At 66.9% G+C, this 56,548-nt stretch carries 50 protein-coding genes and 1 pseudogene (1 of these 51 cut by a window edge); 18 read left to right on the plus strand and 33 right to left on the minus strand.

The window, feature by feature from the left end; genetic code table 11:
• The 8 genes from AC3WON_RS04960 to blaOXA form a co-directional block, all read right to left on the minus strand.
• A partial coding sequence (locus AC3WON_RS04960; protein WP_492344837.1) for a phosphoglucose isomerase-related protein occupies window positions 1-799 on the minus strand: 799 nt, incomplete at its 3' end.
• 24 nt (window positions 800-823) lie between these two features.
• The gene (gene zwf, locus AC3WON_RS04965; RefSeq protein ID WP_492351266.1) at window positions 824-2,320 is read right to left on the minus strand and encodes a glucose-6-phosphate dehydrogenase; all 1,497 of its coding nucleotides are present in this window, start codon (window positions 2,318-2,320) and stop codon (window positions 824-826) included.
• A gap of 44 nt (window positions 2,321-2,364) precedes the next feature.
• Window positions 2,365-3,351, minus strand: coding sequence for an ABC transporter substrate-binding protein (locus AC3WON_RS04970; protein ID WP_010814485.1), 987 nt, complete (start codon window positions 3,349-3,351; stop codon window positions 2,365-2,367).
• A gap of 25 nt (window positions 3,352-3,376) precedes the next feature.
• The gene (locus AC3WON_RS04975; protein WP_492351267.1) at window positions 3,377-4,399 is read right to left on the minus strand and encodes an ABC transporter permease subunit; all 1,023 of its coding nucleotides are present in this window, start codon (window positions 4,397-4,399) and stop codon (window positions 3,377-3,379) included.
• Window positions 4,400-4,478: 79 nt separating this feature from the next.
• Complete coding sequence (locus AC3WON_RS04980; protein ID WP_492351327.1) at window positions 4,479-6,041, minus strand: sugar ABC transporter ATP-binding protein; 1,563 nt, start codon at window positions 6,039-6,041, stop codon at window positions 4,479-4,481.
• A gap of 19 nt (window positions 6,042-6,060) precedes the next feature.
• Window positions 6,061-7,329, minus strand: a complete 1,269-nt coding sequence (locus AC3WON_RS04985; protein ID WP_492316977.1) for an ROK family protein — start codon at window positions 7,327-7,329, stop codon at window positions 6,061-6,063.
• A gap of 199 nt (window positions 7,330-7,528) precedes the next feature.
• The gene (locus tag AC3WON_RS04990) at window positions 7,529-8,440 is read right to left on the minus strand and encodes a hypothetical protein (RefSeq protein WP_492351268.1); all 912 of its coding nucleotides are present in this window, start codon (window positions 8,438-8,440) and stop codon (window positions 7,529-7,531) included.
• 246 nt (window positions 8,441-8,686) lie between these two features.
• Window positions 8,687-9,526, minus strand: coding sequence for an OXA-1206 family carbapenem-hydrolyzing class D beta-lactamase (gene blaOXA / locus AC3WON_RS04995; RefSeq protein WP_492351269.1), 840 nt, complete (start codon window positions 9,524-9,526; stop codon window positions 8,687-8,689).
• Window positions 9,527-9,678: 152 nt separating this feature from the next.
• Here blaOXA and AC3WON_RS05000 point away from each other — a divergent pair, with 152 nt between their 5' ends.
• Entirely contained in the window at window positions 9,679-11,319 is a 1,641-nt protein-coding gene (locus tag AC3WON_RS05000) for a hypothetical protein (protein WP_492351270.1), read from the plus strand.
• A 10-nt stretch (window positions 11,320-11,329) separates the two neighbouring features.
• On the opposite strand, the gene AC3WON_RS05005 is transcribed toward AC3WON_RS05000, so the two are convergent.
• A complete protein-coding gene (locus AC3WON_RS05005; RefSeq protein WP_492316981.1) occupies window positions 11,330-12,127 on the minus strand; it encodes an AraC family transcriptional regulator in 798 nt (265 codons plus the stop codon).
• A 338-nt stretch (window positions 12,128-12,465) separates the two neighbouring features.
• Between AC3WON_RS05005 and ggt the strand changes: the two genes are divergently transcribed.
• Window positions 12,466-14,082: a gamma-glutamyltransferase gene (ggt, locus tag AC3WON_RS05010; protein ID WP_492317177.1), complete on the plus strand. Its 1,617-nt coding sequence runs from the start codon at window positions 12,466-12,468 to the stop codon at window positions 14,080-14,082.
• Window positions 14,083-14,152: 70 nt separating this feature from the next.
• On the opposite strand, the gene AC3WON_RS05015 is transcribed toward ggt, so the two are convergent.
• Complete coding sequence (locus tag AC3WON_RS05015) at window positions 14,153-14,452, minus strand: TFIIB-type zinc ribbon-containing protein (protein WP_492316982.1); 300 nt, start codon at window positions 14,450-14,452, stop codon at window positions 14,153-14,155.
• A 159-nt stretch (window positions 14,453-14,611) separates the two neighbouring features.
• Between AC3WON_RS05015 and AC3WON_RS05020 the strand changes: the two genes are divergently transcribed.
• Window positions 14,612-15,205 carry a M23 family metallopeptidase gene (locus tag AC3WON_RS05020; protein ID WP_492351271.1) on the plus strand — a complete coding sequence of 198 codons (594 nt, stop codon included), beginning with the start codon at window positions 14,612-14,614 and terminating at the stop codon, window positions 15,203-15,205.
• A 36-nt stretch (window positions 15,206-15,241) separates the two neighbouring features.
• Here the strand turns inward: AC3WON_RS05020 and AC3WON_RS05025 are convergent, their stop codons facing one another.
• A complete protein-coding gene (locus tag AC3WON_RS05025) occupies window positions 15,242-16,573 on the minus strand; it encodes a nucleobase:cation symporter-2 family protein (RefSeq protein WP_492351272.1) in 1,332 nt (443 codons plus the stop codon).
• A 233-nt stretch (window positions 16,574-16,806) separates the two neighbouring features.
• Here AC3WON_RS05025 and AC3WON_RS05030 point away from each other — a divergent pair.
• Together AC3WON_RS05030 and AC3WON_RS05035 are read left to right on the plus strand one after the other, a co-directional pair.
• Window positions 16,807-17,067: pseudogene (locus AC3WON_RS05030) on the plus strand (RNA-guided endonuclease InsQ/TnpB family protein); the annotation flags it as partial.
• Window positions 17,025-17,177: a zinc ribbon domain-containing protein gene (locus tag AC3WON_RS05035; protein WP_492351273.1), complete on the plus strand. Its 153-nt coding sequence runs from the start codon at window positions 17,025-17,027 to the stop codon at window positions 17,175-17,177. The pseudogene AC3WON_RS05030 and the gene AC3WON_RS05035, both read left to right, overlap by 43 nt.
• 62 nt (window positions 17,178-17,239) lie before the next feature.
• Here AC3WON_RS05035 and AC3WON_RS05040 read toward each other — a convergent pair whose 3' ends face one another.
• From AC3WON_RS05040 to AC3WON_RS05055, 4 genes are all read right to left on the minus strand, one after another.
• The gene (locus AC3WON_RS05040; RefSeq protein WP_492351274.1) at window positions 17,240-17,758 is read right to left on the minus strand and encodes a thioredoxin family protein; all 519 of its coding nucleotides are present in this window, start codon (window positions 17,756-17,758) and stop codon (window positions 17,240-17,242) included.
• A gap of 3 nt (window positions 17,759-17,761) precedes the next feature.
• Entirely contained in the window at window positions 17,762-18,463 is a 702-nt protein-coding gene (locus AC3WON_RS05045; protein WP_492351275.1) for a cytochrome c biogenesis CcdA family protein, read from the minus strand.
• Between the two features lie 273 nt (window positions 18,464-18,736).
• Window positions 18,737-20,260: a Fic family protein gene (locus AC3WON_RS05050; protein ID WP_492316987.1), complete on the minus strand. Its 1,524-nt coding sequence runs from the start codon at window positions 20,258-20,260 to the stop codon at window positions 18,737-18,739.
• A gap of 404 nt (window positions 20,261-20,664) precedes the next feature.
• A complete protein-coding gene (locus tag AC3WON_RS05055; protein WP_492351276.1) occupies window positions 20,665-20,808 on the minus strand; it encodes a hypothetical protein in 144 nt (47 codons plus the stop codon).
• Between the two features lie 521 nt (window positions 20,809-21,329).
• Here AC3WON_RS05055 and oxlT point away from each other — a divergent pair.
• Window positions 21,330-22,649 (plus strand): oxalate/formate MFS antiporter, encoded by a 1,320-nt coding sequence (gene oxlT / locus AC3WON_RS05060; protein ID WP_492351277.1) that lies wholly within the window; start codon window positions 21,330-21,332, stop codon window positions 22,647-22,649.
• Window positions 22,650-22,778: 129 nt separating this feature from the next.
• On the opposite strand, the gene AC3WON_RS05065 is transcribed toward oxlT, so the two are convergent.
• Window positions 22,779-23,996, minus strand: a complete 1,218-nt coding sequence (locus tag AC3WON_RS05065) for a polysaccharide pyruvyl transferase family protein (protein ID WP_492351328.1) — start codon at window positions 23,994-23,996, stop codon at window positions 22,779-22,781.
• A gap of 224 nt (window positions 23,997-24,220) precedes the next feature.
• Between AC3WON_RS05065 and AC3WON_RS05070 the strand changes: the two genes are divergently transcribed.
• Both AC3WON_RS05070 and AC3WON_RS05075 read left to right on the plus strand, forming a co-directional pair.
• A complete protein-coding gene (locus tag AC3WON_RS05070; RefSeq protein ID WP_492351278.1) occupies window positions 24,221-25,033 on the plus strand; it encodes a helix-turn-helix domain-containing protein in 813 nt (270 codons plus the stop codon).
• 80 nt (window positions 25,034-25,113) lie between these two features.
• Window positions 25,114-25,887 carry a dienelactone hydrolase family protein gene (locus tag AC3WON_RS05075; protein ID WP_492351279.1) on the plus strand — a complete coding sequence of 258 codons (774 nt, stop codon included), beginning with the start codon at window positions 25,114-25,116 and terminating at the stop codon, window positions 25,885-25,887.
• A 21-nt stretch (window positions 25,888-25,908) separates the two neighbouring features.
• On the opposite strand, the gene AC3WON_RS05080 is transcribed toward AC3WON_RS05075, so the two are convergent.
• Together AC3WON_RS05080 and AC3WON_RS05085 are read right to left on the minus strand one after the other, a co-directional pair.
• Window positions 25,909-26,919, minus strand: coding sequence for a tripartite tricarboxylate transporter substrate binding protein (locus AC3WON_RS05080; protein ID WP_492316992.1), 1,011 nt, complete (start codon window positions 26,917-26,919; stop codon window positions 25,909-25,911).
• Window positions 26,920-26,945: 26 nt separating this feature from the next.
• The gene (locus tag AC3WON_RS05085) at window positions 26,946-28,127 is read right to left on the minus strand and encodes a M20 aminoacylase family protein (RefSeq protein WP_492316993.1); all 1,182 of its coding nucleotides are present in this window, start codon (window positions 28,125-28,127) and stop codon (window positions 26,946-26,948) included.
• Window positions 28,128-28,279: 152 nt separating this feature from the next.
• On the opposite strand from AC3WON_RS05085, the gene AC3WON_RS05090 reads away from it, so the two are divergent.
• From AC3WON_RS05090 to AC3WON_RS05115, 6 genes are all read left to right on the plus strand, one after another.
• Complete coding sequence (locus AC3WON_RS05090) at window positions 28,280-29,188, plus strand: LysR family transcriptional regulator (RefSeq protein WP_436223262.1); 909 nt, start codon at window positions 28,280-28,282, stop codon at window positions 29,186-29,188.
• Between the two features lie 153 nt (window positions 29,189-29,341).
• Window positions 29,342-31,672 (plus strand): FdhF/YdeP family oxidoreductase, encoded by a 2,331-nt coding sequence (locus tag AC3WON_RS05095; protein ID WP_492351280.1) that lies wholly within the window; start codon window positions 29,342-29,344, stop codon window positions 31,670-31,672.
• A 133-nt stretch (window positions 31,673-31,805) separates the two neighbouring features.
• On the plus strand, window positions 31,806-32,651 hold the full coding sequence (gene fdhD, locus AC3WON_RS05100) for a formate dehydrogenase accessory sulfurtransferase FdhD (RefSeq protein WP_492351281.1): 846 nt from the start codon (window positions 31,806-31,808) through the stop codon (window positions 32,649-32,651).
• Window positions 32,645-33,856, plus strand: coding sequence for a molybdopterin molybdotransferase MoeA (locus AC3WON_RS05105; protein WP_492351282.1), 1,212 nt, complete (start codon window positions 32,645-32,647; stop codon window positions 33,854-33,856). Before fdhD ends, AC3WON_RS05105 begins: the two co-directional genes overlap by 7 nt.
• Window positions 33,857-33,925: 69 nt before the next feature.
• The gene (locus tag AC3WON_RS05110; protein WP_492316997.1) at window positions 33,926-35,386 is read left to right on the plus strand and encodes an aminotransferase-like domain-containing protein; all 1,461 of its coding nucleotides are present in this window, start codon (window positions 33,926-33,928) and stop codon (window positions 35,384-35,386) included.
• A complete protein-coding gene (locus AC3WON_RS05115; RefSeq protein WP_492316998.1) occupies window positions 35,373-35,639 on the plus strand; it encodes a transcriptional regulator in 267 nt (88 codons plus the stop codon). Before AC3WON_RS05110 ends, AC3WON_RS05115 begins: the two co-directional genes overlap by 14 nt.
• A 24-nt stretch (window positions 35,640-35,663) precedes the next feature.
• Here the strand turns inward: AC3WON_RS05115 and moaA are convergent, their stop codons facing one another.
• From moaA to AC3WON_RS05160, 9 genes are all read right to left on the minus strand, one after another.
• Window positions 35,664-36,764, minus strand: coding sequence for a GTP 3',8-cyclase MoaA (moaA, locus tag AC3WON_RS05120; protein WP_492351283.1), 1,101 nt, complete (start codon window positions 36,762-36,764; stop codon window positions 35,664-35,666).
• A gap of 147 nt (window positions 36,765-36,911) precedes the next feature.
• Window positions 36,912-37,736, minus strand: coding sequence for an HlyD family secretion protein (locus tag AC3WON_RS05125; protein ID WP_058696775.1), 825 nt, complete (start codon window positions 37,734-37,736; stop codon window positions 36,912-36,914).
• Window positions 37,733-37,945: a DUF1656 domain-containing protein gene (locus tag AC3WON_RS05130; protein WP_018313632.1), complete on the minus strand. Its 213-nt coding sequence runs from the start codon at window positions 37,943-37,945 to the stop codon at window positions 37,733-37,735. Before AC3WON_RS05130 ends, AC3WON_RS05125 begins: the two co-directional genes overlap by 4 nt.
• Window positions 37,932-40,040 (minus strand): FUSC family protein, encoded by a 2,109-nt coding sequence (locus AC3WON_RS05135; protein WP_492351284.1) that lies wholly within the window; start codon window positions 40,038-40,040, stop codon window positions 37,932-37,934. Before AC3WON_RS05135 ends, AC3WON_RS05130 begins: the two co-directional genes overlap by 14 nt.
• Window positions 40,030-40,167 (minus strand): DUF2474 family protein, encoded by a 138-nt coding sequence (locus AC3WON_RS05140; RefSeq protein ID WP_492317000.1) that lies wholly within the window; start codon window positions 40,165-40,167, stop codon window positions 40,030-40,032. Before AC3WON_RS05140 ends, AC3WON_RS05135 begins: the two co-directional genes overlap by 11 nt.
• Window positions 40,167-41,174, minus strand: coding sequence for a cytochrome d ubiquinol oxidase subunit II (gene cydB, locus AC3WON_RS05145; protein ID WP_492317001.1), 1,008 nt, complete (start codon window positions 41,172-41,174; stop codon window positions 40,167-40,169). The genes AC3WON_RS05140 and cydB overlap by 1 nt, the downstream gene beginning before the upstream one ends.
• A gap of 13 nt (window positions 41,175-41,187) precedes the next feature.
• A complete protein-coding gene (locus AC3WON_RS05150) occupies window positions 41,188-42,627 on the minus strand; it encodes a cytochrome ubiquinol oxidase subunit I (protein WP_492351285.1) in 1,440 nt (479 codons plus the stop codon).
• A 290-nt stretch (window positions 42,628-42,917) separates the two neighbouring features.
• Window positions 42,918-43,040, minus strand: a complete 123-nt coding sequence (locus AC3WON_RS05155; RefSeq protein ID WP_010809255.1) for an MFS transporter small subunit — start codon at window positions 43,038-43,040, stop codon at window positions 42,918-42,920.
• Window positions 43,041-43,083: 43 nt separating this feature from the next.
• On the minus strand, window positions 43,084-44,514 hold the full coding sequence (locus AC3WON_RS05160; RefSeq protein ID WP_492317003.1) for an L-lactate MFS transporter: 1,431 nt from the start codon (window positions 44,512-44,514) through the stop codon (window positions 43,084-43,086).
• A gap of 287 nt (window positions 44,515-44,801) precedes the next feature.
• Between AC3WON_RS05160 and AC3WON_RS05165 the strand changes: the two genes are divergently transcribed.
• Both AC3WON_RS05165 and AC3WON_RS05170 read left to right on the plus strand, forming a co-directional pair.
• Entirely contained in the window at window positions 44,802-46,205 is a 1,404-nt protein-coding gene (locus AC3WON_RS05165; protein ID WP_492351286.1) for a sigma-54-dependent transcriptional regulator, read from the plus strand.
• A complete protein-coding gene (locus tag AC3WON_RS05170; protein WP_492351287.1) occupies window positions 46,202-48,244 on the plus strand; it encodes a sensor histidine kinase in 2,043 nt (680 codons plus the stop codon). Before AC3WON_RS05165 ends, AC3WON_RS05170 begins: the two co-directional genes overlap by 4 nt.
• Before the next feature lie 32 nt (window positions 48,245-48,276).
• Here AC3WON_RS05170 and AC3WON_RS05175 read toward each other — a convergent pair whose 3' ends face one another.
• Together AC3WON_RS05175 and AC3WON_RS05180 are read right to left on the minus strand one after the other, a co-directional pair.
• Window positions 48,277-49,071 carry an alpha/beta fold hydrolase gene (locus AC3WON_RS05175; protein ID WP_492351288.1) on the minus strand — a complete coding sequence of 265 codons (795 nt, stop codon included), beginning with the start codon at window positions 49,069-49,071 and terminating at the stop codon, window positions 48,277-48,279.
• 70 nt (window positions 49,072-49,141) lie between these two features.
• Complete coding sequence (locus AC3WON_RS05180; protein WP_492351289.1) at window positions 49,142-49,546, minus strand: VOC family protein; 405 nt, start codon at window positions 49,544-49,546, stop codon at window positions 49,142-49,144.
• Between the two features lie 88 nt (window positions 49,547-49,634).
• Here AC3WON_RS05180 and AC3WON_RS05185 point away from each other — a divergent pair, with 88 nt between their 5' ends.
• Entirely contained in the window at window positions 49,635-50,213 is a 579-nt protein-coding gene (locus AC3WON_RS05185; protein ID WP_492317008.1) for an NnrU family protein, read from the plus strand.
• A gap of 41 nt (window positions 50,214-50,254) precedes the next feature.
• On the opposite strand, the gene fdhE is transcribed toward AC3WON_RS05185, so the two are convergent.
• From fdhE to fdnG, 4 genes are read right to left on the minus strand one after another with little or no spacing between them, the layout of a single operon-like run.
• Complete coding sequence (gene fdhE / locus AC3WON_RS05190) at window positions 50,255-51,118, minus strand: formate dehydrogenase accessory protein FdhE (RefSeq protein WP_492351290.1); 864 nt, start codon at window positions 51,116-51,118, stop codon at window positions 50,255-50,257.
• Window positions 51,115-51,780, minus strand: a complete 666-nt coding sequence (locus AC3WON_RS05195) for a formate dehydrogenase subunit gamma (protein WP_492317010.1) — start codon at window positions 51,778-51,780, stop codon at window positions 51,115-51,117. Before AC3WON_RS05195 ends, fdhE begins: the two co-directional genes overlap by 4 nt.
• 13 nt (window positions 51,781-51,793) lie before the next feature.
• Complete coding sequence (fdxH, locus tag AC3WON_RS05200) at window positions 51,794-52,684, minus strand: formate dehydrogenase subunit beta (protein ID WP_492351291.1); 891 nt, start codon at window positions 52,682-52,684, stop codon at window positions 51,794-51,796.
• A complete protein-coding gene (gene fdnG, locus AC3WON_RS05205; protein WP_492351292.1) occupies window positions 52,681-55,770 on the minus strand; it encodes a formate dehydrogenase-N subunit alpha in 3,090 nt (1,029 codons plus the stop codon). The genes fdxH and fdnG overlap by 4 nt, the downstream gene beginning before the upstream one ends.
• A gap of 610 nt (window positions 55,771-56,380) precedes the next feature.
• Between fdnG and AC3WON_RS05210 the strand changes: the two genes are divergently transcribed.
• Window positions 56,381-56,548 carry the 5' portion of a hypothetical protein gene (locus AC3WON_RS05210; RefSeq protein ID WP_492317013.1) on the plus strand. 159 nt of this gene lie beyond the right edge of the window, so only the first 168 of its 327 coding nucleotides appear in the window; its start codon is at window positions 56,381-56,383; the stop codon falls past the right edge of the window.

Genomic DNA, 56,548 nt, shown 5'->3' on the forward strand with positions numbered 1-56,548 from the left:
CGCCCACCCAGTCCCAGAACGGGAACATATTGGCCGGGTCGATGCCGAATTCGGCCACCGCATCGCGGTTGGTCGACACCGCCACGAAATGCCGCGCCAGTCCGGCGCGGGTCACGCCTTGCTGCAGGAACCAGTCGCGCGCGGTGCAGGCGTTGGCCATGGTCTCCAGCGTGGTGAAGGTCTTGGAGCAGACGATCACCAGTGTGGTGGCGGCATCCAGCCCGGACAGCGTGCGTGCCAGATCGCTGCCGTCGACATTGGCGACAAAGTGCATGCGCGGACCGGTGGTTTGCGCATCGCCCAGCGCGCGGCAGACCATGCGCGGGCCCAGGTCCGAGCCGCCGATGCCGATATTGACGATGTCGGTGATCGCGCGGCCATCGAAGCCGGTCCAGGCGCCACTGCGCACCGCGCCGGCAAAGCGCTCGATCTGTGCCAACACCGCGGCGACGTCCGCGCCCACGGGCACGCCGAGCGCGCGATAGCCATCCTCCGGATAGGCGCGCAGCGCGATATGCAGTGCGGCGCGGTGCTCGGTGGTGTTGACCGGTTCGCCGCCGAACATGGCGTCGCGCCGCTCGGCCACGCGTGCCTGGCCAGCCAGGGTGAACAGCAACGCCAGCGTTTCGTCGGTGATGCGGTTCTTGGCGTAGTCCAGTGTCAGGCCGCAGGCTTCGGCGCTGAAGCGCTCGGCGCGCAGCGGGCCGCGCGGGCCGTCGAACCAGTCGCGCATATGGGTGCCGCGCAGGGTGTCGGCGTGCGCGCGCAGGGCTTGCCAGGCGGGTAGGGAAGTGGTCATGTCGGATACTCCGCGATACGTGTGCTACATCTCTTCATGCCAGGCCATGCCGTCTCGCGACAGCAGGGCACTGGAGGCCGCCGGGCCCCAGGTGCCGGCGGTGTAAGGCTTGGGCGGCGTGGGCGAGTTCTCCCACGTCTTCAGGATGGGCGCGACCCAGCGCCACGCCTGCACCTGCTCATCGCGCCGCACGAACAGGCCCAGCCGGCCGCGGATCACGTCGAGCAGCAGGCGCTCGTACGCGCCCACGCGCCGTACACGTGGGGCGGCAGTGTTCAGCTGCAGGTCGAGGGACGCGGGAATCAGCGCCTGCGTGTCGCCCGGCTGCTTGGTCAGGAAATACAGCCGGATGCTTTCCTCGGGCTGCAGCGTGATCACCAGCCGGTTGCCGGACATGATCCCCAGCGGGTGCGGGAACAGCGGGTAGGGCACGTCTTGGAAATGGATCACGATCTCCGCCACGCGCGACTGCATGCGCTTGCCGGTGCGCAGGTAGAACGGCACCCCGGCCCAGCGCCAGTTGGCGATCTCGGCGCGGATGGCAACGAAGGTCTCGGTGCGGCTGTCGGGCGCGATGCCGGGTTCACTGGCATAGCCGGGCACCGGGTCGCCGCCCGCGGCGCCACGGGAGTACTGGCCACGCACCACCTTCTCGGCAACGTCTTCCGGCAGGATCGGCCGCAGCGCCTTCAGGATCTTGAGCTTCTCGTCGCGGATGGCGTCTTCCGACAGGCTCGTGGGCGGCTCCATCGCGACCATGCACAGCAGCTGCAGCAGGTGGTTCTGCACCATGTCGCGCAGCGCGCCGATGCCGTCGTAGAAGTTGCCGCGGCGCTCCACGCCCAGCTCTTCGGCGATGGTGATCTGCACCTGGCGCACCCATTCGCGCCGCCACAGCGGCTCGAACAGTACGTTGCCAAAGCGCACCGCCATCAGGTTCTGCACCGACTCCTTGCCCAGGTAGTGGTCGATCCGGTAGATCTGGTCCTCGGCAAAGTGCCGCGCCACTTCGGCGTTGATGGCCTCGGACGAGGCCAGGTCGTGCCCGAGCGGTTTTTCCAGCACGATGCGGCTGCGCTGGCCGGTCAGGCCCACGCGCGCCAGTTGCTCGCAGATGGTGACGAACAGGTGCGGGGCCGTGGCCAGGTAGAACACCACCACCGGCGCCGCGCGCGCATTGACCAGCTCGGCCAGCGCATCGAAGCCGGCATCGGCGTTGGCATCGACCTGCAGGTACACGATGCGGTCGAGAAAGCCCTGCCACGCTGCGGCCGCGGCGTTGCCGGCCAGCGCTGGCAGCACTTCGTCGTTTAGCATCGCCAGGTAGGCGTCATGCGACAGCGGCTGGCTGCCCAGTGCCAGGATGCGCCCGCGCGGATGCAGCGAACCGGCGGCGTGGGCATCGAACAGCGCCGGCAGCAGCTTGCGCCGCGCCAGGTCGCCGGTGGCGCCGAACAATACGAAATCGAACTCCGGGGCAGGTTCAGGTGCCGGAGCGCCGGCAGGGGGGCTAGCCATCATGGATCAGCAAATAGAAAGGAGGGTGGAGGGACCGGCCGTGCCGCTTACCGCGGCGCGGCCCAGCCCTTGTACTGGCCGACATTGGCACGCGTCACCAGCGTGGACGGCAGCAGCACGGTCGGGTTGGGCGGGCGCTGGCCGTTCATCATGCCCACGCCCAGTTGCACAGCGGTGCGGGCAATGGCCCACGGGTCCTGGCTGGCCGAGGCCTGCACCAGCGTGTCGGCCTTCAGTGCCGCCTCGATGTCAGGCGCGCCGTCGACCGAGGCAATCACGATGCCGCGGCGGTTGAGCTGGCGCGCGGCCAGGTCCGCGCCCACGGCCTGCGGGTCGTTGATGGTGAAGACCGCATCCACCTTGGGAAAGCGCGTCAGGTACAGCTGCATTACGTTCAGCCCGCCTTCGCGGGAGCCCTTGGCATCCTGGTCGTCGGACAGGATGCGGATATCGGGGTGGCGCGCCAGCACGGTCTTGCAACCCTTGACCCGGTCCAGCACCGCCGATACGGGCGGGCCGTTCTGGATGATGACGTTGCCGCGGCCCTTGAGCCGGTCGGCGATAAAGCCGCAGGCGAGTTCGCCGGCCTGGGTGTTGTCGGTCTGCACGGTGGCATCGGCGCCGGCGGCGGCCACATCGACCGCCACCACCACGATGCCGGCCTTGCGCGCCTTGCGTACCGCCGGCTCGATGGCGCGGGCGTCGGCGGCGTTGATCAGGATCAGGTCGACGCCGGCGACGATAAAGCTGTCGATGTGCATGAACTGCTTGTTCAGGTCGTAGTCCGCCGACAGCACGGTGACCTTTGCCTTCGGGTTGGCCTGCAGGGCCGCGGCCTCGGCACCGCGGGCCAGTGCGACAAAATACGGGTTGCCCAGCGAGCCCAGGGTCACGCCGACCTTCTTGAGCGGGCGCTGCACGGACTGGACATCTGAAGCCGGCGCGGTCTGCGCGGGCGCTTGTGCCAGGGCCGGCACCGCGCACAGCGCTGCCAGCGCGCTCGCGGCAAGGGCTTTGAGGATGGGTTGGATCACGGTCTGTCTCCTGTGCGGCCGCAGCTCAGGTACGGGCCGAGCCCTTCTGCCGATAGCGGTCGAGCGCGACCGCGCCGATGATCACCAGGCCCTTGATGATGTATTGCCAGATATCCGACACGCCCAGCAGGATCAGCCCGTTGGACAGCACCGCGATGATCAGCGCCCCCACCAGCGTGCCGGCAATCGATCCCACCCCGCCGACAAAGCTGGTGCCGCCCAGGATCACCGCGGCGATCGCATCCAGCTCATAGGACTGCCCCAGCTGCAGCCCGTTGGCCGCATACAGCCGCGACGCCGACATCACGCCGCCCAGCCCCGACAGCACGCCCGACACCGCATAGACGAACAGCAGCACCACCCACACCTTGATGCCCGACAGGCGCGCCGCCTCGGCATTGCCGCCGACCGCGTAGATCTGCAGCCCCAGCACCGTGCGGCGCAGCACCAGCCACGACACCGCGACCACCGCAACGGCAATCACCACCAGCCAGGGAATGCCCAGCAGGTCGCCGTTGCCGATAAAGGCGAACGAGATATCGGGGTTGTAGACCGTGCTGTCGTTGCCGACCAGCCGCGCCAGCCCGCGCACCGCGGTCAGGCTGCCCAGCGTCACGATGAACGGCGGCAGCTTCATGAAGGCGATCAGCGCGCCGTTGACCAGTCCGAACAGCAACCCGCACAGCAGTGCTGCCGGCACGCTCAGCGCCGCCAGTTGCGGCATCAGCGAGACCAGCATCGCCACCACGGCCGACACCGACAGGATCGATCCCACCGACAGGTCGATGCCGCCGGTCAGGATCACGAAGGTCATGCCCGCGGCCAGCACCAGGTTGATCGACGCCTGCTGGGCGATGATCGACAGGTTCTGCAGGCTGGCGAAGTTCTCGGTCAGCAGCGTGAAGCCGAGGCAGAGCAGCACCAGCACCGGCAGCATGCCGAGCGCGCGCAGGCGTTCCTGCGTGGTGGCACGGCCGGTGGCGTGGCCCACCGGCGCGGAAGCCTGGGCGGTGACGCCATGGGCCGTGGATGAGAGGGGATTGCGCATAAGTGTCTCCTGATGCTGCGCGGCGGGATGCCGCCCCGGTGCGGCCGTTCTGTGCCGGCCTGTTCGGGAATTCAGCGGTTCAGTGCAGGACCGGGGGCGGTTGCTCGCCGGCGCCGGTCGCCAGCTCAATGATCCGTTCCTGCATGGCGGCGGCATCGGCGCAGCCCGGCACTTCGCCGGCCAGCTCGCCTTCGCGCATCACCAGCACGCGGTCGCACAGGCCGACCACCTCGGGCAGTTCGCTGGAAATCATCAGCACCGCCACGCCGGAGCGCGCCAGCTCGTTGATGAGCCGGTAGATCTCGGCCTTGGCGCCGATATCCACGCCACGCGTAGGCTCGTCCAGGATCAGCACGCGCGGCCGGGTTTCCAGCAGCCGCGACAGCATCACCTTCTGCTGGTTGCCGCCGGACAGCGATCCCACGTTGACTTGCGGGTGCGCCACGCGGATGCCGAGCGAGCGGATCGCCGCGGCGGTGCGCTGGCGCGCGCTGGCGCGGTTCAGGCGCCCGCCGCGCAGCGCATCGCGCGCGGCCACGATCAGGTTGATGTTCTCGTGCACGCTCTGGTCCAGGAACAGGCCCTGCAGCTTGCGGTCTTCGGTCAGGTAGGCAATGCCGGCATCGATCGCCTGGCGCGGGCCGGTGACGGCCAGCGGCGTGCCGGCCACGAACACGGCGCCATCGGTGCGGGCATCGGCGCCGAAGACCAGCCGCGCCAGCTCGGTGCGCCCGGCGCCCACCAGCCCGGCCAGGCCCAGCACTTCGCCGGCGCGCAGGTCGAAGCTGCAGCCGCGCACGCGCCGGCCATCGGACATATTGCGCACCGACAGCATGATCTCGCCCGGCGCGGCCTCGCCATGGGTCTTGGTGTAGAAGCCGGACAGGTCGCGCCCGACCATCATCTTGACCAGCGCCGCCTGCGTCAGAACCTCACGCGTGAGCGTGCCGACAAAGCAGCCGTCGCGCAGCACGGTGACGCGGTCGGCCAGCTCATCGATTTCCGCCATGCGGTGACTGATATAGATGATGGCCATGCCTTCGGCGCGCAGCTGGCGGATCAGCGCGAACAGGCGGTCGGTCTCGCGGGTGGACAGCGGCGTGGTGGGCTCGTCCATCACCAGGATGCGGGTCTCGAAATGCACCGCGCGCGCGATCTCCACCAGCTGGCGCTGCGCGATCGACAGCGTATGCACCGGCGTCTGCGGCGTGAAGTCCGCGCCCAGCCGGGCCAGCGTGGCCTCGCAGGCGCGCGCCATGGCGGCGCGGTCGACCATGCCGCGGTGGTGCAGGTGGCGGCCCAGGTAGATGTTCTCGGCCACGCTCAGGTTGGGCGCCAGGCTCAGCTCCTGGTAGATCACGGCCACGCCGTGGGCGCGCGCGGCGGCCGGGCCGTCGACGGCCACCGGCTTGCCGTCGATGCGGCACTCGCCGCCCGGGTCGGCGATATAGGCGCCGGACAGGATCTTCATCAGCGTGGATTTGCCGGCGCCATTCTCGCCCATCAGGGCATGGACTTCGCCGGCGTAGACGGTCAGCTCCATGTTGCTGAGCGCCTTCACGCCGGGGAAGGTCTTGGAGATATTGCGCAGCTCGAGCAGCGGCGCTGGGCCCGCATGGCCGCCATGCAGGTGTGCTGGCATGGGCGAGGTACGCGGTGCTTCAGACAATGGCATGGCTGGCCTCCGGAACGATGGCAGACGCACCCCGTAGCAGCTCGGCGCGTGGCGAGAAGTTCATGAACATCGGCAGCGACGCGGCACCCACCGCGCCGGCGTTGGCGCCAAAGCAGCCGCGCACCACGGTGGCGGGCGCGCGGGCTTCGGGGGCGCTTTCATCCAGCGCCTGCTGCAGGCGCGCGATCAGCGTGGCGACCAGGCCGCCGTCGATATCGGCATCGAAGATCACCAGCGGCACGTCGAGCACGGCGAGGGCGGACTGCAGCGCCGGCGCCAGCGCATCGACGCAGTCGGCAATCCATTCCTCGACCGCGGGGTGGCCCAGCTCTACCTGGCGCTGCAGGTCGGCATGGCCGTTGACCACCACGCCGTGGTGGCGCAGGTGGCGGGTCAGGGCGTTGAGCGACGCGCGCGAGATCAGGATGTCGCGCCGCTTGCCGGTGCCGGTGGCAACCGGCGCGGAGGGCAGGGTGCTGGGCGGCACCGGGATCATCGCGATATCGCCGGCATTGCCGGAGACACCGCGCACGCAGTCGCCATTGAGCACCACGCCGCCGCCGATGGCGGGGCCAAGGAAGACATAGAGGAAATGCTGGGCATGGTGGCGCCCGTAGAACAGCTCGGCCACCGCGGCGGCGGTGCCGTCGTTCTCGCCGAAGACCGGCAAGCCGGTGGCGGCGTTGAGCATTGCCGGGAAGTCAGCCTGGTCCCAGGCGCGGAAGCTTGCCTGGAAGGCTTCGCCCTGCACGTCCAGCTCGCGCAGCCAGGCACCCAGGTTATAGGGCTGCGCCACGCCGATGCCCAGCAGGCGCTTCTGTTCGGCGGGGGTGAGCAGGGCGCGCAGCTCGGCAATATCGTGCCGCACCATTTCCAGCGCCTGGTCAGGGTGGGGCAGGACCAGCTGGTGGGCGCGGCTGGCCAGGATATGGCCGGCAAAGTCCACCATCACCACCTCGATGCTGCCGCGGTCCAGCCGCACGCCAATGCCGAAGGCGCCCTTGGGCTGCAGCCGGATCAGGCTGGCGGGCTGGCCGCGCTGGCCTTCCGTGCGGCGTCCGGACTGCTCGACCAGGCCTTCCTCGGACAGGGTCTGCACGATGCTGCCCACCGCCGTATTGGTCAGTTGCGCCATGCGCGCCAGGTCAGCCTTGGAGGCCTCGCCGGCACGGCGCAGCGCCAGCAGCAGCGCACGTTCGTTGTACAGGCGCAGGCTGGCGGAATTCACGCCACGGCCCGCTTTGGATGCGGTCATCTTGTCTCCGTCCGCTATTAATTAATTCACGTTGAATTAAATGATATGCGAGCACAGAACTCAACCGCGGGGAAACCCGGAGGGCGGATGCGACGCCTGGGTGTCAGGTGATGGTGAGGCCACTGCCGTGGCTCGGAAGGAAGAAGGTAGCGGCGGTCCGCCCGCAGGAGGACCGCCCGGGGCGTTGCGGGGGGCGGGCTTATTGTTTGGACATCTGCATGGTGAAGTACCCGCCGGTCCCGGTGCTGGCGGCCATCACCAGCGTGCGTGCATAGCGCGTGCTGCTGCTCACGATGATGCTGCCGTCGGCCGGCATCAGGCGGATCGCGGCAAAGCCGTTGTGCGGCACGCCGGTCGACAGCGCGCAGCCGGTGCTGCCCGGCTGCATGGAGTTTTCGGCTACGATCCTGACCGCATACAGGTTCTTGGCCGATCCCGGGGTGGCAAGCGTTGCCGTGCCCTGCAGGTCGCAAATGCGGGTGCCGCTGGTATAGGTACCGGTGACGTTGCCCGCGTCATCGATCTGCATGGCAAAGCCGTCTTGCTTCCAGTTGCCGGCGATGGCAGCCTGGTCCACGGCTAGCGCGTTGGACGGATCATAGGTACCGGATAGCAAATTGATAGGGTTGCCTGGCGTGGCGACGAAATTGCCGTCAAAGCGCTGCCCCGGGGTAATGGTGCCGGCCCCGGTGGCCGGGTAGGCAAAGCCGGTTTCGTACAGCGTGCCGGGGCCCAGCGTCCAGGCCGAGCCAGAAAACTGGAACGCGCCTGCCAGCACGCCCGTCAGTCTCGCGTGCACGAACTTCCCGCTGTTGTCGACCAGCGTGGCGTTCATGAGGCCGACCCAGAGACCTTCGCTGCCATTGCCGACCGCTGCCGTCGAGCCCGGTTGCGGTGCGCTCAGGCTCGGCGGCAGCTCGCCAGTGGGCGCAGGTTGCGGTGCTGCTTCGGGCGAGGGCTCAGGCTTTGGTGCAGGCGCCGGTGCCGGATTATTTTCGGACGGTGGCGTTTGTGCCGCCGGTGTGGTCGTTGCGTCGTCCGCGCCGCCGCCACAGGCGGCCAGCAGCGCGATGGCCGACAGCAGGGCTGCCGGCATTGCTATTTTTCTCATTGGATTTCACCTCCGGATTGTGGGAAAGGTCTGGCTGTCCCGTTGCATACGGGCGTCGGGCAGATCCCACTACGGAATGGTTGCGTCGGGCGACGCGGTGGGAAATGCCGACCGGCCAAAGCTATCGATCCGGGGTTGGCAGGTAAATCAGACGGATCTGAAATACGGGGGAGAAATTGCCTGTGTGAAATGTCCGAGGGCAGTGACTGCAGGCGGCCGCGCGTGCGGCGGCCGCCTTCGGCAGCGTCAATCCGGTAACGCCCCCGCCTGCCGCAGCGCCGCGCGCGCAATCTCCATGCGCGCCTTGGCGTGTTCGGGCCGCACCAGGTCGAGATTGAGCGCAAACAGGTAGTCGTCGTCGCCACGCTCAACCCAGCCCACCAGCCACCCCACTGCGGGCTTGGCCGAATCGGCCCAGCCGGTCTTGGCATGCAGGGTGTAGCCGGCGGTGCGCTCCATCACCGTGATGTCGTCCACGGCCTTGAAGGTGGTTGGCGAGAACGGCAGCGTGCGCTGTACCACGCCCTTCAGGAAGTCGATCTGCTGGTAGGCGGAGATCTGCAGCGTGCCGTTCAGCCAGAAGCGGTCGACCTGGCCGGAGCTGTTGGCATTGCCATAGTGCGATGCGGTCAGGTAGCGCTGGTAGGCCGCGCTGCCAACCCGCCGCGCCAGCGCCTGGTAGGCCGGCACGCAGGAGTTGGGGAAGGCGACGCGCAGCGGCACGTCAGCGTTGCAGGCGTCGGGCAGGACAGCCTTGCCGCCGACCAGCCAGACCTTGCCGTCCCACGGCAGCTTGTCATGGTCGACGTCGGCCACGGCACCGCTCTCCAGGCCGATCATCGAGTTCAGGATCTTGAAGGTCGACGCCGGCGAGTACTGCGTGGCCGCACGCGGCTTGTTGTAGGTCAGCATGCGGTCGCGCCGCAGGTCGTAGATCACCATGGTGCCGGTGGTATCGGCCTGGCGGAACAGCGCCGCGGCATCCAGCGGGACTTCTTTCGGTGCCGCCAGGGCGGGCAGGGTGGAGGCAAGCAGGCCGAAGCCGATCGCCATCGGTGTCAGCAGACGAGCAAGATGTTTGTTCATGGCCTTGCAGAAGAGTTGAGGGGATGGCAATCCGGGCCCGGACCGTGGTGCGCAGCATAGGAGAGCGTCCGGATAAGGCCAACCGCGCTGGCTGTAACTTGCGTAACATGACGGGCGCCACCAGCGCTTTTCACTCGATCCCTGACTACCTGATGCCAGCCACGCCTGCCCCGATCCGTATCGACGTGTCGGCCCCGTACCGGGTCGACGGCCAACCCGCGCGCTACCAGTCGGTCTGGCTGCTGGCGCGCATCTGGCATGCGCATCGCACCGGGGAGGGCGGTGTCGCCGCGGCAGTGGTGCGCAGCGCCTTCCCGACGGCGGCCAACCTGCGCATGCTGGTGTCGCGCGCGTTTGCGGACTTTGCGCGCTGGCAGGTGGCGGTCGGATGGGGGGCCGACCGCCAGCGCGACCCGGCCGCGGCCAATCCGGCGCAGCGCAGCCGCGGGCCGTTCTGGATCACGGCAGCGAGCGCGCGGCGCCTGCGCTTTGTGGCGGACGGGCGCACCCTGGGCCCGGCCGCGCTGGCCCGCCGCCTTGGCTTTCCCACGGGGCCGCAAGCGGAGCCGGCGGGCCAGCCGGACGGCGTCGGCTACGTGATGCGCGACATGGCCTTCTGGAGCGAGCTGACCCAGGCCATGCGCGGCGCGCAGGACGGCCACGCAGGCATGCACGGCTCAGCCGTGGCCGAGTCCTTCCGCGCGGCAGGCCGCAGTGCCGGCGACGGTTTCCAGCAAGCGCTGTCATTGCTCAAGGAAAGCCTGGCGTGGCGCCGCTGCGGCCGCCTCGATCAGAGCCGGGCGGCACTCAGGCGTGTCGACCGCCTGGTGCAGGCGGCCGAGGCCGGCGCGGCGACGCCCGCGTTCTGCGCCATGGCGCATATCGTGCGGGCCTGGGAACGCTATACCCGCGGTGACAGCGACGGCGCGCGTGCCGGCCTGGAAGGGCTGCAGTCCGATCCGGAACTGCGCCTGGTGGTGCGCTACAACCCGCGCGTGCGCTTTGAAGTGCTGAACCTGGAAGCGCTGCTGCACAAGGCCGATGCCATGCGCGCCGGGCATGCCGGCACGGCGCGGGCCGCGCAGCTGGCGCTGGATACCTTCGCCGGCGCGCTGCAGGCCGCCTACGAGGCCGATTCCGTCGACGCCGTGCAGCATGCCGCGGCCAATATCGGCCTGTGCCTGTGGCTGTTCTGGCAGCACGGCCTGGTCGATGCCGCGCGCACCTTGTCCGCCAGCGCGGTGCAGCGGCAGGCGATGCGCTGGCTGGGCTTGTCGGAGTGGATCTGCGACCGGTTCGGCGTGGGCGGCGGCACGGCGTGGAACGCGATCTTCCTGCTGCGCATCGCACGCGGCAGCTGCGGGCCCGATACCCCGCCATCCGACCGGCCAGCCAGGGCCAACGACAGCATGGCCGCGTTCCGCCGCCAGCGCCCGCTGTCCGTTGCCGACGCTGTCGACGCACTGCGGCCGTTCCACGCGCCGTTCGCACCGGCCAAGGGCTTCGTGCGCTGGTCCGCCGTGGCTGCGTTCGCGCTGGAAGACCATGACGTCGGCCACGTCAGGCTGGGGCCGTTGCAGCTGGCCAACCTGCTGCTCGAATCGGCCTGGTACCTCACCCACGAGCAAGGCGCTACCGCCATAGCGTGTGCCGCGGTGGAGCGGCTGGCCGCCCAGCTGCCGGCGCTGCGGCCGGCCGAGCGTGCCTTCTTCACAGCCGAACTGCGCGCGTTGCCGCCAGAGCTGCGCGATGCTGCCGCGGAAGCGTCACGGCGCAGGCGCAAGGCGGCGTGACGGCAGTGTGCTACGCCCCGCTTGTGCCGATCCGGTTCGCGCGGGACAGCTCGCCCGGGGTCATGTTGTACAGCCGGCGGAATGCCGCGATAAACGCCGACAGCGAGTCATAGCCGCAATCCAGGGCAACGTCGGTCACGGCCTCGCCGCGCTCCAGCCGCGGGACCGCGTCGAGCAGGCGCAGGCGCTGCCGCCAGGCGCGGAAGGTCAGCCCGGTTTCGCGCAGGAACAGCCGGGTCAAGGTCTTGTCCGACACCGCCAGGCGGGCGCTCCACGCAGCCAGGCTGGTATCGCGGTCCGCGTGGCGCTGCAGGCCGTTGCAGACCAGCCGCAGGCGCGGGTCGGCAGGCAGCGGCAGCATGAGTTCCACTTCCGGCGCGGCGCCGAGCTGGTCCAGCAGCACGCGCGCCAGGCGGCCGTCGGCGCTGTGCTCATCGTATTCGGCGGGCAGGTAGCTGAAGGCCCGGATCAGCTCGCGCAGCAGCGGACTTACCGTGAGCACACGGCAGCGGCCCGAGGCCGCCGCGCAAACCCCGTTGTCCAGGTAAAGGCTGCGGACGCGCGTGCCGGCAGCGCAGCGCACGCGGTGCTGCATGCCGGACGGAATCCAGACCGCCCACTGCGGCGGTGCCACAAAGCGCCCGCTGTCGGTCAGCACCTCCAGCACACCCTCCAGGGCATAGGCGAACTGGCACCACGGATGCCGGTGGCGGTAGCCCAGTATGCGGTTGGGCAGGGCTTCGACATGGCCATATAGCGGGCGAGGCAGCCGCGCGAGTGCGCGCAGGCCGTGGTCGTGGGCAGGCATGCGGTGTCCGTTGGCGCTGTGGGCGATGCCGCTGCTGATGTCCGATTGGCGATACCGGATGCGACTTTGCCGTTAGCCAGATTATTTGCCGCAGGCTAACTTGCGCTCGCCCCATAGGCAATCCGGGCAATCCGCTCTACCACGCATGCAGGTTGCCCAGCGTCCGGCATGCCCCCTTCGCTGTGTTACCAACGGAGCCTGCAATGCACCGCATACGACTTTCCACCCGACTGCGCCGGGCCGGCTTGCTGGCCGCGCTCATCCTGCCGGCTGCGCCGGCGTGGGCTTTCGATGTGAGCGGCAAGTACTGCGATACACCTTCAGCCTGCGTCAACCCGATGGCCACCGGCGGCATGGTGACGTCGTCCAACCGCCTGGCCACGCAGGCGGGGCTGCGCGTGCTTGCGCGCGGCGGCAATGCGGTCGATGCTGCCATCGCCGTGGCTGCGACCATCGCCGTGGTCTACCCGCATATGAACTCCATCGGCGGCGATGCCTTCTGGCTGATCTACAACGCCAGAACCCGCGAGGTGCGCGCGCTCAATGCCAGCGGCCGCGCCGGCGAGCAGGCCAGTATCGCCTTCTACCAAGGCAAAGGCCTGGACAAGATCCCCGCCCGCGGTTACCTGTCGGCCAACACCGTGCCCGGCACCGTTGCCGGCTGGGAGGCGGCGTACCAGTACGCGCGCCAGGGCATGGGCCGCAGCCTGCCCTGGCCGGATCTGCTGGCCGATGCGGTGCGTTATGCCGAGACGGGCTTTCCGGTCTCATCTTCATTCGTGACCTGGAGCCGGATCAATACCGATCCGTCCGACAAGGAGTTCCGCGCCTTGCAGCGCTTCGACGGCTTTCGCCAGACATTCCTCAAGCCGGACGGCTCTGCCTACCGGGTTGGCGAAACCCTGCGCCAGCCCGACCTTGCCGGAACGCTGCAGCAGATCGCGGCGGGCGGCGCCAAGGCGTTCTACCAGGGGGAAATCGCGCGCAAGATCGTGGCCGACCTGCAGGCACACGGCGGCATGCTGACCTACGGTGACTTTGCCCGCCATCGCGCCGACTGGGTGCAGCCTATTACCGTGAACTACCGCGGCTACCAGGCCGTCAACTTTCCGCCCAACACGCAAGGCTTTGCCTCGCTGGAGATCCTGAACATCCTGGACAAGCGCGACGTGCGCGCCCTCGGCGAAGGCACGGCCGACTACTATCACGTGCTGGTGGAGGCGACCAAGCAGGCCTTTGCCGATCGCGACCGCTACCTGGCCGATCCGGATTTCGTGCAGATCCCGCTGGCGCGGCTGCTGTCGCCGCAGCACGGGCAGGTGCAGTCGGGGCGCATCAGCATGCTGCGGGCCGGCATGGACGTGAAGCCGATGGACCCGCACGGCGACACCGTGTGGTTCGGCACCGCCGACAAGGACGGCAACGTGGTGTCGATGATCCAGAGCGTGTATCACGACTTCGGTTCCGGCATCGTACCCAAGGGCACCGGCGTGCTGCTGCAGAACCGCGGCTCGTTCTTTTCACTCGATCCCGCGCACGTGAATCAACTGGCGCCGGGCAAGCGCACCTTCCATACCCTCAACCCGGCACTGCTGCTGAAGGACGGCAAACCGTTCCTGGTCTACGGCACCATGGGCGGGGAAGGGCAGCCGCAAACGCAGGCCGCGCTGGTGACGCGGATCGTGGATTTCGGCATGTCGCCGCAAGATGCCGTCAATGCGCCGCGCTGGCTGTATGGGCGGACCTGGGGCGTGTCGTCGAACGACCTCAAGATTGAAGGCCGCGTGCCGGAGGCCGTGACCTCCGAGTTGGCTCGCCGCGGGCATCCGGTCAGGCGCGTGGAAGCGTTCACGGACACGATGGGCCACGCGGGCGCCATCCTGATCGATCCAGTGACAGGCGTGATGTATGGCGCCACGGATCCACGTGGAGATGGATTGGCCGCAGGGTTATAGCGGTTGGCGATTGCGGCCGGCAACAAAAAAGGGCGACCTTGCGTCGCCCTTGCTCACTGGCAAGTCAGCATCAGTCGAACAGCTCGTGCCAGATGCTCTTCTTCTTATAGTGCTTCTGCTCGCGCTCATAGTACCGGTCGCGGTCGCCATGGCCGCGCTGGTATTCCTGTCGCGGGGGTTGGGTTTGCTGCGGCATTTGCTGCATCGGCGCCGCCTGCTGCGCGGGGGCGGTTGCCACGGAGCGCTCAAGGATCTTGTCGAGTTCGCCGCGGTCCAGCCAGACACCGCGGCATTTCGGGCAGTAATCGATCTCGATGCCCTGGCGTTCGGACATCACGAGTTGCGTTTGCGGGCACACCGGACAATCCATTGCTTCTCCTCATTGCAGTGAAAACAGTCAGGGTATGACCGGCGCCAGCGCGTATGGTTCGACCGGAAAATGCTTGCGAAAGTGGTGCCGGGGCCGCTTGATGTGGCGCGCAGGCGCGCCTGACGGGGAATTTGCGGGGCTGGCTGCCGTCGAAGGCATATGCATGCCTCCCGTCTGTCTTCCCGTCCCCGCGCATTCGCCGGCCTGATCTGGCTGGTGGTGAGCATCTGCCTGATCTGGCTCGCCTGGCCCTGGTTGCGGCCGCCAATCGAACGCGCGATCTACGTGGCCCGGCTCTCGGTCCGCCCCGCGCCGGTGGCATTGCCGGTGCCGGTCGAGGGCATTGTCCCGGGGGCGCTGCGCGATACCTGGCACGGCGCGCGCTCCGGCGGACGCAAGCATGAGGGCATCGATATCTTTGCGCCGCGCGGCCGCCCGGTGGTGTCGGCTACCGAGGGCATTGTCACGCGCGTGGGCACCAACAAGCTGGGCGGGAAGGTGGTGTGGGTGATGGGGCCCGGGCGCCAGCTGCATTACTACGCCCATCTGGACGACTACGCCGGCGTGCGTGCCGGCGACGTGATTGTGCCCGGCACGGTGCTGGGCTATGTCGGCACAAGCGGCAATGCGCGGGGCATGCCGCCCCACCTGCACTATGGCGTCTACACCGCGGGCGGGGCGATCAATCCCTACCCGCTGCTGAAGGCGCCAGCGCCAGGGGGCGGGGCGGCCGCGCGAGGCGGCGCACGCTAGCGCGCGCGCCCGCCCGCGGGTTTCAAGGCAGGCCGCTCAGGCAGCCTCGCCGACGGTGCCGTGGCCGGCTTCTTCAGCCGGCTCGTCCTTGCCGCCGGGCAGCAGCAGGTTGAGGATCACCGCCGACAGCGAGCCCACCGTGATGCCGGAGCCAAACACTTCATGGACGAAGGCAGGCAGCTTGGACAGCAGTTCCGGGCGGAACGTCACCGCCAGGCCGCAGCCGATCGACACGGCCACGATCAGGGTATTGCGCTGCGTGAACTTGACGGTGCTGAGCATCTGGATCCCGCCCGACACGATCATCGCGAACATCATCAGGCCGGCGCCGCCCAGCACCGGCTGCGGAATCGTCACCACCAGCGCGCCCAGCACCGGGAACAGCCCCGCCAGCAGCAGCATGACGCCGGTCAGCGCGACCACATGGCGGCTGGCCACGCCGGTCAGCGAAACCACGCCGACGTTCTGCGCAAAGGTGGACAGCGGCGGGCTCGACACCAGTGCCGCAAAGGCCGAGCCAAAGCCATCGCACAGGATGCCGCGCGACAGGCATTTACCGGAAATCGGCCGCTGCGTGGCCGCGCCCAGTGCCATGAACGTGCCCGTGGATTCGACGATGGTCACCAGGTAAGCGATCGACATGGCGACGATGCCGGAGATCGGGAACGACATCCCGAAGTGCAGCGGCTGCGGCACCGCGATGATCGGCGCCTGGTGAAACTGAGTGAAGTCGACCAGGCCCAGTGCCAGGCAGAGCAGGTAGCCGCCGGCAATGCCGACCACAATGGCCGAGGCCGACAGCATGCCCTTGCCCCACTGCACCACCGCGACCACCAGCGCCAGCACCGCGACTGCAATCGCCAGGTTGCCGGGGGCGCCATAGCGGCTGCTGCCCTGGCCGCCTGCGGCCCAGTCGATGGCCACCGGAATCAGCGACAGGCCGATCATGGTGACCACCACGCTGGTGACGGTATGCGGAAACAGCTTGCGGATCGCCGGCATGAAGAAGCTGCCCAGGATCATCACCAGCGAACCCGCCAGCGCCGAGCCCAGGATGCCGGCCACGCCGTGTTCGACGCCCACGCTGATGGCCGCGCCGACAAAGGCGAAGCTGGTGCCCATCACGCACGGCATGCGGATGCCCACCGGGCCAATGCCCTTGCACTGGATGATGGTGACGATGCCCGAGCCAAGCAGGGCGGCATTCACCAGGGCAATGACCTGGTCCGGCGGCAGCTTCAGCGCACCGCCAATGACCAGCGGCACCGCAATGATGCCGCCCAGGGCGGCCAGCAGATGCTGGAGCGCAAGCAAAAACGTCGTCAGCCGAGGGGGGCGGTCTTCCACCTTGAATAGCAAGGGCGCCATTCATGTCTCCTGTTGTCTGGCCGGATAGGTTTCCGGACTGTCTTGTTCTTCTGGCGCCGGGGAAGGGGCTGCCCCCGGCCCTGTCATTGCGCGCTGACGGGCAGGCGGAGGCCGCCTGCCGCGAGCGTGGCCTGGATCAGATTCCAGGCTGCAACCGGGGAGCAAGAATATCAGGGATAAGCACTCCGTGATACAAAAATTGCATACAATTTGTATCAACTCCCTTGCGCGGGAGGTGGGGCAAGAAATGGCCCACGGGTTTCGATATGAACGTGTTGACCACCGGCAGCTGCAAGGAACTGCGCATCCATTCCGGCACCGTCAACGCGGTTTGCGAGCAGTACGCCAAGTCGCGTAGCCAGCATCGCCGGCCGTACCTGCGCTATCGCGGCCGCAAGTCGCTCGGCTGGGTGCCGCTCAAGGGCCGGGATCTCAAGCGCTCGGGCGACGCATGCCGCTTTGCCGGCAACACGTTTCGCGTGTTCAGCTCCCGTGGGTATGCAGTGGATGCGGTGCTGTACCTGATCGCGATGTGAACGCTGCGCTAAATATCCTTGCCCGATCGGGACATCGATCGCCTGCAGAGGGAATCTCCTCCCTTTAGGGAGGAGAGGATGTCAAAGTTGTTGGTCTTGACCGGCTGCTCAAGGCTCGACGAATTGATACTTACTTGCGCCCGGCCAGCGCCTTCTGGATGGCCGCTTCGGTCTCGGCGTAATTCCCTTCGCCAAAGTGCTTGTAGACCACGGAGCCGTTGGCGTCGACCAGGTAGAGCGCCGGCCAGTACTGGTTGCGCCAGGCGTTCCAGGTGGCATAGGCGTTGTCCTGGGCTACCGGGTAGCGGATATCGAAGCGCTTGAGCGCTGCCTGCACGTTGGCGGTGGACTTCTCGAAGGGGAACTCCGGGGTGTGGACGCCGACCACGACCAGGCCCTTGTCGCGGTATTTGTCGTACCACTGCCGCACATGGGGCAGCGTGTTGATGCAGTTGATGCAGCTATAGGTCCAGAAATCGACCAGCACGACCTTGCCGCGCAGCCCGGCAACGGTCAGCGGTTCAGAGTTGAGCCACTTGTCGATGCCGGTGAATTCCGGCGCCTTGCCATAGTCGGCAGGGGCGGCGGCGGCATGCTGGGCGGCGACGATGGCGGTAGTGGCAAGCAGGGTACGAAGCAAGCGGTGCATGGTTCAGGCTCCAGGTTGGGAGGCAGGGAAAAGCGAGGTCAGCCAGGCGACGGCAAGGGTGTCGTACTGGAAGTACATGGCGATGGCGGTCGCCACCACCAGCACGCCGAAGCCTTGCTGCAGCCGGTGCGTGTGACGCGCCAGCCGGCGCACGTGAGTGGTGGCGAACTGGCCGCCATAGGCAATGCCCAGCATCGGGATGGCCGCGCCAGCCGCGAACAACGCCAGCAGGCCGGCAGCGCGATGCAGGTCTTGCGCCTTGGCCACCAGCGCGAGGATCGACGCCAGCACCGGCCCGGCGCACGGGGTCCACACCGCGCCCAGCGTCATGCCCAGCACAAAGCCGCCGGCCACGCCGGTGCCGGTCCGGCCGCCGACGCCCGCCAGGCGGTCGACCACGCCGGCGAACGGGGCCGCCAGGCGCTCGAAGCCCGCCGGCCAGAGCCGTGACAGGCCGGCACCCAGCAGCAACAGGATGGCCGCGTTGCGCACCACGCCTGGGGCTTCGCTGAAGGCGCTGGACAGTGCGCCAAAGACTATGCCCAGCGCGGAAAAGGTGCTGACGAAGCCAAGCGCGATCGCCAGCGGGCGCAGCCGGCCGGATTCGCCCACCGAGCCGGCCAGCAGCATGGGCAGCACCGGCAGCACACAGGGCGAGGCAATGGTCAGCACGCCGGCGGCGAAGGCAAGGAAGGCGTCGATCATGGACGGCTCCCGTCGGCGTGCGCGGTGCCGTGGCAGGCACGATGGCAGGGGCAGGGTGGCGGCGGATGGATGGCGGCGACGGACATGGCGGAGAACTCCCGGTGTTGGCGATAGACGCATTCCACCGTCCGCACGTATCCGGGCTGTTTCCGCGCCCCGGCATCCGTGCAAGCTTTCATGTCTGCCGCGGCCCGGGATACAGAGCGATACATAGTGGCGCCGGTGCCGCCCCATGGTGGCGGCACCGGGCAGTGCCAATGCTGTGCCGCCGCTTCAGCGGCTGCCGTTGAGCTCGAGGTATTCCGTGAATTCGTCGCGCACGACGGCTTCAATGCGGGCGAGCTCGTCGTCCGTGATGTCTTCGAACAGCTTGCGCTTGCGCCTGGACAGCTCGCCGTGGTTCTGGACGATCAGGTCGATCAGGTTCGACAGGCGTGACTGGCGCAGGTCGAGCCAGCTTTCCAGGCGTGCGACGCTGGCATCGTAGGCGCGCAGGTACTGGAGCTCCTGCGCAAGGTCCTGCTCGACGCACTGCTCGATGCATTCGAAGACGAATTCGCACAGCGCCGTCGCATCAAAGGATGCGTAAAGCCAGCCGGGCTGTGGCGACTTGATCAGGATGGTGTCGCTGTCCGAATCCAGCGCGTAGTTGAGCAGGGCCGTCCGCGGGGCGGAATAGGACTTCAGCAGCGCGGCATAGGTATCGATCTGCTTGAGCATCCGTGCCGACACCGGCAGCACGACGCCATCGGGCGTGACACCGGCCTGGCGCAGCAAATGGTGGATGAGGAATCGATGGAGCCGGCCGTTGCCGTCGTAGAACGGGTGGGCGAAGACAAAGCCAAACGATACGCACGCCGCGGCCACGATGGGGTTTGCCGCCTGTGCCTCGACCAGGCCCGCGACCGCGGCAATCCCGTCCATCATCGCGCCAAGCTGCCCGGGCGGCGGGGGAATATAGTCAGCGATGTTGCGCATGCGCCCGCCGCGGGACAGCCAGTTCTGCTTGTCGCGATAGGAGAATTCGGCGCGCAGCCCCGAGATGATTTCGTTCTGCCACTCGCACAGCTGCGCTTCGGTCAGCGGGGCGGGATTGCCGGCATACTCCAGCAGCCGCCTGAACTTGGCGACCCGCTGGTTATCGGGGATCTCGTGCTCGATGGAGTAGGTCGATCGTGTCTCCGCGAGGTAGAGGTAGTCCACCGCGCGCGCCAGCAACTCTGGCTCGAGCCGCTTGATGGCCGCGGCCACACGGCCGGGGAGGTCGGCGGCTATGTACTGCGCCAGCTTCTCGGTGCGGCGTACCAGGGGGCAAAACGCGGCCGGGCCGAGGTGGTTGTTCTGGATACCGAACTGCAGGTCCGGCGTTGCCGGGCCGGTCAGGTACCGGCTCTCGTCCAGCGCCAGTACCCTGGGCGCCCCGGCCGGCAGCTTGTAGTCGAATTGCGCCCCGGCAAGCCATTTGGCATAGAACGCGCTCAGCCTCGCATAGCGCGAGGTCGGGGTGGCCGCCAGCCACTCCCGTACCGCCTGCACCGCTGGCGCATGCTCGAACAGCGCCGCCAGCACGGTCAGGTCGAGCTGCTCCTTCTTCAGCGCGAAAGTCAGGTGGTCCACGGTCGTGTCGCCGCCGCGGTAGCGGTTCCTTGGATACACGGTGCGCGTGGTGCCGTCCGGTCCGGTGTGCGTGCTGAGGACCCCGGTCTTGTCGGCAAGGGCGGACGTCGAGCGCAGCGGCGGCACGCGCAACCCGAACTTGCGGATAAGCGCGTCGTAGCCAAGTGGCGCATGAGACATAGATGGTCGCAATTCCTGGGTGCCGGTTTGCCGGGAGCTTACCAGAGTTCCTACAGGATTTACCAAAACATCTACTTTTCTCCAAAATGCTTTCTATTCTGTCTATAGCAATGGGTGGGCGACCTGGTCGCCCGGCCTTCCAGGAGTTCTACAGCACTTACCGTTTTATCTACTTTTGCGGTTAGCCCGGATGATCTTGTCTACAGTGCTTGCCGGCCCAGGCCGCAGCGCATCGCCCGCAAATCGAAATCCCGCATGACAAAAATGCCATCTTCTGAATCTGCCCAAATGGCATTCAGGTTTTTCCGGCAAATCCGTCAGGGTTTTCGAGAGTTCCTGGCCGCGACCACGGACTAAGCGTTTTTATTTATTTGCCCGGCTCCAATAATCGCCTATAACTCCATCTACATGCTGCGGCTGATGTCACGCATCATGCCTACGCCCGCCAGGCTTGCCTGCGGGCATTTTTTTTTGGGGGCGTGGGTCTGCTTATGCGGTATTAATCGCTCTGATTTATTTTGCTCATCATCCGGCGCAGTCAAAATCATGACATTTCTGTAATCATGACATTTTCGTAATCATGGCTACCTGGCCGGAAGGATCACTTTCAAATATGACAAATTCGTAATGATGAGATTTAAGTCCTTTTGCTCATCCATTCAAAACGAACCCTCATCTATCGACAGCGATTCGCCTAGAAGTGGCTCCAGTAAAGGATTTCATGGGTATCCGGCAGTGCCAGGCAAGAGCCTCTTCCGGTGTCGATGATGCATATTCAGCGTGAATATCCAGCACCCATCGTAAGCCATCATAAATTCAGTGAAAACCCTGCCATCCCTTTCGCTTGACTTACTTGATATATCACATACTGTGTATCCCATCGCCACTCCGAACTTGAGAGAGGTGAGGGCGGAGACCTCAGGTCGGCGTCGGAATAAGAGGCAAATAAATGCCAATGACACAGGAGACATGAAATGCCAGCAGCCACCCTTATGCTGAGGCGCAGTGCGTCCGCATACCCGCCCGCATTCCCGCAATTGAATGGCCAAATGATTCAAGGAGCGCGCAAATGAGTAATCCATCGGCAGCGCTGGGCGCTAATCGCCAGGTCCCGGAAGGCACACGCTGGCTGCAATTGATTGTCGGTGTGGTCTGCATGATCGCCACCGCCAATATCCAGTACGCCTGGACCTTGTTCGTCCCTGAGATCCAGGGTACCTACGGCTGGTCGCGCGCCAGCATCCAGATCGCCTTCACCGTTTTCGTCCTTGTGCAGACCTGGCTGGCGCCGATCGAAGGCTATTTCATCGACAAGTTCGGCCCGCGCATGATGGTCGCCTTCGGCGCGGTCTTCATCGGCGCGGCATGGTGCATCAACTCCCAGGCCACTACCCTGATGGGCTTCTACGTCGGCGCAGCCGTTGGCGGCCTTGGCGTGGGCTCGATCTACGCCACCTGCATCAACAACGCGCTCAAGTGGTTCCCGGACCGCCGTGGCCTTGCCGTGGGCCTGACCGCGGGCGGTTACGGCGCCGGTTCCGCGGCGACCATCCTGCCCATCGCGGCCATGATCGAGTCGCAGGGCTTCCAGCACACCTTCCTGTTCTTCGGCCTGCTGCAGGGCGGCCTCGCCTTTGTCGCGGCGTGGTTCCTGCGCGCACCGAAGGGCAGCGAGGTGAAGGCATCGCAGAAGCTGGTCCAGGCCACGCGCGACTATACGCTCAAGGAAGCGATGTCCACCAAGCTGTTCTGGCTGATGTTTGTGATGTTCATCCTGGTCGTCACCGGCGGCATGATGGCCGTGGCCCAGCTTGGCGTCATTGCCAAGGACCTCGGTGTGAAGGAGTTCAAGGTCGACCTGCACTTCTTCGTGATGGCCGCGCTGCCGCTCGCGCTGATGCTCGACCGGATCATGAACGGCATCTCGCGTCCGTTGTTCGGCTGGATCTCGGACAACATCGGCCGTGAGAAGACCATGGTCATCGCCTTCACCCTGGAAGGCCTTGGCATCATCGCGCTCGGCTACTTCGGCAGCAACCCGTACGCCTTCCTGATCCTGTCGGGCGTGGTGTTCCTGGCCTGGGGCGAGGTCTACTCGCTGTTCTCGGCACTGGCCGGCGATGCCTTCGGCACCAAGCACATCGGCAAGATCTACGGCGTGCTCTACACGGCCAAGGGCATCGGCGCACTGTTCGTGCCGGTCGGCAACCTGATGATGGAGGCGACCGGCACCTGGTCGACGGTGCTCTACACGGTTGCGGCCATGGACCTGACCGCGGCCTTCCTGGCGATCATGGTCTTGCGGCCGGTGCTGGCCAGCCATGTTGCTACCTCAAGGAGTCTTTTCTCGAAGGAGACGGCGGCGGCGGGGACGCAGGTTCCAGCCTGACCGGCCGATATACAGGCGTCTAGCAGCAAACCGGGCGGGCTTCTTCGGAAGCCCGCTTTTTTCGTCTACCGGGGACTTGCGTCTCGGGCGGGCGCTTCTGCCGGCAAGCCGGTACCTCGCGGGAGGGCACTAGTTCTCCTGAACCAGCTGGAATGCGGTCCTGCATGCCTTGGCCCATTCCGACGCCAATTCCCTACGCTGCGCGGTCCGGGTTGCCATCGCTTCGTCCAGGCCGGCCGCAAGATCCTGAACGGTCACCGCGGCCGGCGCCCCGGCCGCGCCCCAGGCGGCGGCAAAGGCGACTTGCTTGCTGGTGCCAGGAGCTTGTGCGGGCCGGAGCAGGCCAAGCCGTGGCAGGCAAAAGGCGCCGGCGACAATGCTGCCGTGCAGGCTGCTGCCGACAAAGCCCCGGCTGCGCGCAATCAGCGCACAGATATCCCATAGATTGAGCGAGTCGAACAGGACCACAGGCGTGCCGCGCAGCCGTGCCGCCAGGCGCTGGTAGCAAGCCAGGTCGTCGTGCCAGGGCGCGGCGCCGGCGCGAAACAGGACCACGCCCAGGGTCCTGGCCCGGGCGATACGTTCGAGCTGGGCCGCCAGCTGTGAAAGGGTATCGTCGTCGCCAAAATCCGCGCTGAACTGCACGGCCAGGTACCCGCCCGAGAGCCCTGACACGATGCGGGCGCACTTGCCCTGGCGGGCGCGCCGGCGGATGCGGTCGCCGAACAGCTCGGCCACCAGCACGGCCGGATCGGGTTCCAGTCGGCAGGCAATGCCGTTCTGCGCGAGCATGGCCCGGGTTTGATGGTCCCGTACCCCGACGCTGGTGGCGGCCCCGAGCTTGGCCACCACCTCGGCCCGCATGGCAGGCTCAACCGATCCCAGTTCAATGCCGCCGGCGGCGTGGACAATGACACGCCGGACATTGGCAAAGATACCGGCCGGCAACAGGTAGGGGACCAGGTCCCGTACGCCCAACTGCGCCTGGGCCCAGGCCGTCCGCTCGTGCGGCCGGGCATCGAGCAGCGCCACCACCGTCGGGGCCTGCTCGGGCGGCTGCAGCATCACGGCCGCCTCCCAGAGCGAGCAGGTCAGGGTTTCGCCACCCACATGGATGACATCGACGGCGCTGTCGCCCACGGTGGCTGCCAGCCGCGCCAGGGTGTGGACCCGATGGCCGCCATGGATTCTCAGGTTGCGCTCGGCCAGGCCCCCGTAGAACGGCTTGGCCTGCCCGATCATGCTTCGTATCACATGCGGCAGAAGGAGGTCGCCGAAGTTGTGGCGATCGAAAGCGCCGAACAGGATCATGGGGAAGCCGGTGCTTCCTGACTGCGAGGCTGGCATGGCGTCAACGTTCTCAGATCCGCATATTGTGACTTGCGCCATGGGACCCTCCTCGGGACGCTTCCTCCGTAGGATTAGAATCCCCAAAGCCGCCCATCGCAAGTGGCTTCGGCCACCAAGGCAGTGCTGGACGAGGGACCGGCTGACGGTGGGCGCCGCGGCGGCGCGCCTTGTGATAAAGGTACGGCTGTCCTGTTCCCGGCGCATGCCACGCCACGTCCGCTATGTTCCAGGTGATTGCTCCTTGCGCCGCCCTGGCGCCCTACGTCAACGGCTACTGGTTCGTCGAGGACATGGCGGGTGTTTACGCGGGCAGGCGGATCATGACCTGCCCGTACCCCGGGGCGGTGCTCTCGGTCAACTTCGGGCGCCCGAATGCGATGGAGGGCGGCCCGACCGTGCCGCAGGTCTCGCTGCTGGGCTTCCAGTCGACCAGCCGGCAATGGCGGTCGTGGCCGGACACCTATTTCGTCATGGCGATGCTGAGTGGCGCGGGCCTGGCGCGGCTGTTCCCCGGCATCGGGCCGGACTGCAAGGACCAGCTGCTGGACCTGGCCGGATACCTTGGGGACGGCGCGGCCCATGCGCTCAGTGCCGACCTGAGCGCCGCCTGGACGCCGGCGCGGGTTGCCTGCCGGCTGGACGCGTGGTTGCTGCGGCGCATGACGGCTATCCGGCCGGCTGCGGAACTGGCGACGATCAGGGCGGCGCATGCGCTGCTGCGCCAGGGACGCCAGGTGCAGGAAGTCGCCAGCCTGACCGCCGTCAACCGGCGCCTGCTGAACCGCTGGTTCGAGCGGCACCTTGGCCTGGGCCCCAAGCAGCTGATGGACCTGGAGCGATTGCAGTCCAGCATCCAGGCCGTGCAGCGCGGCGAGGGCGACGCGCTGTCAGGCTATAGCGACCAGCCGCATCAGATCCGGAGCTGGCGGCGGCGCCTGGCCCAGACGCCGGGCGACTATGCGCGCAACGGGCCATCCCCGCTTGCCGAGTACTTCGGACGCCTGCCAGACGATGCCCCGGCGTTCTATCTCTGACGACGCAACACCTGGCGTCCCAAACGTTCAATACAGCGTTCCCCGCCTGCCGCATGCTGGCGGCTCGAAAGGAGAATGCTATGGACGCTGGGAATCTGCCGCTGGAACGATCGTTGGTCGAGTACACGGATGGCACGACTGTCTTCGAAGGGTATGTAGCGCGGCCCGCCGGGCTGGCGCAACGCACGCCGTGCGTGCTGCTGGCGCACGAATGGAGCGGACTCAACGCCGCGATGCGCCGCTGCGCCGACCGGCTTGCGGCATTGGGCTACATCTGCTTTGCCGCAGACGTGTACGGCAAGGGCGTCCGTGGTGACGAGCTGGGAGACAACGCGCATCTCATGGGCCCGATGATGGCCGATCGCCGCTTGTTGCGCCGGCGCCTGCTGGCCGGGTTCGATGCGGCCACCAGGTTTCCCGGGGTCGATGCACAGCGCATGGCTGCGCTCGGGTATTGCTTCGGCGGCCTGTGCGCCCTGGACCTGGCGCGCGCGGCCCCGTCGAACCTGCTGGCTACCGTCAGCTTCCACGGGGTGCTCCACCCGCCGCGGATCGGCCCGCAAGCACCCATCACCTCCAGCATCCTGCTCCTGCATGGTTGGGAAGACCCGGTCGCGCCGCCGAACGACGTTCTCGGCATTGCAGCGGAGCTGACCGGCGCCGGCGCCGACTGGCAGCTGCATGCCCATGGCCATGCCCGGCACGCATTCACGTTCGAGGGGGCGAATCTTCCGGAACGTGGCATTGCCTATGATGCGGCGGCGGACCGCCGGTCCTGGGCGGCAATGCAGGCCTTCCTGGCGGAACGGCTTGCCGCGGGTGTGTCACCCAAGGCAGCCTGGCCGGCCAGCTAAGGCGCGCGCTGCGACATGACTTCAGGACGCGTTGGTCTTGCGGCCCACGTTCCGGATCAGTTGCGTGACACGTCCCAGGTACTGGTCGAAGACCTGATTCGCCTGCTCCTGGCTGTTGATTGGCTGTGCGACCGTACGTCCCTCGGCTTCCAGCTTGGCCCGGATCTCGGGCTTGGCCAGGGCTTCGCCAATCGCCTTGCGCAGCACCGCCACCCGGCTCGCGGGCGTGCCCTGCCTGACGAAGTAGCCGCCGCCGATCGAGTACTCGAAGTCGGGCACCAGGCGGCTTTGCGAGATCAGCGGAATATGCTTGAGCGCCGGGGGCAGGGCCTTGGCGAAGCTGCTCAGCACCTTCAGCCGGCCCTGTTGCTGCATGCTGTCGAAACTGGACTGGTAGGGCAGGATGGCAAAGTCGACCTCGCCGCCGGCAAGCCCTTGCAGCGCTGGTGCGCCGCCCTTGTAAGGCACGTGCAGGAAGGGCACGCCGAGCCGGGCAGCCAGGGCATCGCCCATGAGGTGATAGATGGAGTCGATGCCGACCGTGGCGTAGGTCAGCGGCTTGCCCTTGCTTTGCTTCGCATAGTCCAGGAACTTGTCCAGGGTATCCACGGCAATGCCGTTCCTGACCATCAGCACGATGTTGGCGTCGCTGATGGGCGCGGCCAGCTGGAAGTCCTGCGGCTTGTAGCGCGCCGCCGGGTTGAGCATGGGGGCCAGGAAGACCTCGTTGATCGAGCCGTGGAAGAAGGTGTAGCCATCGGCCGGCGCGCCCAGCACCTTGTTGGCGCCGATCAGCCCGGTGCCGCCGCCGTAGTTCTCGACGACCACCTGCTGCCCGACGCTCTTGCTGATGGATTCCCCGAAGATGCGCGCCGAAGTGTCGCTCGCACCACCGGCCGGGTAGGGCACCACCAGGGATAGCGACTTGGCGGGGAAGTTGTCTGCGGCAAAGGCCGGCAGGCTGGCCAGCACGGAGGTGCCGGCGGAAAGACCGGCGTATTGAAGGAAGCGGCGGCGGTTCAGTGAAGCCATGGTGGATGTCCCCGAAGAATAGTTGTTCAAACCAGATAGCTTTGCGTCAGGTGCGCCCAGAATGCGGCGCCGACAGGCAGGGCCTTGTCATTGAAGTCGTACAAGGGGTTGTGGACCATGCAACCACCATCTTCACCGAGGCCGTTGCCGAGCCGGATGTAGGCACCGGGCCGGTGTTCCAGCATGTACGCGAAGTCCTCGCTCCCCATCACCGGCGGGCGCTCGACCACGTTGTCCGCGCCCACCAGCCGGATCGCGGCCTGGCGGGCGCGCTCGGTCTGCGCGTCGTGGTTGACCAGTACGGGGTACTTGCGTTCGTAGACGACCTCGGATTGCAGCCGGAAGCTCTGGGCCTGGGCGGCTACAAATTCGCTGATGCGCGCTTCGACCAGCGTGCGCACCTGGGGGTCCAGCGTGCGCACGCCGATCTTGATCGTCGCGCTATCGGGCACGACGTTGTAGGTCGTGCCGGCCTGGATGGAGCCCACGGTAATGACCGCCGACTTGAGCGCATCGATCTCGCGGCTGACGATCGATTGCAGTCCGAGCACGATGCTGGCGGCGCACTGCATGGCGTCGATGCCATGATGGGGCATGGCGCCATGGGCGCCGCGGCCGCGCAGCGTGACCGTGGCGCGGTCGAACGAGGCCATGGCAGGGCCGGCAATGACCCCGATCTGGCCGACCGGCAGACCCGGGGAATTGTGCAGCGCATAGATCTCGTCGCAGGGGAATTGCTCGAACAGCCCATCCTCCAGCATGCGCAGCGCACCGCCTTCGTTCTCCTCGGCCGGCTGGAAGATCAGGTTGAGCGTGCCATTGAAATCAACGGACTCGGACAGGTACCTGGCGGCGCACAGCAGGATCGCCGTGTGCCCGTCATGGCCGCAGGCGTGCATCTTGCCGGCGATGGTGCTGGCGTAGTCCAGGCCGGTCTTTTCCTGGATCGGCAGCGCGTCCATGTCGGCACGGATGCCCAGCGCCTTGCTGCCTTGCCCCTTCCTGAGCCTGCCCACGACACCGGTGGTGCCCATGCCGCGATGCACTTCGTAGCCCCATGCCGCCAGCCGCCCGGCGACCAGGTCGCTGGTCTGGCGCTCTTCAAAGGCCAGTTCGGGGTGCGCATGGATCTTTCGGCGGATCTCAACGAACTCCGGCGACAGGGTCTGGATGGATTGGTGCAGATCGGCAAGCGGGGCCTGGTTCATGGCGGTATCGGAGCGTGGTCGTCCACAGCATTCTCCACGCAGGCGCTTGCCGAAACCATGACAATGATGAGGGAGAAACGTTGCATAATTTGCAACATTAAAAAATCCGCGCTGCCGTCCCGAGGCGGCGGCGCGAGCCAGAGGAGGAAGACATGGAAGATGTGCTGGACCGCAAGCGGGCGCTGTGCTTGCTGCAGATCATCGAGACCGGCACGGTGCGCGGCGCGGCCGAGGTGCTTGAGCTGGACCCGTCGGTGGTGAGCCGCGCCGTGGCGAAACTGGAGCAGGACACCGGGCTGACTTTGCTTGAGCGGCGCGGGCGGGGTGTTGTCGCCACCGATGCCGGGCGCCTGCTGGCGCTGTTTGCCCGGCGCCAGCAGGACCTGAACGATACCTTCCTGGCCGAGGTCAACAACCTGAAGAATGCGCGGCGCGGCCACGTGGAGCTGGTCTTTGGCGAAGGCTTCGTCGACCTGGTGCTGGAGCCCGTGCTGCAGGGCTTCCTGCGCAAGCATCCGGACGTGAGCTGCAGCATCCAGGTGGCCGGCACCGATGAAACGGTCCGGCATATCCTGGAGGACCTGGCGCATATCGGTTTCGTCTTTCAGCCGCCCGACGATGTGCGCCTGCGCTCGCACTATTCACGGCTGTCGCCGATCCGCGTGCATGTGCGCAAAGACCATCCGCTGGCGCGCAGACGCCGCGCGCTGACGCTGGCGGACCTGGCGCCGCACCAGGGAGCGGCGCTGACGGAATCGTTTGGTGTGCGCAAGCATATCCAGGCGGCGGAACTGGACGAGCACGTCACCCTGAAGCCGATGCTTGTCACCAACTCGTTCAAGGTGCTGTGGGAATATGCAGCGATGGGGCTGGGCTACATCATGACGGCACGCTCGGTGGCGCTGAAGGAGCCGCAGTTCAGGCAACTGGTGTCGCTGCCGCTGGCCAATCCCATCCTGAACAATAGCCGCATCCACATCATCACCCGGGCCGGCCGGCACCTGTCCCCGGTGGCTGACAGCTTGCTGCGGCACCTGGTGAAGGCGTTCCCGCTGGTCTGAAGCAACTGTACTCCCCGGGCAAGCGCCCCTTTGTATGTACCCGGGGGCACCCGGGAAATCTAATCTGGTGACACCGCAACGATCCGGTCCCCGCCCGTCACAGCACTGGCAGGCCGCCGGACAGCGCCCCCGTCGTTACAGGACACCACGCCAATGAGCTCCCCGACCCCTGAAAAAGGCCACATCGCCCCCTACACCCACCCCGCCGCCGGCTGGGGTGCGCTGAAGTACGTTGCCATCAACCTGATCAAGGAGAAGGTTGCCGGTGGCAAGTACAAGATGCTGTTCAAGCAGAACCAGGCCGATGGCTTCGACTGCCCCGGCTGTGCCTGGCCGGACCGGCAGCACGCCTCCACCTTCGAGTTCTGCGAGAACGGCGTCAAGGCCGTGGCCGCCGAGTCCACCAGCATGCGCGTGACCCCCGAGTTCTTTGCGCAGCACACGGTGACGTCGCTGATGGCGCAGACGGACTATGAGCTGGAGCAGCACGGGCGGCTGACGCACCCCATGGTCTATGACGCGCAGACCGACAAGTACCGTGCGATCGCCTGGGACGAGGCCCTTGCGCTGATCGGGCGCCACCTGCGTGCGCTGCCGGATCCGAACCAGGCGGCATTCTATACGTCGGGGCGCGCCAGCAACGAGGCTGCATTCCTCTACCAGCTGTTCGTGCGTGCCTATGGCACCAACAACTTCCCCGACTGCTCGAACATGTGCCACGAGGCCACCAGCCGGGGCCTGCCGCCGACCATCGGCGTGGGCAAGTCCACCGTGGTGCTGGATGACTTCGAGCATGCCGACACCATCCTGCTGTTCGGCCACAACGCGGCCACCAACCATCCGCGCATGCTGGGCGAGCTGCGCGAGTGCGCGCGGCGCGGCGCCACCATTGTCTCGATCAACCCGCTGCGCGAACGCGGGGTGGAGCGCTTTACCAGCCCGCAGCACCCGGTAGAGATGCTGACCGGCTCCAGCACCAAGATCGCCTCGATGTTCGTGCAGCCCAAGCTGGGCGGCGACTTTGCCTTGATCAAGGGCATGGCCAAGCGCCTGGACGAACTCGACCAAGAGGCCATCCGGCACGGCCGCGAGCGCCTGATCGATGTGGATTTCGTGCGCGAGCACACCATCGGCTTCGGCGACTTCATCGAAGACCTGCGCGCGGAGAGCTGGGCCGACATCGTCGCCGAGTCGGGCGTGCCGCAGGAAGATATCGATGCTTTGACCCAGGTCTACGCCAGGGGCAAGCGCGTGATCGCCTGCTGGGGCATGGGCCTGACGCAGCATAAGCACTCAGTGCCGACGGTGCAGATCCTGTCCAACCTGATGATGATGCGCGGGAACATCGGCCGCCCCGGCGCCGGGCTGCTGCCGGTGCGCGGGCATTCGAACGTGCAGGGCGACCGCACGGTGGGTATCGAAGAGAAGCCCGAGCCGGAATTCCTGGACCGCCTGCAGGCCGCCTTCGGCTTCGAGCCGCCGCGCAAGCATGGCTATGACGTGGTCCATACCATCTCGGCGATGCTCGAGGGCAAGGTCAAGGTCTTCGTCGGCCTGGGCGGCAATTTCTCCACCGCCACGCCGGATACGCCGCGCACCTTCGAGGCCCTGCGCCAGTGCGACCTGACCGTGAATATCGCCACCAAGCTCAACCGCAGCCACCTGGTGCACGGCAAGGAGTCGTTGATCCTGCCGACGCTGGGCCGCACCGAGATCGACCAGCAGGACGGCGTGGCGCAGGGCGTGACGGTCGAGGACTCGGTCTGCATGGTCCATATCTCGTTTGGCATGAACGCGCCGGCGTCGCCGCACCTGTTGTCGGAGATTGCCATCGTCGCGCGCATGGCAGCCGCCACGCTGGGCTCGGAGAAGATCGACTGGCTCTGGTATGCGCAGGACTACGCCCGCATCCGCGACGCCATCGAGCAGGTGATCGACGGCTTCGAGAGCTACAACGCGCGCGTTGCGGTGCCGGGCGGGTTCCACCTGACGCCGGCGGCATGCAACCGGGTCTGGCATACGCCGTCGGGCAAGGCGCAGTTCCTGGTCAACCGCATCGACAAGGACACTCCCATCAGCCGGGCCCGCCAGAAGTATGGCGACAAGCTGATGGTGATGATGACGACGCGCTCGCATGACCAGTACAACACCACGATCTACGGCCTGGACGACCGCTACCGCGGCGTGTTCGGCCTGCGCCGGGTGGTCTTCATCAGCCCCGCTGACCTGGCGCGGCTTGGCCTGAAGGCGGGCCAGCACGTCGACATCACCAGTGTCTGGGACGACGGCGTGCAGCGCCAGGTCGAGGACTTCGTGCTGGTCGAATACGACATCCCGCAAGGCTGCCTGGGGGCCTACTACCCCGAGACCAATCCGCTGGTGCCGCTGGAAAGCACGGGCGATGGCTGCGGCACGCCCACGTCGAAGTCGGTGCCGGTGTTGCTGACGCCGTCCCGTCGCCAGCCCGCGGCTGTGGCAGGCTGATCCTGCGTTCGTGCACCACCGCCGCGAACGCTAGCCATTACCCCTCGCGAACGCTACCCTCTCCCGCGCAGCGGGAGAGGGGAGAAAACCGACAGCATGCAAGCGCTGCATCAATTTTCTTCAAGAGACCCCCATGGAATGCACCGAACTGGTCGAACACTCAGGCTATGAAGCGCGCCGCATCGTGCGGCACAAGGACTGCGTGGTGCAGCCGGCCACGGACAACGTGGCGGAAGAACTCCCGGTGGCGCTGGTGTACAACGGCATCTCGCACGCCGTGATGATGGCCACGCCGCTGGACCTGGAGGCGTTCGCGGTCGGCTTCTCGCTGACCGAGGGCATCGTCGGGCGCAATGCCGAGATCCACGACCTGGAAGTGCACGTGCACCAGCACGGCGCCGAGGTGCAGATGGAGATCAGCGAGCACGCCTTTGCCACCATGCGGGCCCGCCGGCGTGCGCTTGCGGGCCGCACCGGCTGCGGCGTCTGCGGCATCGAGAGCATCGAACTGCTCGACCTGGAGCCCGCGCGCATGCCCGAGCCGGCCACCCGGCTGACGCCGTCGCGCGAGATGATCGAGCGCGCGGTCGCGGCGCTGCCGTCGCACCAGCGGCTGATGCAGGCCACCGGCGGTGTCCACGCGGCGGCCTGGTGTGATGCGGGCGGCGAGATCCTGCACGTGTTCGAGGATGTGGGCCGCCACAACGGCCTGGACAAGCTGATCGGCCACCTGGCGATGCAGCGCGTGGCGATGGACGACGGCTTCGTGCTGCTGTCCAGCCGCGCCAGCTATGAACTGGTGCGCAAGGTGGCGCGCATGAATATCCAGATGCTGGCGACGATCTCGGCGCCGACCTCGCTGGCGATACGCATCGCCGAGCAGGCCGGCCTGCGCCTGCTCAGCTTCTGCCGCAAGGATGGTTATGTCGACTACACCGGCGCCGCGTTGGACGCCGCCCGCGGAGGCGCAGCATGCTGAACTTTGACGAGGCGCAGGCGGTCTTCGCGATGTGCGCGGAGCCCGTGCCGCAGACCGAAACCGTGTGGCTGGGCCTGCTGACCGGCCGCGTGCTGGCCGGCGACGTGGCCGCGGTCATGGATACGCCCGCGGCGGACCGCAGCGCCATGGACGGCTATGCGGTGCGCTGCGCAGACTGCCGCGCTGACGCCTGCCTGCCGCTGCAGCAGGTCGTCTACGCCGGCACGCAGCCGCAGCCGCTGTTGCCCGGCCAGGCCATCCGCATCTACACCGGCGGCGTGATTCCGCCCGGCGCCGATGCCGTGGTCGCGCTGGAGAATGCCGAGGAGACCTATCGCGGCGTCGTCTGCGCGCGCGCACCCGTGGCGGGCCAGCATATCCGGCGCAAGGGCGAGGACGCCCGCCGGGGCGACCTGCTGCTGTCGGCGGGAACCCTGCTGCATGCGGGGCATATTGCCGCGCTGGCGTCGCAGGGACTGACGGAGGCCACGGTCTGCCGGCTGGTGGAAGTGGCCATCCTTACTTCGGGCGACGAGGTGGCGGCGCACGACGAGCCGCGTGACGTGTACCAGGTGCATGACGTCAATGGCCCGATGCTCGAGTCGCTGGTGCAGTCGATGGGCGCCGTGGTCAGTTGCCACCGCCACGTGCAGGACGACGAGCGCGCCTTGCACGACATGCTGCGGGAACTTGCCGCCGACGCCGACCTGGTGCTGGTCACCGGCGGTGCCTCGGTCGGCCAGCGCGACCTGGTGGCGGCGGCGCTGGCTTCGGCGGGCGGCGAGCTGCTTTGCCGTGGCGTCAACATGAAGCCCGGCAAGCCGGTCACGGTTGGGCGCCTGCGCGGCAAGCCCGTGGTGTGCCTGCCCGGCAATCCGGCAGCAGCCTATGCCACCTTCGCGCTGCTGGTGACGCCGCTGCTGCGCCGCCTGCAGGGGCGCGCGGAGCTGTTCCCGCCGGTGGGCCGGGTCAGGGCGGCGCTGGCGGGCACCCGCCCGCACCGCGGCGATGCCTTCTGGCGCGTGGGCGAACTCGGCAACCTCGGCGGCCGCGAGAGCTTCGTGCAGGTCAATGCACAGCAGGGTGCCGCCTCGGTGTCGGCGCTCGGCCAGGCCAGCGGCTTTGTGCGGGTCGAACCCCAATGCGCCGGACAACTCCAAAATCTGCCCCTGCCGTACTATGATCTTCATCGTTGGCTCAGCTGACAGCAGCCCGGCGCAAGGGCCGGACCAGGCACCGGCCGGGCGCAAGGGACATGGGAAGGGGAGCGCAGCGTGAAACTATATGAAAAACTGGCTGCGGACATCGAGGCATTGGTGCAACAGGGTGTGCTGCTGCCCGGCGAGCGGATTCCCTCGGTGCGGCAAACCAGCCAGCACCACCGCATGAGCATCACCACCGTGATCCGCGCCTACGTCTTGCTGGAGAGCCGCGGCATCATCGAAAGCCGGCCGCAGTCCGGCTATTTCGTGCGCGCGCGGCCGGGGGAGCCGGTGGTCGAGTTGCGCCCGTCCAGGCCCAGTGCCAAGCCCTCGGCGGTGGATGTCAGCGCGCTGGTGCTTTCCACGCTGCGGTCGATCCGTTCCGATGATGCCGTGCCGCTCGGTTCGCCCTATCCGGACCCTTCGCTGTTTCCGTGGCAGCGCATCAACCAGTACGCCAACAATATCGCGCGCCGCTATGCCAAGTGGACCATGCTCGACGACCTGCCGCCCGGCAGCCCCGAGCTGATTCGGCAGATCTCGCGCCGCTACCTGGAGAACGGCTACGCCATCGATCCGAACGAGGTGATCGTTACCATCGGCGCGACCGAGGCCATCAACCTCTGCCTGCAGGCGGTGGCCAGGCCGGGCGATACCATCGCAGTGGAGTCGCCAACCTTCTACGCCATGCTCCATGCCATCGAGCGGCTGGGCATGCGCGCCATCGAGGTGGCGACCGATCCGGTGGAAGGCATCGACCTCGGCGAGCTGGCGCGGCTGATCGATGAAAAGGGCGTGGCCGCCTGCATGGTGATGCCCAATTTCCAGAACCCGCTCGGCTTCCAGATGCCCGATGAGAAGAAGCGCGCGCTGGTGGCCATGCTGACCGAGAAGGACATCCCCGTCATCGAGAACGACGTCTACGGCGAGCTCTATTACGGCGAGGCCCATCCCAGTTCATTGAAGGCGTTTGACAAGGCCGGCATCGTGCTGCATTGCTCCTCATTCTCCAAGACGCTGACCAATGCCTACCGGATCGGCTGGGCGCTGCCGGGCCGCTACCGCGAGGCGGTGGAACGGCTCAAGTTCCTCAACACGCTGACCACGCCCGCCATTCCGCAACTGGCGATTGCCGAGTTCCTGAAGAACGACGGCTACGACTTCCACCTGCGGCGGGTGCGCAAGGCCTATGCGCAGCAGGCCAACATCATGGCCGCCGCGGTGCGCAGGTTCTTCCCGAACGGCACCACCCCGTCGCGCCCTGCGGGGGGCTATGTGCTGTGGGTGCAGCTGCCGGAGGGCATCGATGCGATGGAGATGTACCACGCCGCGCTGGAGCACCGCATCACCATTGCGCCCGGGCATATGTTTGCGCCCGGGGCCACTTACCGCCATTGCATCCGGCTGAACTACAGCGGGGAATGGTCGCCCGGCATCGAGTCCGCCGTGCAGACGCTGGGCAAGATCGCGCAGCACCTGCTGGCGCGCAGCCGCGAGCCGGGCGAGGAGGAGCACCAGCATGGAAGACGCTGACATCGATCCCGCCATGGTCGCGGCGCTCCAGGTCTTGTGGCAGGCTGGGCGCGAGAGTGGCGGCAGCCCCTGGTCGCTGGCCAAGATCGCGAAGCGGGCACAACTGCCGATGAGCGTGCTGCGGCGCGTGTTGACGCAGCTGCAAGCCGCCGGACTGGCGGACGTGGCGATCGACCAGGAAGGCCGCGGTCACGCGAGCCTGACGCCAGCCGGCGCGGAGCTTGCCGCGCAGGCTTTCCCGAATCCTGACTGAGTGACCGAAAGCCGCGCCCGCGGCTCAGCCCCCTACCAGCGACATGCGCACCGTCGGGTACTGGCGCTTGCCGCTGGCCAGCCGGTCCGCGCGCAGCTCTGAGTAGCGGTCGCCGCGGGCCTGCCAGGCTTGCCGGACCGCGTCAGCAACGGCTTCATCGGGGCGTGCGGCACCCAGGTGCTGGCGCAGGTCGACAGAACTGGTGGCGAACAGGCACAGGTAAAGCCGGCCGTCGACCGAAACGCGTGCGCGGGTGCAATCGCCGCAGAACGGGTGCGAAACGCTGGAGATAAAGCCCAGCTTCAGGCTGCCGTCGGCCAGCAGGTAGTTGCTGGCGGTTTCGCCGTCGCGCCGGGTGACCGGCAGCAGCGCATGCGCGCGTTCGACCATGCCGCGGATCTCGTCGGACGGGACGACGCGTGACTGTGACCAGCCGCTCGGGCCTTCCACATCCATATATTCGATAAAGCGCAGCGTGACGTCGCTGCCACGGAAGTGCTCCACCATCGGCAGCACCTGCGCGTCGTTGGTGCCGCGCTCGACCACGCAGTTGACCTTGACTGGTGCCAGGCCCGCCGCGATGGCCGCGTCGATGCCCTCCAGCACGCGCCCGACCGGGAAATCGACATCGTTCATGGCGCGGAAGATCTGGTCATCCAGGCTGTCCAGGCTGACCGTGACCCGGCCCAGGCCCGCGTCGCGCAGCGAACGCGCCTTGCGGGCCAGCAGGCTGCCGTTGGTGGTCATGGCCACTTCCACCTGCCGGCCATCCAGGGTACGCATGGCCGCAATGCGTTCGACCAGCGACTCGATGCCCTTGCGCAGCAGCGGCTCGCCGCCGGTCAGGCGCACCTTCTCGACGCCCAGGCCGACAAAGGCGCGCACGATGCGCAGCAGCTCCGCATCGGACAGGCGCTGCTCGGGCGACAGGAACGGATAGTCGCGCCCGAAGCGCTCCTTGGGCATGCAGTAGGTGCAGCGGAAGTTGCACTGGTCGATCACCGAGAGCCGCAGGTCGCGCAGCGGACGGCCCAGCTGGTCCCGGCAGGCGGGTGATGCATGGTCCGGCGCGGGCGCCTCAGGACTGCGGGTGGCGGGCATTTCTTGCACAAGCGCTGCTTGCATGGCGAATCTCCCGGGGGCAATGGGGTGGGGCATGGCGCATGCCATGCCGTCCATGGTAGGGACCGATGGCCGCCCGGCAGGCGTACAAATCGGCAGGAGCGGAAGCAGAACAGTTGCGGCGGGGCCGGTATGGCTGCGTCGGGCGCCTCATTCTCGCGGCGCCCGGATGCGCACCGTCGCGGTCTGGCCGGCGATCAGATGGACGCCGGCCGGCACCTGGTCCAGTGCGATTCGCACCGGTATGCGCTGCGCCAGGCGCACCCAGTTGAAGGTCGGGTTGACGCTGGGAAGCATGTTGGGTCCGATGGCGCGGTCCTGGTCCTCGATGCCGGGCGCAATGCTCTGCACATGTCCGCGCAAGGGAGTGCGCTGGCCCATGATATGTACTTCGGCGGCGCTGCCGACGCGGATCGCGGGCAGCTTGGTTTCCTCGAAATAGCCTTCCACGTACTGCGAGCCGCTGGCCACCACCGACAGGGCCGGCCTGCCGCGGGTGGCAAAGTCGCCGACGCGCGGCAGGCGGTCGCTGGCATGGCCGTCGACCGGGCTGGTCACGCGGCAGCGGGCCAGGTTGAGCCTGGCCACGTCCACCGCGGCATCGGCTTCGTCGATGCGCGCCTGCGCGGCAGCCACGGCGGCCGCGTTCGCCGCCTGGCGCCGGCCCAGTGCCAGCGCGGCGCGCGCCGAAGCGGCTTCGGCCTGGGCCTGTTTCAGGGCCAGGCTGAAGCGCTCCTGGTCTACCACGAACAGGACCTGGCCGCGTTGCACCCGGGCGTTGTCGCCGACGAGCACGGCCGTGACCAGGCCGGAGACATCCGGCGCGACCTGGATCACTTCTGCGCGCACATGGCCGTCGCGGGTCCAGGGCGCCTCGGTGTAGTACTGCCACAAATGCCAGGCGGTCAGCGCCGCGGCGACCACGGCCGCCAGGGTCACCGCAACCGGGCCGAGCAGCGAAAGCTTGCGAATCATGATGGAGCCTGCCAGACGAGCGCGACGATCGCGCCCAGTACGAGGATATAGAGCGAGAAATTGAACAAGGACCGGTGCCAGACGATGCGGTAGAAGCCGATCCGGGCGAGCACGGCGCGCACGCCGGCGGTTACCGCGAACGCGGCCAGCATCCACACCACGGTGGCCGGCACGAAGACGCCGTACAGGTCGAACTCAGTGGCGTGCATGGGGCTCTCCTTCGGTAGGCGGATACAGGGCCAGCCGCAGGGTGGCCAGTGCCGCCAGCGCGGTGCGGGGGCTGCCGTGCGCCGACGAGGCCAGCGCCACGAAGGCCGCGTCGATCAGCGCCGCCAGTGCCGGAGCGGGCGGGCGGGCATGGCCGGCGCGCGCGCACTGGCGGTAGTGGCGTGCCACGCCGGCCAGCACGCGCTCCACGGCACGGCGGTGCGGCGCAGGCACGCCAGCGGGGGCGCGCCGCAGCGCGAGCGCGGCGGATTCGACCAGGAAGTCGGCAACGGCGCTGCCGGCCTGCCTGCCGCTGGCATTGTTGCGGCGGGTCAATGGCGGCCACTGGCGCAGCAGCCGGTCCAGCATGCGGCCGCGCAGCCGTGCGCTGTTGACCGGCGCGCGTGGGTGCGCCGCCAGCGCGATCTCGTTCCAGTTGGCCCTGGCCAGCCGGTAGGCCACCAGCTGCTGGCCGAAGGGCTGCATCAGGACCGCCCACAAGGCGGAGAACACCAGCGCCGCCAGGCTTGCCAGGCTGCTGTTGAAGATGCCGGCGAAACTGGCCGCGGTCAGGTGCTGCGGGCCCGGGAACGACGCCGCCGTGACCGCCAGCAACACGCCGAACAGCGCATTGCGCGGCTGCGTCGTCATGGCGCCGATGACCAGGTACGGCCCGGACAGCAGGGCGGCCAGCGAGCCGAAGTCATGGGCCAGCTGCAGCACCACGAACTGGTAATACCAGGACAGCAGCGCACAGCCGATGCTCCACGCGATCACGCGGCCGGCCATCAGCCGCGGCTCCGCGGTGGTGGCGATAAAGCAGCTGGCAAGCGCGGCCAGGCCGACCGGGACCGCGCCGTCGACCCAGCCCGACACCATCCACAGCAGGCCCGCGACGAAGGTGGCCGAGCCGGCGGTGGCGCCGCGGAACACCAGCTGCGCGTGGTCATGGTGCCGGGCCTGCCCGGCGGGTTCCACGCGGTACCGCAGCGCGGTGGGCTCGCTTCCGCCCTGGCGCAGGCTGGCCTGCAGCAGGCGGCAGTCCTGCCAGAGATCGCCCAGTCCATCCAGGTAGGTGCAGGTCGCCGCGACCAGCCGTGCATGCCAGTCCGCGGGTGCGGCGGGCGTGGTGCCTGCCGGGTACCAGGAAGGCGGGGGCCGGGACGCGCCGGCGTCGCCGGCGATCCAGGCCAGCGTGGCGCGCATGCGCTGCGCGACGGTGTCAGGCATGCCCGCCGGATGCCGGCGCAAGGCGCTGGCGGCATCGGCCAGCGCCAGCACCAGCGGCAGCAGCGCCGTCATGCGCTGGTGCAGGGCACGTGCGCGCCGCAGGGTCAGGGCGCCGTCGGCTTCATAGGTCAGCTGCGCCAGCTGGGTTTCCATTGCCAGGATATCGGCGGCCAGCAGGCTGAAGCTGTCATGGCGCTGGCCCGCGCTGGCGCCGGCGGCCAGCACGTCGGTGATCCAGCGCGAGGCGTGGTCCAGCCACGCCGACGCGCGCGCGGCCAGCGCCGGCGTGGTGCGCGAGGGAAACACCACCGCGCTGACCACGCTGGCGCAGACGATGCCGATGACGATTTCCTCGATGCGGGTGAGGGCCACGTCGAAGACCGTGGCCGGGTTGGTGACCGTCGGCAGCGCCACGATCGACAGCGTATAGGCGGCCAGCAGGCAGATGTAGTTGCGCGGCGCCGGCTCCAGCAAGGACAGGTAGAGCAGGGTGCCGGTCCAGCACGCGATCGCGGCCATCAGCAGCACCGGCTCGTCGACCAGCCAGGGCACCAGCGCCACCGCGCATACCGCGCCCAGCAGCGTGCCGAAGACGCGGTAGGTGCCCTTGGCATAGGTGGCGCCGGCCAGCGGGCTGGACACCAGGTAGACGGTGGCCATGGCCCAGTAGGGCCGCGGCAGCCCGAGCGCCAGCGCCACGTAGAGCGCCAGCATCGCCGCGCCGAACACCTTCAGCGAATGCAGCCAGGGTGCAAGGTCGGGGCGTCCCGCCCAGGCTGCCGCGAGCGTGTCGAACACGCCGGCGGTGCGCGCGGGCAGCGCGGGACGGGAGAGCGGGCCAGAGGACGGCATGGCTTCAGTTGGCAAGCCCGGCTGCGCGCATCAGCAGCTTCATCAGGCTTGCGCAGACAAAGACCGTGCCGACCCCCGCCAGCCACAGGGCCAGCAGCCAGCCCAGGCGGGCCGCCAGCCGCGATTGCAGGATCCTGGCCATCAGTGATACCCCTCCCCGCGCTTGACCTTGCCGCGGAACACGTAATAGGACCAGGAGGTGTAGGCCAGGATGATCGGCACGATGAACAGGGTGCCGACCAGCGCGAAGCCCTGGCTTTGCGGGGGCGACGACGCATCGAAGATCGAGATCGACGGCGGGATGATATTGGGCCAGATGCTGATGGCAAGCCCGGTATAGCCCATGAAGATCATCAGCAGCGCATACAGGAACGGCGACACGTTCGGGTGCTTGCGCAGGGACCGGTAGATGCCGAAGGCCGAGAACAGCACCAGCAGCGGGACCGGCAGGAAGAAGAACAGGTTGGGCAGCGCGAACCAGCGTTGCGCGATCTCCGGATGGGTCAGCGGCGTCCACACGCTCACCGCCGCGACCATTGCCAGCATCACGCCGGTCAGCACGTTGGTCACGCGCAGCATGGTCCATTGCAGGCGGCCCTCGGTCTTCATGATGAGCCAGGTGACCCCGAGGAAGGCATAGGTGATCACCACGCCCACGCCGCAGAAGACCGGGAACGGCGCCAGCCAGTCGAGCGCGCCGCCGGTGAAGGTGGTGCCTTCCATGGCGATGCCGTCGATATAGGCGCCCAGTGTCACGCCCTGGAAGAAGGCGGCGAGCACCGATCCCCACGTGAACGCGGCATCCCAGTATGGGCGGCTGCGGTCGCTGGCCTTGAAGCGGAATTCAAAGGCCACGCCGCGGAAGATCAGCCCCATCAGCATGAACATCAGCGGCAGGTAGAAGGCGCTGAGCAGCACCGAGTAGGCCAGCGGGAAGGCGCCCAGCAGCGCCGCGCCGCCCAACACCAGCCAGGTTTCGTTGCCGTCCCAGACCGGGGCCACCGTGTTCATCATGACGTCGCGGTCATGACGGTCGCCGACGAAGGGAAAGAGAATGCCGATGCCAAGATCGAATCCGTCCATGATGACGTACATCATCACGCCGAAGAAGATCAGGGCGGCCCAGATAACCGGAAGGTTGATACCCATGTTGATCACCTGTTCAGGATTCGCGCTGGCCGTGCGGGGCCATCGGGTTGGGTGTGGAAGCCGCGGCGATGGCGGCGGGGACGACGCTGCCGGGGCCGTAGGACGGCTCTTCGTGCGGGTGCGCGTCGGGGGCGGGGCCGGCGCTGGCCAGCTTGAGCATGTAGCGGATGCCCACGCCGAAGCAGACGAAGTAGATCACCACGAACAGCGCCAGCGACAGCGCCACCGGGCCGGCCGCATGCGCGGAAACGGCATCATGGGTACGCAGCAGGCCATAGACCACCCACGGCTGGCGGCCGATCTCGGTGGTCATCCAGCCGGCCAGCAGCGCGATCAGGCCGGCGGGGCCCATCAGCACCGCGAGGCGCAGGAAAGCCTTGGACCGGTACAGGGCGCCGTTGCGGCGCAGCACCCAGCCCAGCAGGCCGAACAGGATCATCGCCACGCCCAGGCCAACCATGATGCGGAAGGTGAAGAACAGCACCGTGGCATTGGGGCGGTCTTCCTTGGGGAAGTCCTTCAGGCCGCGGATCTGGCCGTCAAGGCTGTGCGTGAGGATCAGGCTGCCGAGGCGCGGAATCTCGATGGCGTAGCGGGTTTCCTCGCGTTCCATGTCGGGGATGCCGAAGACGATCAGCGGGAAGCCGCCCTTGTCATCCTTGGCCGCGGTGTCCCAGTGCCCCTCCATCGCCGCGATCTTGGCGGGCTGGTGCTCCAGCGTGTTGAGGCCGTGGGCGTCGCCCACCACCGCCTGGATCGGCGCAGCGATCAGCACCATCCACAGCGCCATCGACAGCATCTTGCGGGCGGCGGGCACGGCGCGGCCATGCAGCAGCTGCCAGGCCGAGGATGCCGCCACGAACAGTGCCGTGGACAGCAGCGCGGCGATCACCATGTGCGCCAGGCGGTAGGGGAACGACGGGTTGAAGATCACCTCGAGCCAGTCGGTCGGCACCACCTTGCCGGCAACGATGACGTAGCCGGCCGGCGTATGCATCCAGCTGTTGGATGCCAGGATCCAGGTGGAGGAAATCATGGTGCCGAGCGCCACCATCACCGTCGAGAAGTAATGCAGCCCCGGCCCGACCCGGTTCCAGCCGAACAGCATCACGCCCAGGAAGCCCGCTTCCAGGAAGAAGGCGGTCAGCACCTCGTAGGTCAGCAACGGTCCGGTGACGCTCCCCGCAAACTGCGAGAAGCCAGACCAGTTGGTGCCGAACTCATAGGCCATGACCAGGCCGGAAACGACCCCCATGCCGAAGTTCAACGCGAAGATCTTGATCCAGAACTGGTACAGGGTCCTGTACACCGTGTCCTTGGTGTAGAGCCAGCGTGCTTCCAGGAACGCCAGGAAACATGCCAGCCCGATCGTGATGGCGGGAAATAATATGTGGAAGGAAACCGTGAATCCGAACTGGATTCGAGCGAGTTCCAGGGCTGTGAGTCCGTACATCGATGTGCTCTCCGTGGGGTGGCCGCCGGCACGACGGCGTGTCGCGCGAGACTACGGACAAGCGTAAGGACTACAGCCTGCCCGCTAGGGATACAGTTCTTGCGGAACCGTTCAAGCTCAGTTCTTCAGGCCGGAAGCAGCGCTTGCCAGGCACTTCGCGCCACCGGTACAGATGACGCGATTGCGCGGGATCACAGTCATGCGACAGGATCCCGCGGCACCAGTCAGGAGGCACTCGGGTGTGCGCTGCGAAGATGGATCAGGACGCAGCGGATGGCCGGCGCGAGCGCTCAGCTGAACAGCTTCATGGCCTTGCCGAGGGTCGACCAGATCCCCGCGCCCAGCGGGATCAGCACGTATGCCCAGAACGCGAGCAGCAGCAGCGTCTTGCCGAAAGTACGGTCGTCTTGCACGGTGGTGTCTCCTGTGTATTGGTATCGGAAGCCGGGGTGGCGCTCAGGCTGCGCTGGTGGCTTCGCGCAGGTGGTGGCGCTCATGCACCGGCCGGATCAGCAGGTTGCAGACGAACCCCGCCACCAGCAGGCCGGCCATGATGTGCAGGGTGTCGACATAGACCTCTGACCTGGGCACACCCATGGCCAGCTTGTGCTCGCGGATGTAGTTGACCAGCGCCGGGCCGGCAATGCCGGCAGCGGCCCAGGCGGTCAGCAGGCGGCCATGGATGCCGCCGACGTAGGCCGTGCCGAACATGTCGGCCAGGTAGGCGGGAATGGTGCTGAAGCCGCCGCCATACATGGTCAGGATCAGGAAGTAGCAGACCACGAACAGGGCCACGTTGCCGGACGAGCCGACGGCCGGCACCGCCATGTACAGCGCGGCGCCGAAGGCGAAGAAGATGGCATAGGTGATCTTGCGGCCGAAGTAGTCGCTGGCGGAGCTCCACAGGAAGCGCCCCGTCATGTTGCCGATGCTGAGCAGGCCGACGAAGCCGGCGGCGGCTGCCGCAGTGATGCTGCCCTTGAAGGTTTCCTGGATCATCACCGCAGCCTGGCCCAGCACGCCGATGCCGGCGGTGATGTTCAGGAACAGGATCACCCACAGCAGGTAGAATTGCGGCGTCTTCAGCGCCTGGTCGATATGCACGTTGGCGTGCGTGACCATCTTGCGGGCCTTGGTGGTGGGAACGTAGCCCGGGGGCGCCCAGCCCGGGGCCGGGATGCGGATGGCCAGCGCGCCGATCGACATCGAGATGAAGTAGACCACGCCCATCACCAGGAAGGTCTGAGCCACGCCCGCGCTGGTCGCGCTCTTGAAGGTGTTCATCAGCGCGACCGACAGCGGCGCGCCGATCATCGCGCCGCCGCCGAAGCCCATGATCGCCATGCCGGTGGCCATGCCGCGGCGGTCGGGGAACCAGCGGATCAGCGTGGACACGGGCGACACGTAGCCCAGCCCCAGCCCGATTCCGCCCAGCACGCCGTAGCCCAGGTAGAGCAGCCAGATCTGATGCAGCCAGATGCCCAGCGCCGACACCAGGAAGCCGCCGCCGAAGCAGCACGCCGCAGTGAACATGGTGCGCCGCGGCCCGACCTTCTCCAGCCACTTGCCGGCAAAGGCGGCAGAGATGCCGAGGAAGAAGATCGCCAGCGAGAACACCCAGCCCAGCGTGGTCAGTTGCCAGTCGCCCGGCGCGGACTGCGTGACGCCAAGGATCCGGGTCAGCGGTTCGTTGAAGACCGAGAAGGCATAGGCCTGGCCGATGCACAGGTGCACCGCCAGCGCCGCGGGCGGCACCATCCAGCGGTTGAAGCCGGGGCGGGCGATGATGGCCTCCTTGGAGAAGGCCGACGGGCGTGATGCTGGCCGGGACGGCGACGCGTGCTGGGACTTCTGCGAGGGCGTTTGCGCTTGCGCGGGGTATGACATGAAGGTGTCTCCTACCTGGAAGTGGCAGCCTCTTTTTGCGCGTGATGCGACGGGCTGGAGTGCGTGGTTCAGCAAAAGCCATGCCCAAGGCGCAATCCCTTTGTCGTCAATGGATTGCGTCGCGCGGCCCCGCGCGCCGGGGCGCAGCCTTGGACAAAATGTCCGGACGGAGGCCCCTTGCCCGGGCCAAAATGTCCATGTGCGGCGGCCGGCTCGGTTTAATTCCCAATACAGCCGGGTGGCCGACTGTCGCTAGACTCTTCCCTTGGCCCGCAACAACTAAAGTGATGAGCGAAAGACAAAGCAACCCGCCCGATGCCGACAACTGGCAGCGTCGCACGATCCTGGTGGTGGACGACGAGGCCGGCATGCGTTCGTTCCTGTCGCGCGCGCTCGAAGGCAAGGTGGGCAGCGTAGTGACGGCCGACAGCGCCGAAGCGGGTGCCGCGCTGCTGGAGCAACGGCATTTCGACCTGATCCTGCTCGATGTGGCGCTGCCCGGTGCCAGCGGGATGGAGTGGCTCAAGGCACTGCGCGCGGCCGGCAACCCCGCCGACGTGATCCTGATGACGGCCTTCGCCGACATGGACACGGCGATTGCCGCGCTGCGCTCGGGCGCGGCGGACTTCATCGTCAAGCCGTTCCGCGTCGACCAGATGCTCAATGCGATCCGGCGCTGCTTCGACCGGACCCGGCTCGCGCGCGAGAACTACCTGCTGCGCCGCGAGCTGGACAAGTACACCATCCACAAGCACTTCATTGGCGAGTCCGAGGCCATGAAGAAGGTCGTGGCGCTGGTGGCGCGGGTGGCACCGATGCCATCGACGGTACTGGTGACGGGCGAGTCCGGCACCGGCAAGGAAGTGGTGGCGCGCGAGCTGCATCGCCTGAGCGGACGGCAGGGCCAGTTCGTGCCGCTGAACTGCGGCGCGATGGCGCCCGAGATCATCGAAAGCGAATTGTTCGGCCACGCCAAGGGTGCCTTCACCGGCGCGGCCGGCGGGCGCCATGGCCTGTTCCTCTATGCCGACGGCGGCACGCTGTTCCTGGACGAGATCTCGGAGCTGCCGCTGGCGATGCAGGCCAAGCTGTTGCGGGTGATCGAGGATCGGCGCATCCGGCCGCTCGGCACCGAGCGCGAGATTGCCGTGGACGTGCGCATCGTCGCGGCCTGCAACCGCAACCTGGCCAACGAGGTCGCCGCCGGGCGCTTCCGCCAGGACCTGTTCTACCGGCTCGACGTCGTGTCCGTCGGCATCCCGCCGTTGCGCACGCGGCCGGAAGACATCGTGCCGCTGGCCGAGCATTTCTCGGAGCAGCTGTCGGCCCAGCTCGGGCTGCCGGCGGTGCCGCTTTCGCCCTCATTGATCCGGGTGCTCAAGGGCTACGACTGGCCAGGCAATGCGCGCGAACTGCGCAACCTGGTGGAGCGGGCGCTGATCCTTGGCGAATACCCGGTCGAGCTGCTGGCGCACCAGGCCGATCCGGCTCAAGCCAACCTTCCGGAAGAAGAGCGCGAGGATGCAGCCATGCCGGCCGACGACGGCACCCTGCTGGAGTCGGTGGAGCGGCGGCACATCCTGCAGGTGCTGGCGGCCGAGGGCGGCAACCGGGTGGAAGCGGCGCGCCGGCTTGGCATCTCGCGCCGCACGCTGGACCGCAAGTGCCTGCAGTGGGGCCTGCGTCCTTGAGCCCGGCTGCGCTGCTGCGCCGCTATCGCGCCTCGCTGCGGGCCAAGCTTGTATCCATCGTGGTCGCGCCCCTGCTGGTGGCGCTGCTGGCGCTGCTGCTGATCATGGGGTTGTGGGGCAATCGCGCGTTCCAGGCCTTGCTTGCCTATAAGGTCAACAGCGACCTGCTGGTCGCCCACGAGTACTTCGAGCATATGGTCGGCGGCGTGGGCGACCGTGTCCTGCAGGAGGCGAGGTCGTATGCGCTGGTGGACGGACTTCGCCGCGGCGGCGCCATGCCCGGGATCCTGGCTGACGCGCGGCGCACGCATGGGCTCGATTTCCTGCAGTTGCTCGATCCGCAAGGGCGGCTGCTTGCCGCTGCGCCTGCTGTCGCGGCAGGGGCGGATTACGCAGCCTGGCGCGTGGTGGCCAGCGCCGCCGCCGGCCGCACGGACGCCGCCACCGACGCATGGTCTGCCACGCAACTGGCCGCGGTTTCCGGCGAGCTTGCCCGACGCGCACAGGTGGCGCTACGCCCCACCGCCAACGCAGCGCCGACCGACAGGACCCAGGAAAGCCGCGGCATGGTGATGCACGCGGCCGCACCGGTATTTGACCAGGCGGGAACCCTGGTGGCGATCCTGCATGGCGGCACGCTGCTGAACCACAACCTCGGCTTCATCGACACGATCAACGCGCTGGTCTACCAGCCGGAATCGCTGCCTCGTGGCAGCGAGGGCACGGCGACCCTGTTCCTGGACGACACGCGCATTGCCACCAACGTGCGGCTGTTCCATGGCGAGCGCGCCCTGGGAACGCGGGTCTCCCGCGAGGTGCGCGACAAGGTGCTGCTGCGCGGCGAGAAATGGCTGGACCTGGCGTTCGTGGTCAGCGACTGGTACATGAGCGCCTATGAGCCGATCGTGGACAGCCGCGGCGAGCGGATCGGCATGCTCTATGTTGGCTATCTTGCCAGGCCCATCGGCCAGGTGAAGAACCTGGCTTTTGGGGTGCTGGTGGGCCTGTTCCTGCTGCTGGGCGTGGCGGGGTCGTTATTGGCCTTGTTCTGGGCCAGGCGCGTGTTCGCGCCGATGGCGCGGATGGTCGGCACCATGCAGGCGCTGAAGGCGGGCGACACCGATGCGCGCGTGGGCCCGGTGCGCAGCGATGACGAGCTGGGCCAGCTCGCCAGCCAGTTCGACCAGCTGCTGTCGGCCCTGCGGCAGCGCAATGACCAGCTCAGGGACTGGGCGGACTCGCTCGATCGCAAGGTGGCGGAGCGCACGCGCGAGCTGGAGGACGCAAACGCCGAGCTGCGTGCCACCCGGCAGCAGCTGATCACGTCGGAGAAGCTCGCCGTCGCAGGGCACCTTACAGCGGGCGTGGCACATGAGATCAACAATCCGATCGCGGTCATCCAGGGCAACCTGGACGTGGCGCGCGAGATTCTTGGCCCGGCTGCCGAGCCAGTCCGGCACGAGTTGAGGCTGATCGACGAGCAGGTGCGGCGTATCCACCTGCTGACCAGCCGGCTGCTGCAGTTTGTCCGGCCAGAGGCCTACGCCGGCAATATCGAGCGCCTGGATGTGAGTGAAGTGGCGGCCGGCTGCGTCGACCTGGTCCAGCACATGCTGAAGGGCGCGTCGATCCGGGTCGAGCTGGATTGCCTGGCCACGCGCCAGGTGCGCATCAGCCGCAGCGAGTTGCAGCAGGTGGTGGTCAACCTGCTGACCAATGCCATCCACGCCATGCCCGAGGGCGGCACGCTCACGCTGGGCACGCGCGAATGGGACGGGCAGGGCGTGACGCTGCATGTGCGCGACACCGGCCACGGCATCCGGGAAGAAGACTTGCCCAACCTGTTCAATCCGTTCTTCACGACCAAGAAGCAGATGGGGACGGGTCTGGGGCTATCCATCAGCTATGCGCTGGTGGAGCGCTACGGCGGCCGCATTACCGTGGAGAGCGCGGTGGGACAGGGCGCCGAGTTTATTGTCTGGCTGCGCGAGGATGGGGTGGCCCCGGCGCAGGCAGAGGCGGGCGGCGGCGAGCCATGACATGGCATGTTGGCGCCGCGCCCTCGAACCGATCATCGTTCGTGCCTGGCAATGAAGGCTTCGACAGTGTCGTGCAGTAGTACCGGCTTCTCGAGGAAGATGAAATGACCACCGTCCAGGGTGGCAAACTCCGCTCCCGGAATCCGCGCTGCAATCTCCGCAGAGAAGTGCGGCGGGGCGCAGAAGTCGCGCTCGCCCACCAGTACCAGCGTCGGCGTCGTGATCGATGGAAGATCATCGAAGGCGTCGTGTCCTACGATCATGTCGATCCGGGCAAATCCGATCTCCGGGTCGAATGTGCCGGCCGATGCCGCATTCACCCACGCCTGTACCTGCTCCGGGTGCTCGCGACTGAATTTCGGGTCGAACAGGAATAGTGCGTTCGCCTCGGTGGACGCGCGCAGGCCGGAATCGGTCAGCATGCGTCGCCGCATGTCGAACTGGCGGCGGTAGAACGCGTCCGCGCGGGCAATCGAAGAGACAATGGTCGCGCTGCGCAATCGCTCGCGGTGTTTGATTGCCAGCAGCTGCGCGATGGCGCCTCCGGTCGAGGACCCGACCACATGGACCGGCCCGCACCCGACTGCCTCGATGACCCGCGCCATGTCCCGCGCGTGTTGCGCAATCGTCATGTCGCGCGCGGTGCGCTCGGACTGGCCGGTGCCGCGGTGATCCGGCACGATCACCTGGTGATGCCCGGCGAACAGGTCGATCTGTGGTCCCCAGGATGCGCCGACTCCCGCAAGCCCCGCCAGGAGTAGCACGGGCGAACCCTGGCCCTTGACCTCGTAGTGGATCGAAACACCGTCGGACGTGACGTATGGCATCTTGCTTCTCCGGGTTCAGGGCGACGCGAACTGCGGTGTCCGAAGGAACAGTTCCATCAGGTCGATCGACTCACCTGATCGGTTGCCCGACGGCAAGGAGGTTGCCCTCGCTGTCTCTGAACCAGGCACCTTTCTCGCCTATGCCACCCTTGGACGGGTAGTTCCCCTGGACCTCGGCGATCCCATTGATGGTCTTGAGGCCGGGAAGATCGTATTCTTCGAACACGACTCCCAGCTGCCGCAGCTCGCTAACGGTTGCCTGGAGGTCATCGACCTCCCAGGCCATTTGTGTGTGAGTGCCAGAGGCCGAGCCAGCCGACTCGAAAAGTACGAAGTAGCTGTTGCCGCACTTGTAGCGCAGGCCGCCGGGCCGTTCCTCCACTGGTTCAAGACCGAGCTTGCTCGAATAGAAGGATCTCGCTCGTGCGAGGTCTTGCGCAGGAATCCTGGCCGCGACGTCACTGTTCTGAAGCATGGGAAACCCTCCTGGTCAAGGCTGGACCGCTGCAACGCAATGTGACTAGCTTAGGCGTGGGACGGGCGCTAGAGAAAGGGGTATCAGCATGACGGTACTGGTTCTGGGATTGCTCATTTTTCTGGGTTCGCACTCGGTACGCATGGTTGCCGACCCATGGCGCACCGCGCAGATTGCCAGGCTCGGCCCCCGTCGCTGGAAAGGCTTGTACACCCTGGTTTCGATTGCCGGCCTGGCGCTGGTTGTCTGGGGCTACGGGCTGGCCAGCGCGGATCCTGTGGTGGTCTGGACGCCGCCGGTGTGGGGGCGGTACGTTGCCGCATTGCTCGCGATCCCGGCCTTTGTGCTGATTGCGGCGGCCTATGTGCCTCGCAACCGCATCAAGGCTGCGCTTGGTCATCCGATGCTGGCAGGCGTGCAGGCCTGGGCCCTGGGGCACCTGCTTGCCAACGGCACACTCGCGGCAGTGGTGCTGTTTGGCGCATTCCTGGCGTGGGCGGTGGCGGACTTCGTGTCAGCGCGCCGGCGGGACCGGGAAGCAGGAACCAGCTGCCCGGCCGGGACACCTGCGCGCGATGCGATGGTGGCGGTCGCGGGGCTGGCAGGCTGGGTGCTGTTCGGATTCGTGCTTCACGAATGGATGACTGGCGTGCGGGCGTTCGGGTAGGCGAAGAATCTGGTCGCCAGCAGGACAGGTCGGGCAACGCCTCATCCCGGCAGAGCAAAGGGATTGAACCCGGTCCGTTGATAGCCCTCCGCCGTCACGGCATCGTCCAGGGCCAGGGTGGCAAGGTCATCGGCCACGGCCTCGGCCTGCGGGTCGCGTTCCAGTGAGATGACCTTCAGGTAGCCGTGGCACACGCCGCAGCTTTCGGCGCGTACTGTGGCTTCGGCGGTGTCGAAGCTGAGGTAGTCAAGCTCCGAGGCTTCGCCACAGTTGGTGCATTTCGCCCGCACCATGTGCCACTGGCTCTCGCAGAGCGCGCAATGCAGATAGCGCATGCCCTGGCGGTCGCCGATCAGGGTCAGGCTTGCCACGGGGGCAGTGCCGCAGACCGGGCAGGAGGCGTGCTCGGCCGGGCCGCTGTCGGGCACGGGCGCCGCCCGCGCGGCGCTGGCACATTGCAGCGAGAGCGCAGCCCAGAGGAAGGGCGCGATTGCCGCCGGCACCGCATCAAAGCGGCCCTCGGTCAGCGCCTGGGCGGCGCCAAGGCGCGCATCCGCGGGGAGGGCGCGCAGCGCCGCAAGATGCGGGGCGACCGGGGCGGGAACATCGTGCGCGAGCCGCTCGATCAACCGATCAAGCAGGGCGCCCCAATGCCCCTCCTGCGGGATGGCCCCGGCGTCTGCCGGGCCGGAACCACCGGTCTCGGGCACAAGCGACGCCTGCACCTCGGCCACGCGGGCGGCCAGGCGCAGGTAATCGGCAAGGTCGTGCCCTTCGGCCAGCGCGCGCAGGCGCCTGGCGCGGCGGCTGTAAAGACCGGCAAGTTCTGGCTGGATCAGCGGCGTGAAATGCCGGGAGGCCTCGTCCGATGGCAGTGTTCCCGGCGTGGTCTGATGCTGGTTCATGCCTCGTTCCCCTTCGCTTGCGCCGCTTTCGACTTCTTTGCCTGCAACTCGCCATACCAGCGGTCATGGTGTTGCCTGGCCCAGGCGCGCGAGACGTAGCCCGTCACCATGCCGGTGATCGAGCCGCGGACCCAGATCGCCAGATAGATGTGGCCCACGATCAGCAGGATCAGGCCGATCCCCGCGACGGAATGGGCCAGGATCGCCAGGCGGAGCACGGGAATCGGGAAATACTCGGCAAAATAGGCGCGCCACATGATCAGGCCGGAGACCAGCAGGGCCAGGATCGAAGCCATGATGAGCCAGAACAGCACCTTCTGGCCGGCGTTGTACTTGCCGATCTGCAGCGGTTCGCCGCCATGCTGGTTCAGCAGCACTTCCCTGGCGCGGCGGAACCAGATCGCGTCGGTGCGCGCGGGCATGTTGTGGCCGACGAAGCGCCAGAACATGTAGCAAAGCCCCGCGAACACCGCGATGCCCAGGAACGGGTGGAGCAGCCGCGCCATCTGCGGCGTGCCAAGCAAGCCGCTCAGCCAGCTCACCGTCGGGAAGAACCATGAGATTCCCGAAACCGCCGCAAGGAAGAAGCAGAGCACGATTGCCCAGTGACACAGCCGCTCGGCGAATTTCGTGCGCAGGATCCTGTCGTTGTTGGTCGCCATTTCCGGTCTCCGCTTATGCCGCGCCGTCAGTCGGGGCGTCGTGGTCGTCTGTTTCGGTGGTGTTGGGGCCGACCGCCATGAAATGCGCCGCCATGCCCACGACCGCCGCCGCGCCGACGAAGCCGGCGACGGGTTTCAGGCCATCCTTCCAGCCCGAAACGACTGTGCTGATCTCCGGGTCCTTCGGCAAGCCCGCGTAACGCTTCGGGTCGTCGGCATGTTGCAGCACATACATCACGTGGGTGCCGCCGACCCCCGCCGGGTCATACAGGCCGGCCCTGGCATAGCCGCGCTCGTTCAGCTCGGCCACGCGCTCGCCGGCAAGGGATTGCATCTCTGCATTCGAGCCGAAGGCGATGGCGCCGGTCGGGCAGGTCTTGACGCAGGCAGGCTCCTGCCCGACCGAAACGCGGTCCGAGCACAGCGTGCACTTGTAGGCCTTGTTGTCCAGCTTGGAAATACGCGGCACGTCGAAGGGGCAGCCAGCGACGCAATAGCCGCAGCCGATGCACAGGTCGGACTGGAAGTCGACGATGCCGTTGGCATACTGGACGATGGCGCCCGGCGCAGGGCAGGCTTTCAGGCAGCCGGGATCCTCGCAATGCATGCAGCCGTCCTTGCGGATCAGCCATTCCAGCTTGCCCGCCTGGTCCTCATGCTCGGTGAAGCGCATCAGGGTCCAGGTATTGGGCGACAGGTCGCGCGGATTGTCGTAGACGCCGACATTCTCCTGCACGTCGCCGCGCAGGTCGTTCCATTCGTTGCAAGCGACCTGGCACGCCTTGCAGCCGATGCAGATCGACACGTCGATCAGCTTGGCCACTTCCATCTGATGGTCGCGGATGCGGGGGGCGGGTGTCAGCTCCGACGAGGCCGAGCTACGGATGATGTTTTGCGAGTTCATGCTTGCGCTCCCGCCACTTTTTCAATGTTTACAAGGAATGCCTTGAATTCCGGCGTTTGCGAATTGGCGTCGCCGACACCGGGCGCAAGCGTATTGGCGAGATAGCCCTTGCGGGTCGCCCCCTCGAAGCCCCAATGACAGGGGATGCCGATCTGATCGACCGCCTGCCCGGCCACCCGGAGCGTGCGCATGCGCTTGGTCACCACGGCCTTGGCAGTGATATGGCCGCGCTTGGTCGTGATCTTCACCGTGTCGCCATGGGCGATGCCCTTGTCCGCGGCCAGCTTTTCGCCGATCTCGACGAATTGCTCGGGCTGGAGCATGGCGTTCAGGTGCGAGTGCTTGGTCCAGTGGCGGAACAGTTCCGTGATGGAATAGGTCGTGGCGACATAGGGGAACTCGGTGCGGTTGCCCATCCGCTGCGCATCGTTCTGGAAGATGCGGGCGGTCGGGTTGTGCGTGACCTTGTCGTGCAGGGGGTTCTTCGCGATCGGGCTTTCAACCGGCTCGTAATGCTCGGGGAAGGGGCCGTCGATCATGCCGCCGACCGAGAACAGGCGCCCGACGCCTTCGGGCAGCATGATGAAGGGTCCGACGGGCGTGCCGGGCGCCGCAGTGAGCGGAAAGTCGGGCACGTCAGCGCCGACCCATTTCTCGCCGTTCCAATGCAGGATCTGGCGCTTGGGGTCCCAGGGATTTCCCATCTCGTCCATCGAGGCGCGGTTGTAGAGAATGCGGCGGTTCGCGGGCCAGGACCAGGCCCAGCCCGGCGTGTTGCCCAGGCCCGTGTCGGTGTTGTCGCGCCTGGCCATCTGGTTGCCCGCCTCGGTCCAGGAACCGGCGAAGATCCAGCAATAGCTTGAGGTGGTGCCGTCGTCGCGCAGTTGCGCGAACGAATCCAGCAGCTGGCCCTTGCGCAGGATCTTCTTGCCGGTCTCGTCGAACACGTCTGCCAAGGCGTAGCCGTTGGCTTCCTTGGCCATTTCCTCGGGATGCGGGCTGTGCGGATCGTGATAGGTCGCCTCGTCCCAGGTCATGTGCAGCACCTGCTCCGGGCAGGCGCCGCCTTCCTTCTCGTAAAGCCGCCGCAGCTCCATCATGATGCCGCCGAGAATGGCCGGATCATGGCGCGCCTCGCCCGGCGGCTGCTGGCCCGCGTAGTGCCATTGCAGCCAGCGGCCGGAGTTCACGACCGTCCCGTCTTCCTCGGCAAAGCAGCTCGACGGCAGCCGGAAGACTTCGGTCATGATCTCTTCGGTCTTGACGTCGTTGAACTTGCCTTCGTTGCGCCAGAAGTTGGAGGTCTCGGTCACCAGCGGGTCGATGACCACGAGGAACTTCAGTTTCGACAGCGCGGCCGAGGTCTTGTTCTTGTCAGGCATCGCCGCCAGCGGGTTGAACCCCTGGACCACATAGCCGTTGACCTTGCCCTCGTACATCAGGTCGAAATAGGCCAGCATGTCGTAGCTGCGGTCCCACTTTGGCAGCAGGTCAAAGGCCCAGTTGTTTTCGGCAGTGGCATGCTTGCCGAACAGGTTCTTCTGCAGTGAGACGAAGAACTTGGGCAGGTTCTTCCAGTAGTTCACCTGATCGGGCAGCACGGCCTTGGGCGTGGCATCGGCCAGGTATTGCTTCAGGGTCTGCTGCCTGTCGGTGGGCAGGTCCATGTAGCCCGGCAGCCGCACCGACAGCAGGCCAAGGTCGGTATAGCCCTGGATGTTGGAATGCCCGCGCAGCGCATTGACTCCGCCGCCGGACATGCCGACATTGCCCAGCAGCAGCTGGATCATCGCGGCGCCGCGGATGATCTGCGCGCCGCCGGTGTGGTGCGTCCAGCCGAGCGCGTAAAGCCAGGTCAGGGTCTTGTCCTTTGCCGAGCACGAGCCGACGATCTCGGCGATCTGCAGGAAGTCGGCCTTGCGGACGCCGGTGATCTCCTCGACCTTCTCGGGCGTGTAGCGTGACACGTGCTGCTTCAGCAGGCTGAGCACGCAGCGCGGATGGCGCATCGAGGGATCGCGTTTCGCATCTCCCGCCGCGTCCAGCTCATAGTTCCAGGAGGATTTGTCGTAGACGAGCTTCTGCGGATCGAAGCCCGAGAACAACCCTTCGTCGAAGCCGAAATCCTCGCGCACGATCAGCGACGCGTTGGTGTACGCGCGCACATAGTCGTGCTGGATCTTGTCGTGCTGCAGCAGCCAGTTGACCATGCCCATCAGGAAGGCCGTGTCCGACCCCGCCCGGATCGGCGAGAAGATGTCGGCAACCGAGGCGGTGCGGTTGAAGCGCGGATCGATGACGATGACCTTGGCCTTGTTCCTGATCTTGGCCTCGATCACCCACTTGAAGCCGACCGGATGCGCCTCGGCCGGGTTGCCGCCCATGACGATGACGACATTGGCGTTCTTGATGTCCACCCAGTGGTTGGTCATCGCGCCGCGGCCGAAGGACGGCCCCAGTGCGGAAACCGTTGGCCCGTGGCACAGGCGTGCCTGGCAGTCCAGCGCCAGCATGCCGAGCGAGCGGGCAAACTTGAAGTCGAGAACCCCGGTTTCGTTGGACGCCGCGGATGAGGCGAGCATGCCCGAACTGAGCCAGCGGTTCACCAGTTGGCCCTTGTCGTTGCGCGCGATGAAGTTCTTGTCGCGGTCGTCCTTCAGCAGGCGGGCGATGCGCCTGGTCGCATCGTCCCAACTGATGCGCACCCACTCCTTCGACCCTGGCGCGCGGTATTCCGGATACTGCAGCCGGTTTTTCGAATGGACGATGTCCAGCAGCCCCGCGCCCTTGGGGCAGAGCGAACCACGGCTGACGGGGTGATCGGGATCCCCCTCGATGTGGAAGATGCGGGGCTTCGCGTTTTTGGCGCCGTCACCCAGCGAATACATCAGCAGGCCGCACCCGACCGAGCAATAGGTGCAGTTGTTGCGCGTCTCTTTCGCACGCAGCAGCTTGTAGGGGCGCACGCCGGCAGGCGCCTGCGCCCAGGCTGTACCCAGGCCCAGTGCCGAGGCCGAGACGGCAACAGATCCAACGCCAAGGATCTTGAGGAACTGTCGACGTCCGATATTGGTGGTGTAAGTCATCGTGGTCTCATCGTCATTTCTTCTTCCGCCCATCCCTGCTGCCAGGGGTGGGGGCGATCGCATTCGAGACCCGCAGCTTCATTTGGGCGCACGTATCCCCGGGGCGCCCGGATCGCGATCGATCACGGAGATGCCCCGTCCGGCACGTCCCTGAGGTGCATGCGCAAGAGGATGACCAACCACAAATGACGTCGCGTCGCCAGTCACGACGCGACGTCATCCGTGCCGGTTTTTCGCGCGCACGGCTCCACGAGCGGAGAAATGCCGCTCAGGTTCGAATGCAGATTAATTTGGATAAGCGATGAGAATGAGCCCGAAACGCCCTGCGGATTGCCCTGCAGATGCGCGGCCCCACCGGGGCACGACGTCGGGACGGGTATCGCTCGCTGATGAGCGTAGCACGACCGGCCGATTACTCCAAATAGGGGAAAGTCCGGTTCGGCGCGGGCGGCTTATGCCCCCAGGAAGCGTCACGCTTGACTTCCATGCCGGCCGTTTCTACCAATGATATTGAACAGAACGGCGATTGGCCTGTGCCGCTGGCATTCCTGCATGCGGCGAGGGCTTGAAGATCTTTGCACTCCATGGGCTGGCAGAGGCCAGATGAGTGATGACGCAAGAGCTGACATTTCGCGCCCTGCTGTACCGCTACTTCTTCTTCGGCTGGCTGTACCGGGACGCCAGCAAGGGCAACCGCGCTGAACGAGCCCTCGCCTGGCATTTCAACAAGGCGCGCGCACATTGGCTGCTCACGTACATGCGGCGCTGGCTCTGGTGC

Source organism: Cupriavidus sp. FW305-46 (assembly GCF_058787075.1).

Excerpts from the sequence above, each read along its gene's own strand:
- AC3WON_RS05115 (WP_492316998.1), top strand. The coding sequence starts at position 35,373 with ATGGAAGACGCTGACATCGATCCCGCCATGGTCGCGGCGCTCCAGGTC.
- AC3WON_RS05140 (WP_492317000.1), bottom strand. The coding sequence starts at position 40,167 with ATGGCCAGGATCCTGCAATCGCGGCTGGCGGCCCGCCTGGGCTGGCTG.
- ggt (WP_492317177.1), top strand. The coding sequence starts at position 12,466 with ATGGCCACCGGCGGCATGGTGACGTCGTCCAACCGCCTGGCCACGCAG.
- AC3WON_RS05035 (WP_492351273.1), top strand. The coding sequence starts at position 17,025 with ATGCCGCTTTGCCGGCAACACGTTTCGCGTGTTCAGCTCCCGTGGGTA.
- AC3WON_RS05020 (WP_492351271.1), top strand. The coding sequence starts at position 14,612 with ATGCATGCCTCCCGTCTGTCTTCCCGTCCCCGCGCATTCGCCGGCCTG.
- AC3WON_RS05105 (WP_492351282.1), top strand. The coding sequence starts at position 32,645 with ATGCTGAACTTTGACGAGGCGCAGGCGGTCTTCGCGATGTGCGCGGAG.
- AC3WON_RS05040 (WP_492351274.1), bottom strand. The coding sequence starts at position 17,758 with ATGCACCGCTTGCTTCGTACCCTGCTTGCCACTACCGCCATCGTCGCC.
- AC3WON_RS05070 (WP_492351278.1), top strand. The coding sequence starts at position 24,221 with ATGTTCCAGGTGATTGCTCCTTGCGCCGCCCTGGCGCCCTACGTCAAC.
- AC3WON_RS05180 (WP_492351289.1), bottom strand. The coding sequence starts at position 49,546 with ATGCTTCAGAACAGTGACGTCGCGGCCAGGATTCCTGCGCAAGACCTC.
- AC3WON_RS05075 (WP_492351279.1), top strand. The coding sequence starts at position 25,114 with ATGGACGCTGGGAATCTGCCGCTGGAACGATCGTTGGTCGAGTACACG.
- AC3WON_RS05195 (WP_492317010.1), bottom strand. The coding sequence starts at position 51,780 with ATGGCGACCAACAACGACAGGATCCTGCGCACGAAATTCGCCGAGCGG.
- AC3WON_RS05150 (WP_492351285.1), bottom strand. The coding sequence starts at position 42,627 with ATGTACGGACTCACAGCCCTGGAACTCGCTCGAATCCAGTTCGGATTC.
- AC3WON_RS05005 (WP_492316981.1), bottom strand. The coding sequence starts at position 12,127 with ATGCCTGCCCACGACCACGGCCTGCGCGCACTCGCGCGGCTGCCTCGC.
- AC3WON_RS05130 (WP_018313632.1), bottom strand. The coding sequence starts at position 37,945 with ATGCACGCCACTGAGTTCGACCTGTACGGCGTCTTCGTGCCGGCCACC.
- AC3WON_RS05085 (WP_492316993.1), bottom strand. The coding sequence starts at position 28,127 with ATGAACCAGGCCCCGCTTGCCGATCTGCACCAATCCATCCAGACCCTG.
- zwf (WP_492351266.1), bottom strand. The coding sequence starts at position 2,320 with ATGATGGCTAGCCCCCCTGCCGGCGCTCCGGCACCTGAACCTGCCCCG.
- AC3WON_RS05165 (WP_492351286.1), top strand. The coding sequence starts at position 44,802 with ATGAGCGAAAGACAAAGCAACCCGCCCGATGCCGACAACTGGCAGCGT.
- AC3WON_RS05090 (WP_436223262.1), top strand. The coding sequence starts at position 28,280 with ATGGAAGATGTGCTGGACCGCAAGCGGGCGCTGTGCTTGCTGCAGATC.
- AC3WON_RS05125 (WP_058696775.1), bottom strand. The coding sequence starts at position 37,736 with ATGATTCGCAAGCTTTCGCTGCTCGGCCCGGTTGCGGTGACCCTGGCG.
- fdhE (WP_492351290.1), bottom strand. The coding sequence starts at position 51,118 with ATGAACCAGCATCAGACCACGCCGGGAACACTGCCATCGGACGAGGCC.
- fdnG (WP_492351292.1), bottom strand. The coding sequence starts at position 55,770 with ATGACTTACACCACCAATATCGGACGTCGACAGTTCCTCAAGATCCTT.
- moaA (WP_492351283.1), bottom strand. The coding sequence starts at position 36,764 with ATGCAAGCAGCGCTTGTGCAAGAAATGCCCGCCACCCGCAGTCCTGAG.
- AC3WON_RS05015 (WP_492316982.1), bottom strand. The coding sequence starts at position 14,452 with ATGGATTGTCCGGTGTGCCCGCAAACGCAACTCGTGATGTCCGAACGC.
- AC3WON_RS05025 (WP_492351272.1), bottom strand. The coding sequence starts at position 16,573 with ATGGCGCCCTTGCTATTCAAGGTGGAAGACCGCCCCCCTCGGCTGACG.
- AC3WON_RS05080 (WP_492316992.1), bottom strand. The coding sequence starts at position 26,919 with ATGGCTTCACTGAACCGCCGCCGCTTCCTTCAATACGCCGGTCTTTCC.
- AC3WON_RS04985 (WP_492316977.1), bottom strand. The coding sequence starts at position 7,329 with ATGACCGCATCCAAAGCGGGCCGTGGCGTGAATTCCGCCAGCCTGCGC.
- cydB (WP_492317001.1), bottom strand. The coding sequence starts at position 41,174 with ATGGGTATCAACCTTCCGGTTATCTGGGCCGCCCTGATCTTCTTCGGC.
- AC3WON_RS05160 (WP_492317003.1), bottom strand. The coding sequence starts at position 44,514 with ATGTCATACCCCGCGCAAGCGCAAACGCCCTCGCAGAAGTCCCAGCAC.
- fdxH (WP_492351291.1), bottom strand. The coding sequence starts at position 52,684 with ATGAACTCGCAAAACATCATCCGTAGCTCGGCCTCGTCGGAGCTGACA.
- AC3WON_RS05050 (WP_492316987.1), bottom strand. The coding sequence starts at position 20,260 with ATGTCTCATGCGCCACTTGGCTACGACGCGCTTATCCGCAAGTTCGGG.
- AC3WON_RS04975 (WP_492351267.1), bottom strand. The coding sequence starts at position 4,399 with ATGCGCAATCCCCTCTCATCCACGGCCCATGGCGTCACCGCCCAGGCT.
- AC3WON_RS05000 (WP_492351270.1), top strand. The coding sequence starts at position 9,679 with ATGCCAGCCACGCCTGCCCCGATCCGTATCGACGTGTCGGCCCCGTAC.
- fdhD (WP_492351281.1), top strand. The coding sequence starts at position 31,806 with ATGGAATGCACCGAACTGGTCGAACACTCAGGCTATGAAGCGCGCCGC.
- AC3WON_RS05055 (WP_492351276.1), bottom strand. The coding sequence starts at position 20,808 with ATGATTTTGACTGCGCCGGATGATGAGCAAAATAAATCAGAGCGATTA.
- AC3WON_RS04980 (WP_492351327.1), bottom strand. The coding sequence starts at position 6,041 with ATGCCAGCACACCTGCATGGCGGCCATGCGGGCCCAGCGCCGCTGCTC.
- AC3WON_RS05095 (WP_492351280.1), top strand. The coding sequence starts at position 29,342 with ATGAGCTCCCCGACCCCTGAAAAAGGCCACATCGCCCCCTACACCCAC.
- AC3WON_RS05185 (WP_492317008.1), top strand. The coding sequence starts at position 49,635 with ATGACGGTACTGGTTCTGGGATTGCTCATTTTTCTGGGTTCGCACTCG.
- AC3WON_RS04990 (WP_492351268.1), bottom strand. The coding sequence starts at position 8,440 with ATGAGAAAAATAGCAATGCCGGCAGCCCTGCTGTCGGCCATCGCGCTG.
- blaOXA (WP_492351269.1), bottom strand. The coding sequence starts at position 9,526 with ATGAACAAACATCTTGCTCGTCTGCTGACACCGATGGCGATCGGCTTC.
- AC3WON_RS05045 (WP_492351275.1), bottom strand. The coding sequence starts at position 18,463 with ATGATCGACGCCTTCCTTGCCTTCGCCGCCGGCGTGCTGACCATTGCC.
- AC3WON_RS05175 (WP_492351288.1), bottom strand. The coding sequence starts at position 49,071 with ATGCCATACGTCACGTCCGACGGTGTTTCGATCCACTACGAGGTCAAG.
- AC3WON_RS05065 (WP_492351328.1), bottom strand. The coding sequence starts at position 23,996 with ATGCCAGCCTCGCAGTCAGGAAGCACCGGCTTCCCCATGATCCTGTTC.
- oxlT (WP_492351277.1), top strand. The coding sequence starts at position 21,330 with ATGAGTAATCCATCGGCAGCGCTGGGCGCTAATCGCCAGGTCCCGGAA.